This is a genomic window from Marinobacter sp. MIT930201, from assembly GCF_047122665.1.
Taxonomy (GTDB): domain Bacteria; phylum Pseudomonadota; class Gammaproteobacteria; order Pseudomonadales; family Oleiphilaceae; genus Marinobacter; species Marinobacter salarius.
Genome location: NZ_CP138916.1, coordinates 2,528,339 through 2,586,009 on the forward strand (window position 1 = coordinate 2,528,339; position 57,671 = coordinate 2,586,009).

The following is a 57,671-nucleotide window of genomic DNA, read 5'->3' on the forward strand; positions in this document are numbered from 1 at the left end:
GGAATTCTAAGAGTACTTGGCGGTCTACGTTAGAGTTGTTATATTTATCGGTCGTCATGTTCGGAGGATAAGACATGGGTACGAGTTTACAGATCATCGACAGACTGGTTCCGGGTGCCAACCTTGAGTCCTATATCCAGGCGGCCAGCCGCATTCCGGTACTGTCTGTCGAGGAAGAGCGCAAGCTCGCCGAGCGACTGCATTACGATGGTGATGTGGAAGCCGCGCGTGAGTTGGTTCTTTCGCATCTGCGCTTCGTGATCCACATTGCCCGCAGCTATGCGGGTTATGGGCTGTCCCAGGCAGATTTGATCCAGGAAGGTAACGTAGGCCTGATGAAGGCGGTCAAGCGTTTCAATCCGGAATATGGTGTGCGCCTGGTGTCCTTTGCAGTGCACTGGATCAAGGCCGAGATTCACGAGTTTATCCTGCGCAACTGGCGCATCGTGAAAGTGGCGACCACCAAGGCACAGCGTAAGTTGTTCTTTAACCTGCGCAGCCAGAAGAAGCGTCTGGCGTGGTTGAGCCATGATGAGGTTAATGCCGTGGCCAGTGACCTTGGGGTTGAGCCCAAGGTTGTGCGGGAGATGGAAGGCCGTCTGGCTTCCCACGATACGGCGTTCGATGGCCCCCAGGATGATGACGACGACAATGCCTATCAGGCGCCGGCGTATTATCTGGAAGACAAGCGCAGCAATCCGGCCACGCAGTTGGAGCAATCAGACTGGACGGACGATTCCAATGGTCGTCTGATGGCGGCGCTGGGGCAGTTGGATGAGCGTAGCCAGGATATTCTTCGTGAGCGCTGGTTGTCGGATAGCAAGTCGACACTGCATGAGCTGGCTGACCGATATGGTGTTTCCGCTGAGCGTATTCGTCAGTTGGAGAAAAACGCCATGAAGAAGATTCGTCTGCATATGACAACGGAAGAAGAGGCGGCTTAACCCTTAGTTGACTTGGGGTTTGTCAGAACGCCACCACCCTTTGCGGGGTTGGTGGCGTTTTTGTTTGTATACTCTTTTAAAACAAACCTTGGGTAAGAACAAATGACTGAAAATCGGTTTCATATAGCCTTCCTTGGTGTTGGCCTCATGGGTGCGCCCATGGTTCGGAATTTGTTGGATGCGGGTTATCCAATGACGTTGTGGAATCGGACGGGGAGTAAGTGCGAGCCTTTTGCCGATAAAGCTACCATTGCCGGTACACCGAAAGACGCGGTTCGAGATGCCGATATCGTCATCACCATGCTGGAGAACGGCGATGTGGTGGATGACGTGATGGTGACCCAACGCGGTATCGCGGCGCTCAAGGCCGGGGCGGTCTATATTGATATGAGTTCGGTTCAGCCGTCGCTGGCGCGACGCCATGCGGCCTTGGCTAAGGAGCAGGGGGCCGGGTATGTGGATGCGCCTGTGTCCGGCGGCACTGTCGGCGCTGAGCAGGCAACGCTGAGTATTATGGCTGGTGGCTCTGGCGCAGACGTCGAGCGGGTGCGGCCGGTTTTTGAGGTGCTGGGGAAATGCACGCCCATTGGTCCGGTAGGGGCGGGGCAACTGGCGAAGCTGGCGAATCAGGCGATCGTGGGGATTACCATTGGCGCGGTTTCAGAGGCGTTGTTGCTGGCAGCGAAGGGTGGGGCTGATCCTGCCGCTGTTCGGGAGGCGCTGATGGGCGGTTTTGCGGGCAGTCGGATTCTGGAGTTGCACGGGCAGCGGATGATTGACCGGGACTTTTCACCCGGTGCACCGGCGCGAATTCAGTTGAAAGACCTGCGGATGATTCTGGATGAGGCCCGTTCCGAGGGTCTGACCCTGCCGCTGTCGCAGCAGGTGCATAATGAGTATCAAAGCCTGATCGCCAACGGGCACAGCGATGTGGATCACAGTGGTTTGTTGCTGGAACTGGAGCATCTCAACGGGGCATTGTTGGGTTCTTCGTCGGCCATCAAGCGCAAGTAGCAGGCTCGCTATGAATGTCTCCATGCTGTTTGCCGAGGTGAAATGCAGGAGCACGGCGCGGGTGAGATTAACTTTCGGAATGTTTTCGCAGCGCTGGACCGCCTGGACTATGGTGGTTGGATGAACGTGGAATATTGCCTTGCGGGCTATACGGTGTCGAGACTAGGCTGGTTCGGGGTATGTCGTGACCGTCGCCATTGGCGACACCCTCTTACAAGATCGTAACTGGTCGGCAACGGATGTTCTTCGTACCCTAGCTGTTAATGTAATCCGCTATCGGGAGGAAAACCGGTGAAAGCACTGGTAATTGAAGACGATCAGGACGTGGCAAACTACCTTGTTAAAGGGCTGAAAGAGTCTGATTTTGTCGTGGACCACGCGGCGGATGGCAAGGAAGGCATGATGATGGCCGCCAGCGAAGACTACGACATCATGATTGTGGACCGCATGTTGCCAGGTATGGACGGCCTGTCGATCATCAAAACGGTGCGTGCCACTGGCAACCAGGTTCCAGTGTTGATCCTCAGCGCCCTGGGCGATGTGGATGACCGGGTGGAAGGCCTGCGTGGTGGTGGCGATGACTATCTGACCAAACCGTTCTCTTTCACCGAGCTGCTGGCCCGTATCGAATCCCTGGTGCGCCGTAATCGCCAGTCTGCGGAAACCGAGACCGTGCTGCGGGTGGCCGATCTGGAAATGGACCTGCTTGCCAGAACCGTTAAGCGGGCCGGGCACAACATTGATGTTCAGCCCCGGGAGTTCCGTCTGCTGGAATATCTCATGCGAAATGCCGGGCAGGTGGTCACTCGTACCATGTTGCTCGAAAAAGTATGGGACTATCATTTCGACCCCCAGACCAACGTCATCGACGTACACATCAGCCGTCTGAGGGCGAAGATCGACAAGGAATTCGAGACCCCCTTGCTGCAGACCATACGGGGTGCAGGGTACATGTTGCGTGAAACTGCTTAGCCAGCTCAGAACCTCATCGTTCCAGTTAGCCCTGCTGTACATGGTGGTGTTCGCCACCTCGGTTTTTTTGCTGCTGGCGTTTATCTACTGGCGCACGGCAGGGTTCATGACTGCCCAGACCGATGAGACCATCGAGGCCGAGATTGCCGGCCTCGCGGAGCAATACCGTGGCAGCGGTATCAATGGCCTTATTTCCATCATCCGCGAGCGTGTTGCCCGCGACCCCAACGCCAAATCCATCTATCTGTTGACGACGGACGACTTCGTCAAGCTCGCCGGTAACATCGAAAACTGGCCCAAGGGTTCTCGCTCTGACAGCGGCTGGATCAATTTCACTCTGAATCCGTCAGTGGGCTGGAATGGTCCGGAGCGACTCGCACGGGCTCGCATTTTCGAAGTGCAGGGTGGCCTGCGCCTGTTGGTGGGCCGTGATGTGGACGAGCTCACTAACCTGAAACGGGTGATCGAAACCGCCATTAACTGGGGGATGGGTATTACCCTGGCGCTGGCGCTGCTGGGCGGGTTCCTGATGAGCCGGAGCACCACGCGGCGTATTGAAGTCATCAACAATACTTCCCGGCGCATCATGAATGGGCATCTGTCCCTGCGTATACCAACCCGAGGTACCGACGACGACTTCGACCAGCTGGCGGAGAACCTGAACCAGATGCTGGATCGCATTGTGTACCTGATGGAAGGTATCCGGCATGTGTCCGACAGCATCGCCCACGATCTAAGAACCCCGTTGACCCGGCTGCGCAATCAGCTTGAAAACACCCTTATGTCGGTAGACAACGACGAGGCCCGGGAGCAGGCCGGCAAGGCCGTGGCAGAGGCGGACCAGTTGTTGGCCACCTTCAATGCCCTGCTTCGGATCGCGCGTTTGGAAACCCGTGGCAATACAGCGGACATGCAGCAGGTACCCCTGGGAGAGCTGGTTAGCGATGCGTGTGAGCTGTATGAAGCGTTGGCGGAAGACAAAGAGCAGCAGTTCGAGCAGTCCCTGGAAGATCATGTGGTGATCGAGGGCGATCGGGACCTGCTGTTCCAGATGGTCAGTAACCTGATTGATAACGCTATCAAGTACACCCCGGAACAAGGCGAGATCCGGGTAAACGTACGCAAGGACGGCAACGACGCGATTTTCGAGGTTGGGGACAGTGGCATTGGTATCCCCGGTGACGAAAAAGACCAGGTGTTCCAGCGCTTCTACCGGGTTGGCAAAAGCCGGTCATTGCCCGGCAACGGCCTTGGGCTCAGCCTTGTCAGCGCGGTCGCGGAGATCCACCAGGGTGTTATCTCATTGAGCGATCATCACCCAGGGGAAGACTATCCGGGGCTGATGGTCACCATTCGGTTGCCCGCTTACTCGCCGAACCGGAAACGTCTGAAAGACACCCAGACCATTTCCGCTTCGGAAGCCGGAGAACAAAGTTCCCCGGGGGAGCTCAGGGGCGTTTGATCAGTTGCTGGATACGCCGCGGAACTGATTCACGCGGCTGATCACTGGCTTCAGCAGCGTGTCTACCTGTGAGCGACGACGATCGAATTTGGCCTGGATGCTGTCCCACTCACCTTCCAGATGTTTCTGTTCCAGCATGATAAACGCCGCCAGGTTATGACGGTTCAGCTTGCCGGTGATGCCGTATTGGTCAAGCCGATAGCCGATACTGTCGAGACCATTGAGGGCCGTGTTGAGAAGCTTTTTGGTGTTCATTCTGGTATCCCGTGCTTGGACGTTAAATCGGAAATTCAGTTAATTGAACGCTAACGCCTGCGTCTAGAGTGCGCAACCTAATCTGGCCCTGACCAAAACGTAATTCGGCCGCCACCACTGTGTAACCTGTTCTGTGGAAAATGGAAGGTGTAGCTAAGGAAGCTGGCGGAAACTCCGCTTGCTTCTCCCTCCAGCACAGCGCTAGCCTTACCCCGTTTTTACGGGGTTTTTTTATGTCTACACGGTGGTTTTTCTATGGCCAGAACCCGCTACATAACCGCGGAGGGCGAGCAGGCTCTTCGTGAGGAATTGCGTTTTCTCTGGAAGGAGAAGCGTCCGGAAGTGACGCAGGCGGTGCGGGAAGCAGCCGCTCAGGGCGATCGCTCAGAGAACGCCGAGTACATCTATGGCAAGAAGCAGTTACGGGAAATTGATCGACGCGTGCGCTTCCTGACCAAGCGGCTTGATGAGCTGACGGTGGTGGATCGTCTGCCTGATGACCGGGGCAAAGTGTTTTTTGGTACCTGGGTGACCATCGAAAACGAAGGCGGCGACGAAAGCACCTACCGGCTGGTTGGGCCGGATGAGTTCGATCTGTCTCGCGGTTACCTGAGCATCGACTCTCCCATGGCGCGTGCGCTTTTGGGCAAACGCATTGACGACGAGGTGGGGGTGCGAACACCGGATGGCTGGAATCACGTTGTGATCACCAACATTCATTATGAACCGCTAACGCCCGACAAGTGAGGAGTGTCACAAAACTGGCGACTGACCGGGTTTTTTGTCGTTTTTGGCGATAGACTGATCAAAAATTGTCAGCCTGAGATGTATTTGTTCAAATAATGGTCAGGCTCGGCATGACATAAAAAGGCAGTCGTTATGGGCGGATTCGATACAAAAAGGACTATGATCGGCGCGACCGTGCTGGTGGTGGCGTTGTCACCTCTGGTGTGGGCCCAAACCGGCGAAGAAACCGTCGAGGGTGGCGCCTTCAACTATGAAGAGCGTTCAACGCTGGAAACCATTCCGTTCAACTCCATGGAAGAAGAGTCTCTGGCCAATACCGTGATCGAAGGTGGCCTGGAAGCGCCGGCGGCTGGCGTGCCCGTGCAGCCGCGAACGGACGAGGATTTCTACCTGGATCCCCTTGCCCTTCAGCCCCGTGATCCACGCACGGATCTCGGGCGAAGCGAAATTCCGGTGGAATTCCGCTTCAGCAACCCCAAGTCCATTCCCGGGCAAACCCACGGCGACAACTACATTATCCGCCCACCGACCAATCGGAACTACGGCGCGTTCAATACCACAACGACGGAACGATAATTCGTCTGCCGTGAGGGTTCAGGCGGCAACAATGCCCTCGGGCTCAGTTCTGCCCAACACATCTTCGTAGAAGAACGCCAGCGCCTGTTTGGCCTGATTGAGGCGTGCCCGTGACACTTCCAGGCGTTCGCTCAGGTAAGCCAGGAATAATTGCCGGTCGCCGGGTTGCAGCGTTTCCGGATTTTTCAGGTCGTGGAAAAGCACGAACCGGGAAATCCAGTGGAGATAGGTTTGCTCTGCGCGGTGGTTAAGCTGATGTTTGCGGATGGCGCCAGTCACTCGACTGACAAGCCCGGGCTGCGACTGTTCCAGCGCCTCGGTGATATCCATGATGCGTCTTCCGTGTGAATTGTTGTTCTTATGATGCGCGCATCTTATGACAATCGTTTGACCGCCGCAAAACTTTTGCGAGGGAAATTGAGTGGGAGCAGAACCGTCGGTGCGGCGGCTGCTCCCGATCAAGCTGGACTACGGGTTACTTCAGGGATTCCAGCTTATCGATGTACTTCTGCATGGCTTCCTCGGAGGAGGTGCCCTTGACCTTTTCCCAGGCGTCGTACTTGGCGCGGCCGACAAAATCCATCATGCCCGGGCGTTTGCCACTGACATCACCTTCGGTGGCCTGCTTGTAGAGGGCATAGAACTCCAGCTTGAGTTCGTTGGAGGGTTTGAAGTCGCCCTCGGCGTTCTGGATGTAGTTGACGGCTTCGTCAAAGCGGGTTTTCAGGTCACTCATATGGCGGTTCCTTTTCTGGTGTTGAATCCGATATTCACGATGCGGAAGAGTATAGCCAGAGACAGTGTGACCGTCATTGGCCGATCGTTCCAATCCTTCGACGAATGGGGTATTGTCCGCATCCTTCTTTTAAGATAAACGGAGATGCCCCATGGCCGCCGCCAACAAACTGGCAAGCATTGTTGCCAAGATCAATCAGTTGCCGGAATTTGCCCGGCCCAAGGCTTTGTCGCTGTTTTTCGGCAAGGCGGTTCCGTTCACTGGTACCACCGGCATTCGCATTGAAGCCCTCGATCAGGAACGTTGCGTGATCTCCCTGAAGAACAAGCGCAGGGTCCAGAATCACATCAAGGGCGTACATGCCGTGGCTTCCCTGTTGTTGGCGGAATCCGCTACGGGCTTTCTCGTCGGTCTGAACGTGCCGGATGACAAGGTGCCCGTGATCAAAACCGCGCATGCCGAATACACCCGCCGTGCCAAAGGCGATATGAAGGTGGAGGCGTACCTTACCGCTGAGCAGCGTGAGCGTATGCTGACCGAAGAGAAGGGCGAAACCTCGGTGCCGGTGACCATCCACGACAGCGAAGGCCAGCAGCCGATCGAGATTGAAATGATCTGGGCCTGGACGCCAAAGCGTCGCTAGTTGCGATAGGTCATTGTTGTGAAAGGCCCCGGGATGTCGAATGGTTGGCAATTCTTTGCCCGGGGTCGAAATATTGCCAGAAGCTGGCCAATTTTTGCTTGAGTACCCGATTTATCCTGTGTAGAGTTCTGCCTGTAGCGTGCCAGGATGGTGCGCACAATGGACTGTAACACCGCAACTGAGTTTGCACATGGACCACAGGGAGCAAGCGCATGTCTTCAAAAGACGGTTCCGTCGCGCCGAAAGAGCGCATCAATATCAAGTATGTCCCCGCCACCGGTGATCAGCAGGCTGAAACAGAACTGCCGCTGAAGATGTTTGTCGTTGGTGACTTCAAGGGGCAAGCCGAAGAAACTCCGATCGAAGACCGTAAGGCGATTTCCGTCGACAAGAACAACTTCCGTTCTGTGATGTCGGAAGCCGGTCTCACCCTCTCCACCACGGTCACCAACAAGCTGGACGAAGAAGCCGAAGAATTGCCGGTTAACCTCGAATTCCAGACGCTGGACGACTTTTCCCCGGATAGCATTTCCCGTCAGGTACCTGAGCTGAAGAAGCTGATTGAGCTTCGTGAAGCCCTGGTTGCTCTCAAGGGCCCGCTGGGTAACGTGCCATCGTTCCGATCCAAGCTGCAGGAACTGCTGGACAACGATGACGCCCGCGACAAACTCCTCCAGGAGCTTGAGCTGGCCACGGACGAAAGCGGCGAATAATCCGAACTCTTGATTCGAATTCTGCCATTGCTGGCAGGTTTCACTTTTCTATTAAAACGTACTGAAGGGATGTGGTATGTCTGATACTGCTGAGCAGCAATCTGCTGCCTCCGAAGCTGCTGCGGAAGGCTCACTGCTGGACCAGGTAATGGCCAACAGTCGCATGGCTCCCGCCGATGAAGGATACGATGTGGCGCGCCGCGGCGTGGCAACGTTTATCTCCAACCTGCTGAAAAGCGACGAGAAAGGTCAGCCGGTCAACAAGGCACTGGTCGACCAGATGGTGGTCGAGCTGGATCGTAAGATCAGCGCACAGATGGACGAAATCCTGCACGCGCCCAAACTGCAGGAACTGGAGTCTTCCTGGCGCGGCCTGAAGCTGATGGTGGATCGCACCGATTTCCGCGAGAACATCAAGGTGGATATCCTTCACGCCACCAAGACTGAACTGCTGGAAGACTTCGAGTTCGCGCCCGATGTCACCCAGACCGGTTTCTACAAGCACATCTACTCCACCGAGTACGGCCAGTTTGGCGGCGAGCCCGTGGGTGCAGTTGTCGGCAACTATGCCTTCACACCCTCCACGCCGGACATGAAGCTGCTGCAGTACGTGTCTTCCGTAGGCGCCATGGCCCATGCGCCGTTCCTGTCCTCCGTTGCGCCAACGTTCTTCGGTGTCGACAGCTATCAGGAACTGCCGGCCATCAAGGAACTGAAAGCCGTCTTCGAAGGCCCGAAATACGCCAAGTGGCGCTCCCTGCGTGAGTCGGAAGACGCCCGCTACCTGGGCCTGACATCACCGCGCTTCCTGCTGCGTGTGCCTTATGATCCCACGGAAAACCCGGTACGCAGCTTCAACTACAAGGAAGACGTGTCGGGCGACCACGAGCATTACCTGTGGGGCAACACGGCCTACCTGCTGGCCACGCGCCTGACCGAAAGCTTCGCCAAGTACCGTTGGTGCCCGAACATCATCGGCCCGCAAAGCGGTGGTTCGGTGGAAGATCTTCCGGTTCACACGTTCGAATCCTTCGGCCAGCTGGAAGCCAAGATTCCGACCGAGGTGCTGATCACCGACCGTCGCGAATACGAAATGGCTGACGAAGGCTTCATCGCCCTGACCATGCGTAAGGGCAGTGACAACGCAGCGTTCTTCTCTGCCAACTCGGTACAGAAACCCAAGCAGTTCCCGAACACCAAGGAAGGCAAAGAAGCGGAAACCAACTACAAGCTGGGTACGCAACTGCCTTACATGATGATCGTGAACCGCCTGGCGCACTACATCAAGGTGCTGCAGCGTGAGCAGATTGGTTCCTGGAAAGAGCGTCAGGATCTTGAGCGTGAGCTGAACACCTGGATTCGCCAGTACGTGGCCGACCAGGAAAACCCGCCGGCGGATGTTCGCAGCCGTCGACCACTGCGCGCCGCCAAGGTGACCGTTTCCGATGTGGAAGGCGATCCGGGCTGGTACTCGGTATCCCTGGCAGTTCGTCCGCACTTCAAGTACATGGGTGCGAACTTCGAACTGTCACTCGTCGGCCGTTTGGACAAGGACTAATCCGTGTTCAGGAACACCGGTGCTGACGGTGTTCAGGCTTCGGGCGGCAGTCTGTTCGAGCGTTTGGAACAGGCTGCCGAACCTGCGGGGCAAAGCATGGGGGAAGTAACCCATGTGGTGGATTCCATCAAGCGCCACCTGGTTCGCCTGCTGAATGCCCATCCGGGCAACAGCGAGAGCGTACCGGACCTGGGGCTGGTGGATTTCAACGACGCCACGCTGGGTACCCATGATCTGAGCATTCGTATTCGAAGCGCTATACGGCAGTGTATTGAGAAGTTTGAACCCAGGGTGAGCCGGGTGGATGTGATGGCGATGCCCCAGGGGCCCGATCCATTGCAGTTGCGGTTTCAGGTGACGGTCTACCTGAAGGTGGGTTCGGAAGACGATAAAACGACCATTGATTTGTTATTGGATGACAAGCGCTATTACCGGGTGATTTAACGCCACGAAATAGCTTGAAGACACGGATGAGAGTGGGGGTGCAGTCAGGCTTCCAAAAGTGTGCGGAGCCATGGATGGCGGAGCCCAAGCGCCCATGGATTGGCTTGCAGCGTCTTTTGGAAGCCTGACTGCACCCCTGCTCGGAGTCAGAGGCGATGGCGATACCTTTTCTTCTGGGAAAAAGAACTCGCTTTGCTCGGACACCTTGTTCCCGGCAGAAAAGGTATCCCCATCCCCTCGGCCGAACTTTGGTGTAGTAGTCGTTATGAAGTTGAATCGATTTTACAGGGACGAACTGAGTTTTCTCAGGCTACAGGGCAGAGAGTTTGCGGATGCGCATCCTCAGCTGACCCGGTTTCTTTCTGAGCAGAGTACTGACCCGGATGTCGAACGGCTGCTGGAAGGCTTCGCCTTTTTGACCGGGAAGCTCCGTGAGAAGGTCGAGGACGAGTTTCCCGAGCTGACGCATTCCCTGCTAAACATGCTGTGGCCGAACTATCTGCGGCCAGTGCCCAGTTGCACCATCATGCGGTTTGATCCGCAGTTGCACGCCATCAGTGAGCGTCAGCGGGTGGATCGGCATACCGAGATCAAGAGCCGCCCGCTGGGAGACGCTACGCGTCAGACCCAGTGCCGGTTCCGTACCTGTCGGGCGGTGGACGTGTTTCCAGTCAGCGTGGCGGATGCTCACGCAGAGCACTCCCGGGAAGTGTCTTCTGTCACCGTCGACCTGGCGTTGCACACCGATCAGCCGTTGTCGTCCCTGGGGTTGGAGAATTTGCGTTTTTACCTGGGTGGCGAAAGCCATATTTCCGAGACGCTGTACCTGTGGCTGAACCATTACCTGCAGCGTATGGAACTGGTGGTGGGCGATTCGGTGTTTTCCATTTCGGCCAGCCAGTTGAAGCCCGTCGGGTTCGCTAACGACGAGGCGCTGTTGCCGTATCCGAAGAACGCCTATCCCGGCTACCGGATCCTACAGGAGTTCCTGAGTTTTCCTGAAGCCTTCCGGTTTGTGGATATTCAGGGCCTGAAGGCACGACTGCCGGCGGTGCAGGCGGATGAGATCAGCCTGCGGTTCCACTTCAGCCGGATTCTGCCGCCGGATGCCAAGATTCGTGCGGAGAATTTCCAGCTGTACTGCACGCCGGCCATCAATCTGTTCACCCACGAAGCAGACCCGGTGGACCTGAACGGGCGGCAGACGGAGTACCGGATTGCGCCGTCCAGCCGGTCGCCGGAGCACTACGAAGTATTCAGCATTGAGCAGGTGGAGGGCTGGCTGGAAGGCCGGTCCGGGCGCGGGGAGCCGCGGCTGTACACCGCGTTCGAGAGTTTTCAGCACGAGGTGGAGCGGGATCGTGGTCGTACCGCCCTGTACTACCGGGTTAAGGCCCGGGAGAGCGTTCGTGGGGATGGCTTTGACCACTACATATCCTTCGTGCGCGGTGACGAGTCCGAGTGCCTGAACCGGCAGGAAGCGGTATCGCTGACTCTGACCTGCACCAACCGTCAGTTACCGCATCAGCTGGCGGTGGGGGAGATCTGCATGGCGACAGAAACCACGCCGGCGTTCGCCTCATTCAGCAATATTACCCGGCCCACGCACACCCTGCGGCCGACGCTGGATGGCAGCCTGTTGTGGACACTGATCTCCAACCTGTCGCTGAACTACCTGTCGCTGCTGGATGTGGACGCCTTGCGCACAGTACTGCGGGTTTATGATTTTCGCGCCCTGGTGGATCGCCAGGCGGAGCGGGTATCCCAGAAGCGCCTGGCCGGCATTCTGGACATCGAAACCACGCCGGTGGACCGGATGGTGCGGGGCTTGCCGGTGCGGGGTATTCGCTCGGTGATGCGGCTGGATCAGCAGTCGTTCGCCTCGGAAGGCGATTTGTACCTGTTTGGTACGGTACTCAGCCAGTTTTTCGCACTTTACGCCAGTATTAACGCCTTTCACCAATTGGAAGTGGTGAATACAGACAATCAGGAACGGTACACATGGACGTTACAACAAGGGCAGCAGCCTCTGATGTAGCCGAGTTGCAACCCGTTCTGGGCAATGCACGGCGCTACAGCTTTTTCCAACTGGTGGATCTGATCCATCGTCACCACGGTGATGATCTGGAAAGATCCCAGGACGAGCAGCCACAGCGGGAGCGCATCCGCTTCTCGGCCTCGGCCGGCCTGGGTTTTCCCGGCAGTGATGTGGTATCGGCGGCGTCGCCGGAGCACGAGCACGCGCCCTATCAACTGGAAGTCAGTTTCCTGGGCTTGCATGGTTCTCAGTCGCCCCTGCCAGGCTATTACCTGGAGGACCTGGCCTGGGAGGCGGGGCAGAACCTGGGCATTCGTCGCCACTTCCTGGATTTCTTCAATCACCGGCTGGTGACGCTGTTTCATCGGGCGTGGCGCAAGTATCGCTATTACGTGCGGTTTCAGCCGGAGGCCTCTGACGGCTTCTCCGAGCATATTTTCTCCCTGGTGGGTCTCGGTGACCCGCAGGTCAGGGCGGCAACACCGGTTAACTGGTCGAAGATGCTGGCCTATGCCGGGATGATGGCGGGCCGTAGCCGTTCTCCGGAAGTGGTCAGCGGCATCATCGGTCATTGCTTTGATCTGGACGATGTCGGCATTGAGCAGTGGGTATTGCGTCGGGTGGAGATCCCGAAGGATCAGCAAACTCGGCTGGGGCAGGCCAACGCCGCCCTCGGTGAGGACACGCTGGTAGGCTCGGGCATTCGCGATCGCAGCGGCAAATTCATCCTGCGCATCCGCAACCTCGACCGACAGCGATTTGCGGATTTTCTGCCCAACGGCGACGACCACGACCGGCTGGTGAAGCTGGTGGAGTTTGTCACCCGGGAACAGCTGGCTTACGACCTGGAACTGCAGATGCGCCCGAGGGATGTAAAGCCAATGCAGTTGGGCGCGGATGTGCGGCTGGGCTGGAACTCGTTTGTCACCCCGGAAAAAGCCCGGAAGCTGCCAGCGGTGCGGTTGCAGATTCGCCGCTGAATTCTATGGATTGCTTAGCAGGTTAATAAAGGAAACCGGATATGGAACATCAACCAACCCATAACCTGAAACTGGTGGTCAGTAATCCCACCCAGGTTGCCAGCGGCCTGGCCCGGGAACACGTGTTCGGGATCAGCGGCGGCTCAATCGGCAGTGCCGGCAGTGATACCTGGCAGCTGTCTTCACACCGCACCGGTGCTGTTGGCGGCCATGCAGAAGTTCGGTTTATGGACGGCGTGTTCTGCCTCATTGACCGCAGCGGCCGCACCTATATCAACAGCGGCACCCAGCCAGTCGGCCGGGGCCGCCGGGCACGCCTGAAGAGTGGTGACACCATCACCATTGGTCGCTATCAGCTCAAGGCAGAGGTGCTTAGCGGCCAGCGCCAGGATGGCAACCTGCCGGAGGAAGCGGAGGACGCCACTCTGGTCAATGTCGATGAGGGCGAGCTGATGCGCGCCGAGGAGCGTGAACTGGAAACCGTTGGGGATGAACCGCTGCACGGTTTGCAGCCGGCGCCGGGTGAAACCTTCAGCGACGATCCCCTGCAGGCCTGGTCAGACCCCCGTGGCGAAAGCCAGCACGCTGATGTGGCCGAAAGCCGTGACCGGGAGTCCCTGCTGGCGGACAAGCCAGAGTGGTACGCCAGCGAGGGCGCTATAACCGACGAGTATCGCGAGAACCGTGACGTAGCCATGGGCTTGCCCATGCGAAAAGGAGAGGGTGACAGGATGTCAGAGACCACCAAGCCGGCCCGCCGCCGGGAGACCAGTGATCAGAGCCGCCAACACATCAGCGGTGCGCCGCTGTTGCGCGGCATGGATACCGATCTGGGCTTCGCCGACAGCGACGAAATGCGCCTGTTCCTGGAAGAGGCCGGGCAGACCCTGAAAGCCACCGTGGAAGGCCTGCTGGCCCTGCATCAGGGTGAGGACAGCCGCCATCAGGCTCTGCGCACCCGCTTGCAGCCCATTGAGGACAACCCGCTACGCCTGGGCGAAGACTACAACGAGACCGTGCAGACCCTGTTCGCCAGCCAGCGCAGTCCGGTTCATCTGTCCGCACCGGCGGCGGTCAGTGAGAGCCTGCAAAGCCTTCACCATCATCAGCTCGCTACCCAGACCGCTATTCGCGAGGGGCTGGATGCCATTCTCCACGCTTTCTCACCGGAGGCATTGCTGCGCCGGTTCCATGGTTATCGCCGGGGCCTGAAAACCGACGAAGATGAAAGTAACTGGGCATGGGAGATGTACCAACACTATTACCGGGAACTGAGTTCCAGTCGTCAGCAGGGTTTTGAGCGCCTTTTTCAGGAGGTGTTTGAACAGGCTTACGATCAACAACTGCGTCAATTACAGAGGGAGAACCTGTCGTGAAGTACTGCAAATGGAGTTTGCTGGTCGCCATTCTCGTTTTGGTGGGGTGTAGCACCCCCTACAACGCTGTTACCAAGACCGCCAAGGTGATGTGGGATCCGGACATCCCTGTGGGTTACCCGGATGAGCTGCCAAGCCGCGTGGACCTGACCATGTTGGCGGAGCCGGACGTGAACCCCAACGAATCCCTGGCGCCGACACCCATCGCCTTCCAGATCATCCAGATGCGGGACAGCTCGCGCCTGATGGCGGCAGATTTCGACCAGTTGCTGGGCGAACTGGAGCCGTCCCTGGGTCGCAACTATGTGGACCACAGCGATTACACCCTGGTGCCAGGGCAGTTCAAGTTCATTGAGCCGTTCGAAATCGCCGAGGATACGCGCTTTATCGGTGTGATCGCCTTCTACGCTTATCCCAACCTGTCTCAGTGGAAGAAGGTGGTGAAGGTGGATCCCATCGGTGGTCGTTACCACCTGCTGGTCAATCTGCGCGAGCGTGAAGTCAAACTCAGAAGGTCGGATGAGTCCTGATGTCTGCAACGAATCGAGTCGTCTGGAGTGATGGGCTGTTCATCAAGCCCCAGCACTTCCAGCAGCAACAACGTTACCTGGAACACCAGATCAACGAACGAGCCCTGGCGATTTCTGATTACCTGTACGGTTTCAGCGATCTGGAGCTGAACGCCGAATACCTGAGCTTTGGCCGGGTAGGCCTGGTACGGGCCAGCGGCCTGTTTCCGGACGGCACCCGTTTCTGCCTGCCCCAGGACGACGTGATGCCGGAACCCCTGGAGATCACTGATGCCTCCGTGGCCAACCAGGTGGTGTATCTGGCCCTGCCGCTGGGCAGCGAGAGCCTGGCGGAAGTGGAATGGCCGGAAGCCGCCATCGCTGGCCGTTTCCGGGCCCAGAGCGAGGAAGTCCGGGACCTGCATTCCATTGACGGAGACTCCCACACCATCGACGTGGCCCGGGTGGCCCCGAAACTGATGCTGGAACGGGACGATCGCAGTGCCTACGCGGCCCTGGCCATTGGCCGGATCCTGGAAAAGCGCCCGGACGGCAGCCTGGTGATGGACCCGAACTTCATCCCCACCATGCTCAGTGTGCGGGCAGCGCCCCGGCTTCAGCGTTTCGTCGGGGAAATGGCCGGGCTGATGCGCGAGCGGGCCAAGAACATTGCCGAGCGCGTGGGTGCCCCGGGGCAGGGTGGTGTCGCGGACGTGGCGGATTTCATGCTGTTGCAGATGCTTAATCGCGCTCATCCCCGTTTCCTGCATCTGGCGCGTTTGCGTCAGTTGCATCCGGAGCGGCTCTACGAGGCTTTGCTGGAGCTGTGCGGCGAACTGGTGACCTTTACCGATGAAAACCGCCTGCCCCAGGAATACACCGCGTACGATCACGACCTGCCGGAGGATTCCTTCACCCCGCTGATGCAGGTACTGAGGCAATCACTGAGCACGGTGCTGGAGCCGCGCGCGCTGGCTATCCAGCTGCAGCAACGCCAGTACGGCCTCACGGTGGCGCCGGTCCAGGATGCACAGTTGATCGGCCAGGCCGAGTTCATCCTGGCAGTGAAGGCGGACATGCCGCTGGACGATCTGCGCAAGCAGTTCACCCAGCAGTGCAAGGTGGCGTCGGTGGAGAAAATCCGCGATCTCATCAGCTTGCAATTGCCGGGGATTCCGCTGTCGGCCCTGCCGGTGGCGCCCCGTCAGTTGCCGTATCACGCCGGGTTCGTGTACTTCCGGTTGGACGACCAGAGCCAGGCCTGGCAGATGCTCGACAACGCCAGCGGCTTTGCGTTCCATGTGGCCGGCAGTTTCCCGGGAATGGAAATGCAGTTCTGGGCAATCAGGAGCTAAATCATGGCAGATGCACCGGTGATGGATTCACCCAATGGCAACACGGAAGCAGGTGGCAGTGCGTTTGATGACCTGATGTTCGCGGACAGTAACCGCGATGGTCGCGTGGGCGATCAGGGCTTCGGTAATGACCAGTTCCAGCTGCGGGGCCTGGAGGATAACCGGCTGATTGATGCCGCGACGCCCCTGCTGGGGCTGGTAATCCGGGTGCGTCGGCTGGCGGATTTCCACGGTGTGGAAAACCTGTACCAGCAGGTGGTCGACGAAGTGGCCGCCATTGATCGGGAACTGGTGGAGCAGGGCTACGAGCGGCCGACGGTGGTGGCCTATCGCTACGTACTCTGCGCCTTTATTGACGAAGCCGTGCTGGGCACCGACTGGGGTGCCCACAGCGTGTGGTCCCAGCATTCGTTGCTGTCCCGTTTCCACAACGAAACCTGGGGTGGCGAGAAGGTGTTCGCCATCACCGCCCGCATGGAGCAGGAACCGGAACGTTACCGCGACATGCTGGAGTTCATCTATCTGTGCCTGTGCCTGGGATTCGAGGGCCGCTACAAGGTAATGACCAACGGCCGGGACGAATACGAACAGATTATTCGTGGGCTGTATGAACAGATTCGCGGGTTGCGTCGCGACGAGGAACCGCAGCCCCTGACCCGCGCACTGGACAACGTAACCCCGGCTCGCAACCGGCTACGGACAGGCCTGCCCCTCTGGGGCATTGGCGGACTGTTTGTGGCGGCCATGGCCGGGGTATACACGCTTTACAACATAGCGCTGAACGAACGCATCAGGGATGTGCTCAGCGTACTGGAACAACTCCCGAAATAAGGAGATCACTGTGATTCGGGTAGAACTGCCGGCGCTGATTGGGCGCCTCAACGAGATTTGTCGCCAGGGAATGGAAAGCTCGGCGGCCCTGTGCATCAGCCGTCAGGGTGCGGAAATCACTCCGGCCCACCTGCTGTTCAAGCTGCTGGAAACACCGTTTACGGACGTGCGCCAGATTCTGGAAAGCACCGGTATTGACCACCACACCCTACAGCCGGTGGTGGGGGACAGCCTGAACGGCGAGCCTCAGTCCGCCGAGCCGTACCCGTCGTTCTCGCCGCTGTTGATCGAGCTGCTGCAGGACGCTTGGCTGATTGCCTCCACTGAACTGGGCCACACCGACCTGCGCTCCGGTGCCATCATGCTGGCACTGCTGATGAACGCAGACCGTTACCTGATGCCCCAGGTCAGTCAGCGTCTGAAAGACATCAACCGCGAACAGCTGCGCCGCCAGTTCGATTCCATGACCCGCGGGTCGGTCGAACAGCCTCGCGCTGAGGATGGCCCCAGTGCCGCCAATCAGGCGCAGGTGGACATGGACCCGCTCAAGCGCTACGCCACCGACTTCACCAAACTGGCCCGGGACAAGAAACTGGACCCAGTGGTGTGCCGAGACACCGAAATCGATCAGATGATCGACATTCTCTGCCGTCGTCGCAAGAACAACCCCATTGTTGTCGGCGATGCCGGCGTGGGCAAAAGCGCCGTTGTTGAAGGCCTGGCCCTGCGTATCGTCAGTGGCGATGTGCCGGAGCGCCTGACGGGCGTGGAACTGTGGACTCTGGACATGGGGGCACTGCAGGCCGGTGCGTCGGTGAAAGGCGAGTTCGAAAAACGCCTGAAAGGCGTGATTGAAGCGGTGAAAAGCTCCGCGACGCCCATCATTCTGTTTATCGACGAAGCCCACACCCTCATCGGTGCCGGCAACAGCGAAGGCGGCTCCGACGCCGCCAACCTGCTCAAACCGGCCCTGGCCCGTGGCGAGCTGCGCACCATCGCGGCCACCACCTGGCGCGAGTACAAGAAATACTTTGAGAAAGACCCGGCCCTGAGCCGCCGCTTCCAGCCCGTCGCGCTGGATGAGCCAACCCCGGCTCAAGCGGTCCACATCCTCCGTGGCTTGCGCACTGTCTACGAAAAGGCCCACCAGGTCCTGATCGCCGACAGCGCCCTGAAAGCCGCTGCCGACATGTCAGCCCGCTACCTCGCTGGCCGTCAGCTCCCGGACAAGGCCATCGACGTGCTGGACACCGCTTGCGCCCGGGTCAGCCTCAACCTCAGCACGCCTCCGCGCCGTCTCAGCCACGTGCGGAGTGAACTGCACCAGTTGGGCATGGAGCAGGAACTGATGACCCGCGAACAGACACTTGGGCAGGCCATCGACCACCAGCGTGAACACGAACTGGTGGAGCGCCTGGAAACCCTGCGAGAGGAAGCGGAAGAACTGGAACAGCGCTGGAACGACCAGCGGGAACTGGTGGCGCGTCTCGTCGACATTCGCGAGCAACTGCTGAGCGAGAACACTGCCGAGACTGACGCGGACGTATCAGCGGAAGACGCCACGCCGGAAACCAACGAAGAGCGCCCTGACCTAAAAAGCGAAGCCGCCGCCATCGAGCAGGAACTGGAAGAGCTGCAGGCCGACGAACCTATGGTGCATGCCCGTGTCGATGCCCGCCAGGTGGCCGAAGTTATCGCCGACTGGACTGGCATTCCGGTCAACCGCATGACCGCCGACGAGCTGGAAAAAATCACCCGGTTGCCGGAATATCTGCAATCGCACATCAAAGGCCAGGACACCGCCATCGGCGCGCTGCACCAGCACCTTTTGACCGCACGTGCCGACCTGCGTCGCCCCGGCCGCCCCATGGGCGCCTTCCTGCTGGCCGGCCCCAGCGGTGTCGGTAAAACCGAAACCGTGGTGCAACTGGCCGAATTGCTCTACGGCGGCCGCCAGTTCCTCACCACCATCAATATGTCCGAGTACCAGGAGAAACACACCGTCTCCCGCCTGATCGGTTCACCACCGGGTTATGTGGGCTTCGGCGAAGGCGGCATCCTCACCGAAGCCATCCGCCAGAAGCCCTATTCGGTCGTGCTGCTCGACGAAGTCGAAAAAGCCCATCCGGAAGTCCTCAACCTGTTCTACCAGGCCTTCGACAAGGGTGAACTGGCCGACGGTGAAGGCCGCCTGATCGACTGCAAGAACGTTGTGTTCTTCCTCACCTCGAACCTGGGCTACCAGACCATCGTCAAACACGCGGACGAGCCCGAAAAAATCGAGGAAGCGCTCTACCCGGAACTGGCCAACTTCTTCAAACCGGCATTGCTGGCACGTATGGAAGTCGTGCCCTACCTACCGCTGGGTGAGGAAACCCTCAACCGCATCGTTGGCGACAAACTCGACCGCCTGGCCGCTCAGATCGGCGACCGGTACCACACCGACGTGGAACTGGAAGGCGGCCTGGTAGAAGCCATCCGCAGCCGCGCCACCCGCAGTGAAAACGGCGCGCGGATGCTGGAGTCGATTATTGAAGGTGAACTGCTGCCGCCGGTCTCGCTGGCGTTGCTGGAGAAACTGGCTGCCCGGGAGCCAGTCACCAAAGTGACGCTTGGTGTTGAAGACAACAAGTTCACAGGAACAGTCGCTTAACGTGCAGGCATCCTGAATGGTAGCGCTCCGTGGGGTTGAGCCTTCCAAAACCCTGCGGAGCCATGGATGGCGGAGCGGAGCCTACAGGGACGTATTCAAGGCGTGTTTTGGAAGGCTCAACCACACGGAGTGCGGGCGGCGAACGAGAGCGGAGCGTACAGGGATGTATTCACAGCGTGTTTTGGAAAGCCGAACCACAGGGTACGCGGTCGGCGAACAACCTACACAGGGAAGAAAAATAATGGGACGGATGCAGACGGAGTTGCACACCGGCATAGACCTGGCGGTTGAACTGCTCCGGCAGGACAGCCTGCCAACCCTGCTAAAAGTCGCCTCATGGCAACTCGAAAACACCTTCGGCCTCACCCGCTGCTGGTCACTGGAACTCGACCTCAGCGGCCGCACGCTCCATTGTGCAGCGCTGGGCGAGCAAGGCGAATTCGACTGCGGCGACTTCAGCCACCCCTTTGCCCACCTGCTGCAACAGGGCAAACCCAGGGAGTTGTCACGGGCCGCCAGCTACCGCCTGGATCATCCAGGGTTCCAGGCCCTGGTCGACGCCAGCAACCGGCCCCGCTCATTCTGGCTGGAACCCATCAAAGGCGAAGACGGCCGCACCCTCGGCATCCTCGTGCTGTGCAATGAAGAACCCGAATGGGACGGCATCACCGCCCAGCCACTGTACCGCGGTTTGTTAACCCTGCTGTCTCACCAATGGGTCAGCCAGCTCAAGACCAGCGACCAAGTCTGGCAGCGGCGCATGCTCAAGCGCTCCCTCGACCACCTCCACGACGCAGAAGCCGTACGCCAGCGCTGTGAAGAGTTGGCGACCACTCTGGTTGGCAACTCCAAAGGCATGACCGACCTTCGCGCCCAAATTGTCCGGGCCGCAGGCAGCCAGCTCTCGGTTCTGGTGCAGGGTGAAACCGGCTGCGGCAAGGATCTCGTAGCCCAGGGCATTCACCGGTTTTCGGATCGGGCCGAAGGGCCCTTGGTGGTGGTCAATTGCGCCGCCATCCCGGACTCGTTGCTGGAAAGCGAACTTTTTGGCCATACCAAGGGTGCGTTTTCCGGTGCCGACCGAGCCAAGGAAGGTCTGCTGGCGCAAGCGGATGGCGGCACCCTGTTCCTGGATGAGATCGGCGACATGCCCATGGCTCTGCAGTCCAAACTGTTGCGGGTGCTGGAAAGCCGACGCTTCCGCCCACTCGGAGCTCAGCAGGAACAACACTCTGATTTTCGACTGGTCGCGGCCACCCATCAGCCACTGAGTGACTGCATCGAAGAGGGCCGGTTCCGCCGCGACCTGTTCTACCGGCTCAGCCAGTTCCCGTTGCGGGTCAAGCCATTGCGGGAGCGCCCGGAAGATCTGGAGCCCCTGTGCCGGCATTTCATCCGTGAGTACACGGCCCGCGAGGGCGCCGGCCCACTGGGTATCAGCAGCCATGCCTTGGGCATGCTGGCGGCATATAACTTTCCCGGCAATGCCCGGGAACTGAGGAACATTGTTGAGTTTGCCTGCCTGCAAACCCCGGTGGGTGACGATATCCAGCCGGAAGTACTGCGCCTGGACGACCTGTTTCCGAGCCAGGAAACCTGTGTGGCCAGTGACCTTCAGGGAACTGTCGTACCGGGCATGCCCCAGGCGGATGAAGTGGACGACCTTCGGGCTGCGGCCCAGGCGTTCGAGGCAGCCATCATTCGTGAACGCCTGCGCCAGTACGGTGGCAACCGTGCCCAGGCAGCGGAAAGCCTGGGGCTGCCCAAGCGCACCCTGGCCCATAAATGTCTGAAGTATCAGGTGACAGAAGCGTGAACCCAAGTATTCGACGTAACAGCCTCCTTGCCATTGTGCTCTGTGCCCTTGGTACGACTATGTCTCTGGCCGCCAATGCGCAGGGCAATCCCCAGGTGGCGGAGGCCATGGCGTGTACCGAAGAGAGCCAGCGCCTGGAACGGTTGGCGTGTTTTGACGAGGTGTTTGGTACCCCGTTTTCAGTGGCGGTTGAAGACGCCATCGTTGGCAACCAGCCCGAGCGCTGGCGCCAGGCCTTTGCTCAGGAACAGCGCCGCCGCCCGGGTGACGGCCCGCTGTATCGCAATACTTCGGAGCTGGCAGGACATCTGCTGACGCTCAGTGCCCTTGGGGTCAAACCGCCGAGGCCGCTGCTGGCGGTGCAGTGTCACAACAACATCACCGAACTGACGTTGATGATGCCGGAGGCAGTGAAAGAGGAACGGGTCACCGTCGATTTTGGCCAGGGCCGTCAGATCTGGCGGGTCCGGGACGACGGTTTCGTGATCAGTGGTGGTCGGGGGCTGCCCGCCATCCGAACCGTGCGAAACATGGCGGCCGCGTCCGGAGTGACTGTGGCGTCGTCCAGTGGCGTCGTCGACGGGTTGATGTTCGACCTGACCGGGTTTCGGGAAACCCTTGAGCCACTGCGGGAAGCGTGTGGCTGGTAGTGATCTTTATCAAGAATGTGTAGTGCCATTTGCAAAGACAGGGATTGGACATGCAGGCAGTAGAGCAGCATCCATACGTTGAACAGGTGTTGAATAGGCTTTCCGGTGAGAGCGCCACGGGTGAAAACCTGATGGACGACCCCACCATGGAATACCTTGAGAACGAAATCATGAAAGTGGGCTCGCTGGCCCACACCGGTGTTGAATGGGGCAAGGTGGAGAGTGAATCGCTTCGCTTGCTGTCAGACACCAGTAAAGATCTCAAGGTGCTGGGATTTCTTCTGCTGTGCCTGCAGCGTGGCGGCAACGGTGAACGGTTTGCGCTGTCGCTGTACCTGTTGCACCGGGTACTGGACAGTTGGTGGCACGATGCCTGGCCTTATCCGGGCGACAAGGGCAAACGCGCCCGCAAAATGCTGATGACCCAGATTCTGCAACGAGCCCTCAAGGAAGTGTCGGCACTGAGCTTCGACGGCGGCGTGGGCGATGGCCGGGAATTCTGCCTGACCACGCTCGCCAAGCTGCTGGAACAGGCGAGTGCACTGGAGCTGCCGGATGACGGCCTGGTCGACTTGCGTCGGGCCGTGGAAAAACTGCCATCGCCTTCCGATACGCCCAGGCCGTCGGAAGCCACCGATAATACCGAAACCACGGGTACGTCATCGGCCGGCTCCTCTTCGCCGCAAGCCAGCAGCACCTCTTCCGCGTCTCTGGGCAGCCTGACCCTGGACCCTGCCAATGAGCGGGCCACCCGCCAGAGCCTGCTTAAAGTGGCGGATATGCTGACCGAAACCACGCCCGCCGATGCATTGGGCTATCAGCTCCGCCGTTACGCCATCTGGCAGACCATTACTTCGGTTCCACCAGCACGCGACGGCATCAAGAGCGATCTGGCGGCGGTCAGCGCCGACAGGGTGGCTGACTATCGCGAGAGCCTGTCCAAATCCCCGGATCTGGCACTTTGGCAACGCATTGAGCAAAGCCTGTCGGTCAGTCCGTTCTGGCTGGAGGGCCACTGGTTAAGCGCACAAGTGGCGTCTTCGTTGGGGCATGAGACCTGTGCCGAAGCTATCCGCACGGCGGTCAAAGCCTTCGTTGAGCGGTTGCCAGAGTTGGCGGACATGACCTTTAACGACGGCACGCCTTTTCTGCCCAAAGCGGTAGCCGACTGGATGCTCAGCGGCCCGGCGAAAGGTGGCGCCGCAGGCGGCGCGAGTGCATGGGAACAGGCTTACGAGGATGCCCGGGCAGTGATGGATCAGAAGGGTCTGGCGCCGGCCATGAAGCTGCTGGAAGAAGGCCTGGATTCCGCCCGCGAGCCCCGTGACCGATTCTACTGGCGGCTGATGAGCAGCCAGTTGATGAAAGACAGCGGTATGAAAAGCCTGGCGAAACAACAGGTGCAGGATCTGCGTGAGCAGACCCGTGGGATGAATCTTGAAGACTGGGAGCCCGGCCTGGTGGCCAGGCTGGACAGACTCGCATAACAACTGACGGATCAAATTGACAGGAATGGACACCATGTGGAGACAAGCCCTACTCATTGGACGACGGATACTGCCCTTTGTGCGCAGTGCGGCGCCGATTACCCTGGCGCTGGGTGTGGTGGTACTGCTGGCCGCAACCTGGTGGTTGGGCCCGCGCCTGGAAATCGGCGGTGAATACCCGTTGGCAGCCTGGCAGATGCGTGCCCTGGTGACGCTGGTGGTGGTACTGCTGGTGGCCATGGTCTGGGGCATGATGCTGGCGCGCAAGCTGCGTAAAGTGAACGTCGCCAAGGCGGAAGAGCAGAAGGAAGAGGAAGATCCCATCCTGCCGCTGGAACGGCGTCAGCAGCGCCTGCTTGATCGCCGCCTGACGGAACTCAAGAGCAACCTGCCGGGCCGAAAGGGTGTCTATCGTTTGCCCTGGTACCTGGTGATGGGCCTGGAAGACGCTGGTAAAACCAGCCTCATCCAGCGCTCAGGGCAGACATACACCCTCACCAACGTCACCCGCAATCCTCGCACCGAGCGTAACCCTTTCGGTTTTGAATGGTGGGTGGGCGACAACGGTGTACTGATTGACCCGGACGGCGAACTGCTGAGCCAGAATGACGGTGAAGGCGCCAGTAGCGAAATTCAGCAGCGGCTGTGGACCCACTTCATCACCTGGCTGGAAAAGAACCGCCCCCAGCGCCCCTTGAATGGCATTGTGCTGGCGGTTGATCTTGCCCGTCTGAGCACTGGCAATGAACAGCAGCGCCAGGCCCAGGCCATCCTGCTCCGTACCCGGCTGCGGGAACTGATGGAGCAGTTGGGCTCCCAGTTGCCGGTGTACATCAGCTTTACCAAAATGGACCTGCTCTACGGGTTTGCGCCATTTGCCCGCACACTCTCCAAAGCCGAGCGTGAGCAGCCCCTGGGCTTTACCTTCCAGTTGGACGGCCAACTGGATGCCGACGACTGGCTGGGCGAATTTGACCAAAGCTTCAGCAAACTCGCGGAGCAACTCGGTGAGCGGCTTCCGGACGTGCTGTCTGCCACAAGGGATGCTGAAGAGCGTGCCGCTGCTTATTCCTTTACCCGTCAGTTGGCCGGCCTGAAGCCAGTGCTTGAGCAGTTCCTGGCAGACCTGCTTTCTGCGGATGCCTTTTCAACGCCGGCCCTGGTGCGAGGCACCTACTTCACCTCCGTGGTTCAGGAAGGCGTGCCGGAAGATGCGTTTGTCTCAGCCGCTGCCGCGAATTATGGGCTTGCCAGCCCGATACAGCCGGCTCAGCGTGGTGGGCAGTCCTCAAGCCTGTTCACCGAAAAGCTGTTTCCCAACATTATCTATCGCGAAGCGGGCCTGGCTGGTGACAACCAGAAAGTGGTTGGTAGTCGGCGTCGCCGCATTGCTGTCGCGGCCGTCGTGGCCGTTGCCGCCGGCCTGGGTATGACCGCCGGATGGCAGCACTACTTTATCGAAAATGCCCAGGCCGCTACCGCGGTGGAGGAGCGGGTACGCAGTTTTATCGATAACTGGCGCCCCATCGGCTACGAACCTGATACCACTGGCCGCAATTTGCTGGAGCCTCTGGACCAGCTGCGGGAAGCCACCCTGGCGTTTGGTGATTACCGGGCGGAACCGGCTGTCGTGGCGGATATGGGCCTGTATAAAGGCCACAAGGTTGGTCCGGAAGTGGAAGAATCCTACCTGGACATGCTGGCCTACCAGTTCATGCCCGCGCTGATGCTGGGCGTGATGGAAGAGATGAGCGATGCCCCGGACACCAGCTCTGAGCGCCTCGACCACTTGCGTGTATTGCGGATGCTCTACGATGCCAGTGGCCGCCGCCGGGACATTGTTCACAGCTACATGAGCGATTATTGGCAACGCGCCTACCCGGCGCAGCGGGATCTGCAACAACGGCTGCTCAGCCACCTGGACTATGCGATGCTGCACACGGACCTGAACCAGAGGGTGGAAGCGGGTGACAAGACCGCGGACATGGCCCTGGCCCCCTTCCGCAGCAGTGTTCAATGGGCTCAGCACGAGCTCGGCCGCATTGCGACTCCGGACCGGGTTTATCGGGATCTGGAGAAAGAAGCGGAGCAGAACTTCCGCTCACCGCTGGATCTGGCCCGGGAGTCCGGACCGGCCTTCAGCACCGTGTTCGTACGCCTGGATGAGTTCGGCGAACCTCTTGATGAGGAGAACACCGAACAGGAAGATCCGGTGGTGATTCCATCACTGTTGACCCGTGAGGGCCTGGATTCCTGGTTCCTGCGCAAATCCGGCTCGGTGACGGAACTGGCTCTGGTTGATGCCTGGGTATTGGGCCGTCGGGACGATGTGAACTTCAGCAAGGCGGATGAAGCGCGGCTGCAGGCGCAACTGCAATCCCTGTACGCGGAAAACTACGTGGCGAGCTGGCGTCGGGCGCTGAGCCGGCTGGACATCCAGAGCTTCAGCGACCTTAACCATGGTGTGCGTATTCTGGAAAGCCTGACCAGCGGTCACGAGCCGTTGAATCAGTTGCTGGCGCAGGTTACCGCCAATACCCGATTGATTCCCGGTGGTAGTGAAGAAGCCGAAGCGGCCCGCAAAGTGATGGAGCAGTCCGCCCACTTCCAAATGGTTCAGGAAATTGAACGACAGTTCACCGACCTGAACGCATTGATCGACAAACGGGGTGACAACCCCAGCGATATGGAACAGGTGATGGACGTGGTTCAGAACCTGCACACCTATCTGCGTGGCATCCAGGAAGCACCGGATCGTGGCAAGGCTGCGCTTTCCGCCGCCCGTGCCCGGATGGGCCTGCAAGGCGCGGACCCGATCTTCACCCTGCAACGGGTAGCCTCAAATCAGCCGGCACCGCTGGACCGTATGCTTGAGAAGCTGGCATCGGAAAGCTGGCGCGTGGTGCTGGATCAGGCTGTGGCGCAGCTGGAACGCCAGTGGTACCAGGAAGTCTACCAGCCGTTCCAGCAGAGTCTGGCCAGGCATTACCCGTTCAATCCGGGCGCCGGCCGCGACGCCGCACTGCAAGATTTCGAGCGCTTCTTTGCGCCGGACGGTGTGCTGGACCAGTTTTACAACGACAATCTGAAGCTGTTTCTGGAAGACCATCCGGAACACATTGCCGGTTCCAAGCGCGCCAGCCTGGTTCGTCGTGATGTGCTGGCCTCGCTGGAGAAGGCTGAGAATATCCGCCGTGCCTTCTTCACGCGAAGCGGCTCATTGGATGTCGAGTTTGCACTGGAGCCGTTGCACCTGTCTTCCAACAAGCGCCGCAGCGTGATGAACGTGGACGGGCAACTGGTCGAATTCAGCCACGGCCCCAGCCAGAGCATTCCGCTGGTGTGGCCCAATACACTGAGGGATTCGGTTGAGAGCCGGGTGACCCTGGTGCCCACGGAAGTGAACCGCTCGCCACGCAGTATTTCGGAAAACGGCCCCTGGGCGTTGTTTCGCCTGCTGGACGAAGCCGACATCACCGGCGTGAGCAGCAGTGCCGTGGATGTGCGGTTTGCGTTGGACGATGGCGAGATGCGTTATCGCCTGCATGCGGGCAGTAATACCAACCCGTTCACACAGCAGTTGCTGGCGGGGTACCAGATACCACGCAGTCTGTATTAGACTATGCACCAGAGCCAATACGGAAACAGGACGTTTTCCGTATTGGCGGTTCAGGATTTTACTGCTTCAAGGATCGAAGACATGCCCCAGGCAACCGGACTGCAGTTCACGGCCACCCTTGGCCAACTCCCCAAAGACCTGTTCGTGGTCGCCCGTTTCGAGCTGACCGAGTACCTTTCCAGGCTTTGCTACTGCAAGCTGGAACTGGCCAGTACCTCCCCCGACATCGCCCCCGAAGACGTGCTGGAACAGCCCGTGGAACTGGTGATGTGGCAGGACGGTGTACCGCTGCGGCGCTTTACCGGCGTGGTCAACGAATTCGTCCGGGGCGACTCCGGCCACCGCCGCACCCGTTACGACGTCATCGTTCAGCCACCCCTGTGGCGCCTCGACCTGATGCACAACAGCCGCATCTTCCAGACCCAGGCCACCGACGCCATCGTGCGCACCCTGCTGGAAGAGCGGGGCCTTATCGATACCGTGTTTGATTTGAAACGCACCCCCGAAGAACGGGAATACTGCGTCCAGCACCGGGAAAGCGACCTGGCCTTTGTCGAGCGCTTGGCCGCCGAAGAAGGCTGGCACTACCGTTATTACCACGGCGATGTGGAAGGCAACGACCAACCTGCCCTCATCATCGCCGACCACCACGGCGACGCCCCCCGGCTCGAGCCGGTGGAATACAACGCCAAGGCTGGCGGCAGCACCCGCCAGAGTACCGTCTTCCAGTTCCGCTACCGGGAACGGGTGAAAGCCGCCTCCGTGGCCATGAAGGACTACACCTTCAAGAATCCCGCCTACGCCCTGATGCACGAACATCAGGCCGACAAACTGGACGGCCAGCGGGAAGACTACCAGCACTACGACTACCCCGGCCGCTTCAAGCAGGACGCCAGTGGCCAGCCCTTTACCGAAAGCCGTCTCGATGCCCTCAGGAACGACGCCGCCATCGCCGATGGCCAGAGCAACCGCCCCGACTTCACCGTAGGTGCCAAAGTCGAACTCACCGACCACGACAACCCACGCCTGAACCGGGAATGGCTGTTCACCAGCATCACCCACACCGGAGAACAACCCCAGGCCCTGGAAGAGGATGGCAACAACGGCGCCACCACCTACCACAACGCCTTCAACGCCATCCCCGTGGACCGCACCTGGCGGCCCCAGGTCGAGCATCGCCCGTTGATGGACGGCCCCCAGGTTGCCATTGTCACCGGCCCCAAAGGCGAAGAGATCCACTGCGACGAACACGGACGCGTCAAAGTCCGATTCCCGTGGGACCGTTACAGTAAAAACGACGAACACAGCAGCGCCTGGCTCAGAGTCAGCCAAGGCTGGGCCGGTGGCCAGTATGGCTTCATGGCGCTGCCGAGAATCGGCAACGAAGTCATCGTCAGCTTCCTGGACGGCGACCCGGACCAGCCGATCATTACCGGAAGAACCTACCACGCCACCAACACCCCGCCGTACGCGCTGCCGGAGCACAAGACCAGAACCACTCTCAAGACCCAGACCCACAAGGGTGAGGGCAGCAACGAACTGCGATTCGAGGATGAAGCGGACAAGGAACAGATCTACGTCCACGCCCAGAAAGACCTGGACCTGCTGACGGAAAACAACCGCACCGAAGTCATCAAAAATGACAGCCACCTGACCGTGGACCGCCATCGCAAGGCCCACATCAAGGGCAATGACCACGCCACCGTGGACGGTGAGAAACGGGAACAAACCGGCAAGGACCACAGCTTCAACGTCACCGGCACCCTGCACCTGAAAGCCGGCACCGCCTGGCTCAGCGACTCCGGTACCGAACTGCACATCAAGGCCGGCCAGAAAGCCGTCATCGAAGCGGGTGCGGAAATCACCCTCAAGGCCGGCGGCAGTTTCGTAAAGATCGATCCCAGCGGTGTCGCCATGGGCGGCGCCGCCATCAAGCTGAATGCCGGTGGATCGCCGGGTAAGGGCAGTGGGCAGAAGGTTCAGGTGCCGGAAATGCCGGGGTTGGTGGAGAAGAATGGTGGGGCTGTTGCGGCTGAAGAACTGCTGGAGACACCCCAAAGACCGATGGCCAAGCCCGACCAGATACGCGCCATCAAAAATGCCGCGAACCAGGGTAAGGGTATCTGCCAGGTTTGCTCGCCAGAATCGCAAGGGGCGGTCTGATGGGTAAGCTGGCTGAATTTCCCGATAAGGGCAGAACGTTCATTCTTGTCGACGGTGCAAAAGTGAATGATTTGTCCCAGATTATTTATCGTGAACTAGAAACACCTCATTGCGATGCGCTCTACAGGGAAACTGAGCTTGCTGACCTTTTGGAAATTTCACCATGGCTGGTTGAAACGGGAATAGACAGCTCTCTGGCACTTAGATGTTTCGAAGAGTGGAAGTCTCAGGGTGTAGCGATCGCAATGCAGTCTGACTGCAATTTTGAAGGGGTCATGGACCATTTGCGTGGATTGCTTATGGCCAGGTTGGTGACGGGGGATGACGTTGTGTTCCGATTCTATGATCCTGAAATCGCGCGGCATCTGTTGAAGCTGGATTCATCAGGTGAAGATGTGAGGCGATTGATGGGGCCTTGTAGCCTGTTCGCCATTCAGGATCGTCGCACGGGTGAGTGGGAGTTCTTTCACAATGACCAACCCAATAGTGAGCAACAGGCTGAGATGTTCAGCATTCGTGAGGAACACCAGGTTGCGATGGAGAGAGCAGCGGAAGAGACGGCCCTCAGGAAGCTCGAGCTTCACGTTGCAAACTACTTTCCCCATTTGCTTCAGAAAACGAATGCAGATGGGCAGGATTGGGGGGCAGTCTCTGCGCTAGTCGACGGAGCAAAAGCGCGGGGATTGTACAGTACCCGCGGTATCGCCCTGTATATCAACACAATCGGCTGGCTTGGGCACCATGCATTCGAAGGCAGTGAAGTACAGACTCTGTGGAAAGAGAATTCCGCAGTACCAGGCAAAGCCATAGCGCGAATTGCAGAATTCGCCGAGAAAAAGTCTACGGAGGGACTGGTCCATGGGTAGTGCTAACAGCTCAGCGTTTTTACAGGGTGCTGATGACATCGACTCAGCGGCACAGATGTGCCCTCTCAAGCTCAAAACCGTTGCATTGTATCCGGTGCGCTGGGCGATCAGTCAGGAAGAGGTTACTTTGCCCCCCAACTTCCGCCCACCTTCCGTGGCGCTTGGAACCACTCATTACTGTGTTCGAAAACTGACACCCGGTTGGGTCTACATGTTCTCCGAAGTTTTCGGAACGCTACATGAGTACCGGGTCAATGAGCAGGGCCTGATAACCGAAGTACAGCCCGGTGTGAACTCTGTACTGCTTCCAGATGTCGATGCTGAACGTGCTTTGCCCGCTATACATCACCCGGCTGGAGGAAAGGTGCTCCTGAAATTCGTGCAGCATCGATGGACTGTGCGTTTGCAGGAACTTGTACGAACAGATGCACAGGTCCGCGACGAGCATATGCAGCCGTTTGACTTGAGCGGGCTTCCGGAAAAGCGTGAAGGTGCAAATATCAGTGAAACCGAAGCCATAAACGGAGTGGTTGAAGATTTTCGGCCAGAACCAATGGATTTCGAGTGGAGCCTGACGGATTTCGCCCAAGGAATCAGCGAGTCGGATTTGCAGGGGCAGTGCAAGAAAGAAACTGAGTTTTCGTACTGCGTTGCCCTTAACGATGAAATCGGTATCACCTCCGAGCTGGGCCAACTGCATGCGCTTCATGTAAATCTGATTACGAATTACGCGGAGGAGAATGCATATGCCTACTCCACCTCCCAGATGGTGGATGCGCTCATCGCCCGTGAGGCCAGCAAGAAGGAAACGGAAGAAGAGCGGGATGAGAATGCAGAAGAACTGAAAGAACGCATTCGTTCCGCTGACAAGGATGCGTTCGTAGAGGGTTACCATAAGAGAATTGAGGAATACGACCAAGCACGTGGTCGTGTATTCGATGACTGGAAGAGATGGGTTGACTCCGACCATTTGGCCCGGAAACTGGAGTTCAACGACTGCTACTGTGCGGAAGGGTTCGAAGCGGTTGAGCAGGAACTGGCAGATATACTGGATGGCTATGTCAGTGCCGAAAAGGGTAAGGAAGACGCCGAAGAGTGGTTGGCTGCAGACGAAGGCGAAGCCGGTACGGTCGGAAACATGCTCAGTACCGTGCTGTTCCTGGCATCTGCCACCAACGGTATTGCCCAGAAACTGAAAGACCTTCCCGGTTTTGATTATGGTCGCCTGAAGATCGTCGACAGTATCTTCGACATGCCGGCACATGTGCGAGTGAGCACTGCCACTGATGTTCTGATGCTGGAATTTGCCGCCCCCGCCGCAAAGATGGGAACCTGGGCGAAAGACCCTCAGACTTGGCCGCAGTGGAAAAAATGGACCAAGGCCGTCCAGAAACGCTATGGCATAGATGTTCATCGACAGGGAATCACCCTGAATACCGCGACGGACCTGCTCACGGCGGTCCACCGCAAATCACTGGAAGCTGCTGGCCATAACCTGTCTGAACTGACAATGACGCCGCTGGCTGCCGGCATGGCGGATGCCAGGATCAGGAATTACCTGCGTGGCACCATGATCGACGTGTTCCACCTGACCCCGGATTTCAAGGACAACCCCTTTGGCTGGCTTCATACCCGATTGGACCCGGTGGTTGAAAGCATTAAACAGAACCGGGGCAAGTTCATTGGAGCCGTGACCTTCTTCCACGCGATTAATGTGGCAAGCCTGTTCTCCGGCCTGGATAAGACCCAGCAGGATGTAATGCTGGGCGACCGATCCGTCATCGACCGGTGGGGGTATTTTGTATCTGGCCTGTGGAGCATCGGCGAAGGTGTGGTTAACCTCAGCGGGTTGCTGATCAAGGAGGAGTACGCGAAAGCCCTCGGGGCAAACTTGTCGGCCGCTGGGGCGAGGGTGTCGGTGGCTCTAAGTATCTTAAAGGATGTGAAGATTTTGTCTGTTGCTGCTAAGGGCTTCGTGACAATCACCACAAAGACCCTTCCCTATGTCGGTGTTTTACTGTCGATAGGTCTGGAAGGAAGGCGGGGTCTCAAGGCCTTGGACACAGGCCATCACGCAATGGTGGCTCTGTCCGGGGTCCAGATTGGGCTGAGCATCGGTATCACTTCTCTGGCTTCGCTGGCTGTGGCGGGTGCGTTTACCGGGGCAGGCGTGGCCGTTGTGCTAGTGGTGGGCGCGGTTCTGATCGCAGTCTCCTTCGTCATCAGCATGGTTCAGCTATACATCGCCCGGTCCAGGATTGAGGATTTCTTGTCATTGTCATTCTGGGGCAACGCGCCGACGTTGCGTTACTGGGATGATCAGTCCCGGCCATCAAGCGCGGAACTGCTGGAGTCAAGCAGGACCATCGCTTCTACGGACGAGGGCGGAGAAATCCGGGAATATTTTGAAGCGGAACTGGATGCGTTCTACTACATGTTGTTCTCGCCCATAGTGCGGATAACCGAGTACATGCCCAAGAATTGGGCTATATCCCGGCAGGGCGAACATAAGGTCCTGTCGGAATTTACGAGTTTCGCAGTGTATTTCCCGGGTTTTGTTGAGGGGACTTGCGCGGTTTCCATCAAGCTGTTCGAGGCGAACAGGAACTGGTTTTCTGACGACGATTCGAGCGATATCACCGACCTGTTTGATCGCAGGAGGACGATAGACCCCTCTCCCCAAGGGCTGATGTACGGGTTTACCCACTACAACCACGACGGGTGGGAACAGCTTGAACTGTTGATCGAGTACGAGAAGGATGGACGGAAAGTGACGGGTGAAAACGGGCTCCGTTTTATTCTGGACGGAAACGATGTGGAGGAATTGGGTGTCGATGAAAGACTCGCCTTTGAAGTGTGATTTTCCGGAAACGGACCTGGAGCAACAACTGGAAAAGAAGCTGTACCGCACCCATGGTGCGCGGCTTGCCAGTCCGCCGGCCCGTAAGGTGGCGGGGGTGTCCGATTCCTCGGAAGGAATGGATCAAGGCGTTGCTTTCATTAGTGAGCGGCTCATGGACATTAGGACGGCCTTCTTGTCTCTTCGAAGGGCCATGCCAGTCATCGTAAGTATGTTCATGATAATTGTTCTGGCGTTGGGTTGGATTGTTAGCTTGTTCTACTCAAAGGCGTTGCTTGGAGTATTGATCGCTTTTGGTCCTGTCTGGGTGGCCGTCTACCTGTTCGAAATCTTCTTTCCGTACACGCTGCCGGTCCGGATCGACCGGAAGGAGGGGTTCGTCTACATAGGACACCGCGGCACCTTCTACCGGATTCCCTGGGACGAGCTGGAAGTGACCTTTTCCTACAACTGGCAGTATCTGGGCTCTGGGGTAGTGTGGGAGCGGCAGTACTACGCCCACCTGTTCATGCGGGAAAAGCATTACTTTTGCGGGAAGCCCCCCAAGATGCCCCTACAGCGCAAGAAGATCTTTTCTGGGTTTAAGGAAGAGGATATGTATCGGAAATGGAATTTCATTGTCAGGTATTACGACGAGGGGGTTGTTGAAGAGGATGAGGAGAATCTCTACGGAGCAAATTATGACTCCTATAATCAGCACGTGGCTGGCCAAATGGGTCGTCGTATTTTCGGGCATGTATTATTTTTCTTCTTTATGCCGACCATAGTATGGTCGAAGTATACACCCTCAAAATACAAATGGCCGAAAGAGATTGAAGCAATATTTGGGAAGATTAACTACTACTGATTCTCCGCTATTTGCACAAGCTGACTTCGGCTTATGCGGATCGCAACCAAGATGAGCGGCCTGCCGGTCTTCCTGCTTGTAAGTTGTAACTATAGTCCCGTATACGGAGATTAAAAAATGAAGAAAGGACTCCTACTCCTCCTCTGCCTCCTAATTACCCCCATCACCCAGGCCGGTACCTACCGCTGGGTCGATGAAAACGGCCAGACCCACTTCGGGGACCGACCGCCGGTGAATGCAGCCTCTGATGAAGTAGAGCTAAAAGCCCCCGCACCGTCTTCGGATGCCGATGCCCGCGCGCGCAAGGAGCGGATGAATGAATTCCTCGAGCAAACCGAACAGGAGCGGGCTGAGCGCAATGAAGCGAAAGCCAAGCAGGAGGCGAAAGCGGCTAAGCATGAGGCTCTTTGTGAGTCCTTACGGGCACGGTTGAAGCATCTTAAGAGCGTTTCACGTATGTACCGGCTGAACAAGGAGGGCGAGCGGGTGTTTGTCGACGATGAGGAGAATGAGCGTATCCGCCAGGAGTTTCGTGCGAAGGTACAGAGTGAATGCGGCGCCTGATTCCGTTTTGGTTTGCTTTCGCCCTCTTTACCGCGTTCAACGCCTATGCAGAACCACCGGAACTGGCGCTGGCCGGTGTCTACGACGAAGGCGTTGCCCTCGATGATTATTGGGTAAGCGAGAAACTGGACGGTGTACGGGCCTATTGGGACGGTGAGCGGTTCTGGTCCCGGGGTGGCAACGAGTATCGGGCGCCTGACTGGTTTACTGAGGGCTTTCCCGATGTGCCCATGGACGGCGAACTCTGGATGGGGCGAGGCCGGTTTGCGGAGCTGTCCGGCGCGGTGCGCCGGCTGGAACCGGTCGATCCCAGTTGGCGCCAGATCCGGTTTATGGTGTTTGACCTTCCGGCGCTCGATCAGCCCTTTGCTGAACGTGTTGCGGCTATGGAAGCGTTGGTGCAGCCATCACCGTCGCCATTCCTGGCCATGGTCGTGCAACGTAAGGCCACGGATCATGAGCGTTTGATGTCGGCGCTGGACAAGGTGGTGTCCGAGGGCGGCGAGGGTTTGATGCTGCGTCGCGGCGGCAGCCTTCATTCAACTGGCCGTTCAGATGATCTGTTGAAGGTGAAGCGTTACGATGATGCCGAGGCGGTCGTGGTAGCGCATCTTGCCGGCAGCGGAAAATACGAAGGCATGCTTGGATCAGTTCTAGTAAGGCGGAATGATGGCCGCCAGTTCCACATTGGTACCGGATTCAGTGATGAGCAACGGGAAGATCCGCCGCCGGTTGGGGCTACCATTACCTATAAATATTACGGCTTCACGTCGACAGGCCTTCCCAGATTTGCCAGTTTTCTGCGGATTCGCAATGACGAACCCGAGGCGCCGTGATCCTGGGGCGCTCAATTACGAGGTCTTCATCTACCGCCCCATACCTTGTGCTACAGTGGTTTTAACCGTGGTCGTTCTATATCTTTCCATGGTTGCTGAATGCCAGCTCTGTCAGGGCAACCCTGATGCCGGTAGTCAGTGGACAATGTGAATCGTTACCGAAAGCCGAAATAGCAGTACGACATACTGATAAGGAGGCAACAAATGGAAGCGAAATCCAGTCAGAACGAGTACGAGCAGGTCAGGCAAGATTTGCAGCAACTTCGCGAAGATCTCTCCAAGCTCACCAAAGCCGTTGCTGATGGGCAAAAGAGCAATATCAGCAGCCTTCGTGATGAAATTCGCCGGGAAAGCCGTGAGGCCTTTGATCAGGTCCGGCAACGCGGTGATGAGGCCTTCAACCGTGCCCGGGATGCGAGCAGTAAAGCGGTGCACGATGTTGAGCACAAAATCGAGGAGCGGCCGTTCCTGAGTGTTGTGCTCATGTTCCTCGCAGGCTTGTTGGTTGGCCGGTTGCTGGACCGCTGATCATGCCCGATTCCGCCTGGTTACAGGGCGTCTTGCGCAAGGCAGTCGCGGCCATCATAGGTTTTATGCTGGCCTTTGTGTTGCTGGTCGCCCTGTTGATTACCGGTTTTTACATGCTCGTCAATGCCGCCATGCTGGCTTTATCGCCCGTGATGGGGGAGGCCGGCGCCATGGCGGTGACGGGCATGTCCTGCCTGTTGTTGCTGGCGTTGTTTTTCTATCGAATGACACGTCCGGCTACGTCCAAGAAAACCGCCAGTGCCGCCGGTGAGGGTGATGACCAGCCTTCCACGTCACCAATCGATGCCATCAGAGACCTTGTCCGCAACAATCCACTGGAAGCGGTGTTTGCGGCATTTACTCTTGGTGTGGTGGAGCAGGGTGATCCTCGCCTGAAGTCACTGCTGTTGCAGGGCGGCATGGTCCTGATGAAGGAAGCTGAGGCCGAGCAGGCCCGAGACAAAGACAAAACGGACTCACGGGAAAGTGGCACGGACGCGCCAGTCACATGATCGTCACCTGAGCGTAACCCCCCGCGCCGACAATAGCCGTGCAGTACCATTCATTGCACAGGGAGCTTGTTATGAAGTTACGCACGTTACTGGTTATGGCATTACTGATGCCTCTATTCTCTGCCGCCCATGCGGCACCGGATTGGCATGGCAAGGAGGATCGTTGGACTCCGCCAGGCCTTGAAAAATGGCACGACAAGTGGCCGGATCTGAAGGACAGGCATCACCGGGGTAAACGCGAAGTCCATCTGGGGCCGCGCCCGTTCTGGCTGGTGGAAGACATGGATGAGGGGCGCCTGAAAGACCGGCTCCAGTCCTGCCGCGCCGACAAAATCCGTCCTACGGATTTCTCCATCGGCCATCGGGGTGCGCCGTTGCAGTTCCCGGAACACACGCTTGAATCCTATGTTGCGGCTGCCCAGATGGGTGCTGGCATCCTGGAGTGCGATGTTGCCTTTACCAAGGATCGGGAGCTGGTTTGCCGTCACGCACAGAATGATCTCCATACCACCACCAACATCGTGACGATTCCGGAACTGAACGCCAAGTGTACGCAGCCGTTTGTCCCGGCGGACCCGGCAAGTGGCACTGAGGCGCAGGCAGAATGCCGCACCAGCGATATCACGCTGGAGGAGTTCAAGTCACTGGAAGGCAAGATGGACGCCTTCAACCCCATGGCAACCACGCCGGAGGAGTACCTGGAAGGCACGGCAGACTGGCGCACGGAGCTTTACAGCAGTCGCGGCACCCTGTTGACCCATAAAGAGAGCATCGAACTCTTTAAACGACTGGGTGTGAAGTTCACGCCGGAACTGAAAACGCCGGTGGTTGAGATGCCCTATGAGGGCGACTACAGCCAGGAAGATTACGCCCGCCAGATGATTCAGGATTACGTTGAAGCCGGCGTGAACCCGAGGGATGTCTGGCCGCAGTCGTTCCTGCTGGATGATGTACTGTTCTGGGTCAATGAAACGCCGCGGTTTGGACGACAGGCTGTGTTTCTGGATCAGGAGCCGCTGACACCGGAGAATTCCTCCCTGGCGTGGATGGAAAGCCTGTCTGCGCAAGGCGTGAATATCCTGGCCCCCGCATTGTGGAAAATGTTGACCCTGGATGGCCACCAGCAGATCGTGCCGTCGGACTACGCTGAAAACGCCAAGGCAGCGGGGCTGGATATGATCGCCTGGACGGTCGAGCGTAGTGGTCCGTTGGCCAATGGCGGGGGTTGGTATCACCAGACCATCACCGACGCCATCAATAACGACGGCGACGTGTTCAATGTGATTGACGTGCTGGCCCGGGAGGTTGGGGTGATTGGTATCTTCTCGGACTGGCCGGCCACCACCACTTTCTACGCCAACTGCATGGGGCTTGCCGGCCGGGGCCATTGAAGGTCAGTTGCCTCGACGCCGTAAACTGGTGAAAATTCAGCCAATCGTTAATGCCGTTATCGGAGTAGACTGGTGATAACTCATCAAACGGTAGCGGTTGTGCATGGATACAGACACCAGTCCGGTGTGGCAAAGACACGCCTCGGCCATCCTCAGCGGGTTCCTTGGGGACTGGCTTGAGGCGCGAAACAACCCTTTGGCGGTGCCCATGGAGTTCTTCCACGGGCGCTCGCCCATTGACTTATCGGCACCCGCAGTGGAGTCGCCCGGTTCGACACTGTGCCTGTCCATACATGGTTTGATGGAACTGGAGACGGTTTGGGACCTTCCGGGGCAAGCTGAGTCTCACTACGGGTCCCTGCTGGCTGACGAAGGGCGCTCCATCACACCGCTTACCCTTCGCTACAACACCGGCCGACCGATTTATCGCAATGGCGAAGACCTTGCCGAGCTTCTGGAAACCCTGATCCGCCGTTGGCCGGTGCCAGTTGAGCGAATTATTCTGATGGGCCACAGTATGGGCGGGTTGCTGATTCGCAGTGCCTGCCATCATGGTCAGTATCTAGCTCACCGCTGGGTTGAGAAACTCACCGACTGTGTCTACATCGGTTCGCCACACGATGGTTCCTGGCTGGCAAAAGGCGCGAAGGCCACAGCCGACCTGATGAACCGGGCACCACGGGATTACCTGCGCGTGGTGGGTGAGGTGATCGATCTGCGCAGTGAGGGTATTCGCAATCTGTCCCGCGGGGAGGTTGTTCATGGGAATGAGGGCGAACCTCCTCTGCTACCCGGAACCCGGCATTACGTTGTCTGTGGCCTGCTGGCGCGATCCCGTCAACATCCGATCAACGCCCTGTTTGGAGATGCGCTGGTGCATGAATCCAGTGCTCGTGGCCATGAGCGGAGGGGCTGGACACTCAGTGGTGTCGCCAGCTTCCCCGGCGTTGACCATATCCGTCTGGCCCATCACCCGGATGTGGCCAGCCAACTGAAGGAGTGGCTGTTATGAGCGAACATAATCGCAATTGGTGGGCTGGCGTTGCCGATATAACAGCCAGTGGCCTCAATCACGGCGCTCTCAAAGTGGAGCGTATTCATCTGTCGATTGCGGATGAAACCTTCAATATTCTGCAACGGGTGCCGATTGCCCGGCCCTGGAGTGAGGCTGTTCGCTCCATCCACCACGGCATTTCCCGTCTCTCCTATCGCAGCGTTTCGCTGGCGGCTGCCAGTCTTGAAGCATCCGTGAAATACGTCAATGCGCCGAAAAGTTGCAAGGCTGACATTAACTAACATGAAAATGAGGTGAACAGACCGTATTGTGCATTTAACCCACATCCCGCCGATTTGTAGGTAGCCTGAGTTCAGGTAATCGGTATGACGCTTTACCGGTTAATCCAACAGGAAATCAATCATTTCCGAACTCAGAAGGATGGATGCGATATGAGCTATAAATCCGGTTTTGCCTATGTAACGGTTCTGGCCTCGGCCATGCTGGCCGCCCCGGTTGTATCAGCCCAGGACAACACCGATCGCGACAGCTCCGGTGTATATCTGAGCGGCAGTTATGGTGGCTACAAAGCCCATGGTGGCGAGTTTGATGATGAAAACGATCTGTTCGGCGTGGGGCTGGGCTACCAGTTCAACCAGTTCTTCGCCCTGGAAGCCGAGTACATTGATTTCGGCAACTTTGGCGACGATGACGTCGATGGCAAGTTGAAGGGTACTTCCCTTGGCCTGATCGGGCGGCTGCCTTTGACAGATACCTTTGGTGTTTATGCTAAGGCTGGCGCATTTGCTTCGTCGTTCGATGTAGACGCGTTTGACGAAAGTGAGACCTACGATGAGGTCAATCCATTTGTCGGTGCCGGTGTTGATTTCCGGGTCACCGAACAGTTGACGGCGTTTGCGGAATACAACCGCTACAACGTTGATATCGACGAAGACGACTTCAATGGCCAGGTCACCAATGACGGGCCGGACTTCGATACCGGTCGTGTTGGTATGCGTTTCCAGTTCTAACGTAAGTACCTGAAAAACCCGGGGCGGTTCTGGCCCCGGGCTTTTTATCAGCTTCTCTGCAATACCTACCGTATTACTGAACGTTTTCCAGCTCGCCAAACCGCTCTGCGAACAGCGCTGATGACAGGTAGCGCTCGGCGGAATCCGGCAGAACCACCACGATATTCTTGCCCTTGAATTCCGGCAGCTTTCCGATTCTGACCGCAGCCACAACCGCTGCACCACAGGAAATACCACAGAGGATGCCTTCCTCCTGCATCAACCGGTGCGCCATGTCCATGGCGTCCTGATTGCTGACTTTTTCCACCCGGTCCACCAGGTCCATGTCCAGGTTGCCCGGAATGAAGCCGGCGCCAATGCCCTGGATCTTGTGGGGTGCTGGTGTTTGGTCCTGACCGCCGCGGGCCTGAGTGATGATTGGCGAGTCTTCCGGCTCCACGGCAACGGTGGTGATGGCCTTGCCTTTGGTATTGCGGATGTAACGGGTTACGCCGGTCAGGGTGCCGCCGGTACCAACCCCGGACACGAAGATGTCGATGGCACCGTCGGTATCGTTCCAGATTTCGGGCCCGGTGGTGTCCTCGTGGATGCGGGGGTTGGCCGGGTTCTCGAACTGCTGTGGCATGAAGCAGTTGTCCGGGTCTTCAGCAACGATCTCTTCGGCCTTGGCGATGGCGCCTTTCATGCCCTTCGCCGGCTCCGTAAGCACCAGTTCCGCCCCCATGGCCTTCAGTACTTTGCGGCGCTCCAGGCTCATGGATGACGGCATGGTCAGTTTCAGCTTGTAGCCTCTCGCAGCAGCGACGAAAGCCAGCGCGATGCCAGTGTTACCGCTGGTGGGCTCGACGATCGTCATGCCGGGTTTGAGAGCGCCACGCTTTTCCGCATCCCAGATCATGGCGGAACCGATCCGGCACTTCACGGAATAGGCCGGGTTGCGCCCTTCAATCTTGGCCCAGATGGTGGCCCCTTCGTTGACCCGATTAAGCTTGACCAGCGGGGTATTGCCGATCGACAGCGAGTTGTCTTCGTAGATCTTAGCCATGGTGTCGTCTCCTTTGCGTTTTCCCTGTCGCAAAAGGATAGCATCAGCTAGCCCCGTCTGGCTGCCTGATCTTCAGTGGTCAGAGCTTCCAGGCGGTTGCGGCCGTTTTGCTTGGCGAGATACAGCGCCTTGTCTGCCAGCCGAAGGAATTCTGCCGGCACCGTGTCCTTGCCGGGTGTGCCAGTGGCCAGGCCGATGCTTACAGTAAAGCGGATCTGTTCGTCGTCGCAGCAGGTGGTTAGCCCCGCCAGACCCTCGCGGAATGCTTCCAGCCGCGAAACCAGCTCATCACGGTCGCTGAAGCTGGTGAACATCACAAACTCCTCACCGCCGAACCGGGTAAGGCGGTCTGTGTCACGCCGAAAGTGAGAGCGCATGGTATCTGCCAGCGCCACCAGACAACGGTCGCCCGCGTCGTGGCCGTAGGTGTCGTTGATTTCCTTGAAATGGTCCGCGTCCACCATCGCCACGGCAAAGCCGGCTCCGTGTCGTTGACACCAATGGAAGCTCTTGCTGAACTCACGGTCGAAATAGCTGCGATTGCCGATCTGAGTCAGGTCGTCTGTTACGCTGAGATGCGCAAGGCGGTCATTGGCCGCAGCGAGTTCATGATTCAGGCGCCCGAGTTTGCGGTTCCAATAGAACAGCAACCCCAAGAGCACCACGGCACCCATGATGAGCTGGAATACCAGGGTGTAGTCGACGGTCTGTTCCAGTTTGAGTCCTGCCCATTGTTGTTCAATGGTTTTAAGCTCCGCTTCCGTCAGGCTGGACACCAATTTTTGCATGATGTTGAAGAGTTCGGGCTGGTCATTCCGGGTGGCGACTCCCAGGGTCCAGTCTGCGGGAATCCGCCCGAGCACTTTCAGGTCTGCCAAACCCAGCTCCTGCATGTTGTAGCTGGCGGTGGACAGAGTGCCAAGGTACCCCGCCAGCTTCCGTTCCTGAACCATGCGCAGTCCGGTTTTTTCGCTGGGCACTTCCACCAGATTGAGGCCGGGATTGGTTGTCTTCAGCAGTTCCAGAAAAGCGTAGTCCTTAACCACGCCGACCGGTCGGTCCCCCATGTCGTCCAGTGTATTGATGTAGGGGGCTTCCACACGTCCCAGAAGCACGCTGGGAATCTGGATATAGGGTTTTGTGAAATTCAGGTATTCAAGCCGCTCCGGTGTTTCCATGGCCATGGAAAGCATGTCGCAGTGTCGGTTTTTGACTGCCTCTATGGACTCGGACCAGCTGTCTACGGGAAGAGGGGTGAATGTGATGTTGGAACGATTCGCAAACAGGGCGAAGATGTCGGCGGAAATACCGAGGTGTTTATCGTTTTCGCTGAGGCCCTCCAGTGGCAGCCAGTCAGGGTCTACGCAGATGGTCAGTTGTCGGTTGCGGTCGGCCAGCCAGGCCTGTTCGGCATCGGAGAACGTTAACGGGCCGGTGGCCGGTGTCCGGTTACGACGGGCGGAAGCGCCAAGCCAGCGATTCTCGATAGTGCGCATTTCCGTTGGGCTGATGGCCTCCAATGCGGCGTCCATTATAGAGGCGAGCGGCTCAAGAGCGGGACGCACGCCAAAGCGCAGGTCTTCTCCCGGCATGCCATCAAGGGTCATTTCGCCGGCAATATTCACTCCGGCAATGCGAAGCTCCCTCACCCAGTAGTTTCCGTTTGGCAGGGCTGCCAAGGCAACATCGACGGAGCCCTCAGCCAGAGCCCGGAACATGGCCTGCTGGGAGGTGAAAGCGAACACATTGTCGCCCAATGCCTCACGAAGGGGTCCCTCGTAGTAAATACCTGAACCAATAGCGACCTTCAGTCCCTGCAAGTCTGCTGGTGAGCTGAATGCCAGATTCTTATCCAGAGTGAAGGCGACGTTGGGAATGGTATGGTAGGGCCGGGTGAACCGTATGAACGCTTCGCGTTCGTCGGTTTTCGAGATATTGGCCATGATATCAATGTCACGGTCCATAAACCGGGGGTACAGTTCCGACCATTGCCCGGGCACCGGTACGATTTGCAGGCCGGTCAGATCCGATATCCGGTTCAGCACGTCAACGGACAGTCCTTGCAACGCGTCTGCGTCGTGAAAGCTGAAGGGCGCATAGTCACTCATAAAGCCCACCCGTACCGGGCCGACCTCACTGATGTAGTGCTGATGGGCATCACTCAGGGTAAAACCCGACGATTCAGCAATGCTGGTCCCGCCGTATTCCTGCCACCGCTTGAACAGTTCCTCAATGCGCTTATCGGGAATGGCAGCCAGGCCGCTGCTGACCACGTCAAACAACTCATCGTTTGATTTCAGAACGCCAAGTCGAAAGTCTTCTTTCGACCATTCTCCCAACGGTGCGGGGCCAGCAATCTCCAAAAACCGGAAGCCGGCCTCGTTAGCGTAGTAGTTCAGGGTCAGTTCAGGACCGATGATGCCGTCCACCCAGCCAAAGGCCAGTGCCCGGACCAGGCCGGGAATGGAATCGTAGGTGACGAGCGACAAGCCCGCCGTTTCAAGTGCATCGCGGAAATAGGCGTCACGCACAACGCCAATACGGTAGTCATTGAGGGATCCCGGGGAATCAATGTCTTTGAGCGGGTTGGCTGGGTCATGCATCAGATGCATCTGGCGAATGTGGTACGGCTCGGTAAACTGTATGGTTCTGGCGCGGCCGTCGTTGTATGAAATTCCTTCGATAACGTCGATGTCGCCGCGCTGGAATGCACCGAACACTTCGGGCCAACTGCCTGCCCGAAACTCAATGTCCAATCCTGACTGGCTAGCCACCTCCCGGACTATATCGATAGAGAAGCCGGAGGCTGTGCGGCCCGCCATGGACGTGTAAGGTTTGTTGTCGGCCACAATGCCAACGGAGATGGGTTCTTTTACAGAGGGCCAGGCAGGCATCGATAGGAAGGTGAGCGCCAGTACACCGAAAATGCTAGCAAGCAGTGTGATCAGAGATGGCCTTTGCCAGGCAATTACAGCGCTCATCGGGTGATTCACAATTCTGTGGTGATTAACTGTGAGTGTAGTCGTTGGCGGGTTATTTGCCCAATGACGAGGTGATTCGTGGCCTGCGATTGCTGGTGCGTGATGGTAGGATGTCGCCACCTCAGTACGTTATGGGAACGACCATGGGCCTTTTGTTTGAACAGATCGACAGCCAACCCTCATCATTGGGAGAGATCACGCTTCGCCGCCGTCGCATTCCGGCGCTGGGTGACCGGGATATCTATGAGGTGAAGCTGGGTGAAGAGTTTCTCATGTCCAGCATGTTTGTGGACGCGGAAGTAGCCCTGGCGGACCTGGGCCTGAACGCCGTCGAGGGCGAACAGCTGAAGGTGGTGGTCGGCGGCCTGGGGCTGGGCTACACCGCGGAAGCGGCCCTCAAACATGAGCGCGTGAGCGAGCTGCTGGTCGTGGATGCCCTAGACACCGTCATCCACTGGCATCAGCAGGAAAAGGTTCCGTTGGGTAAAGTGTTGAATGCCGACCCGCGTTGTCGCTATGTGTTGGGCAGTTTCTTCGATCTGGCGGTATCGGAATCCGGTTTCGATACCGAAACCCCGGGCAGGGTGTTTGACGCCATCCTGTTGGACATTGACCACTCCCCCAGGTCCCTCCTGAACGAGTCCAATGCCAGCTTCTACAATGCTGAAAGCTTAGGCAGAATGGCGGCTCACCTGCGCCCTGGCGGCGTTTTCGCCATGTGGTCCAACGACCCGCCGGACGAGCCGTTCATGGACGTGTTGCGAACTCTGTTCACGGATGTGGATGCGAAGGTGGTGTCGTTCTACAACCCGTTCCAGAATCGGGAGTCCACCAACACGGTGTTCCTGGCCAGAAAGCCTCTCAGTTAACGGAACGGCCGGTGTAACTCGAAAAATCCGGCCTTTGCGGTTGGTGCTGGTCATCCGTCATATAGGCGGATGTCAGGATGAACTCTGCGGTGGCCCGGTTGCAGGCGACGGGAATGTTCCACAATGCAGCAATGCGTAGCAGGGCCTTGATGTCCGGGTCGTGTGGCTGGGGTTCCAGCGGGTCCCAGAAGAACACCAGCAGGTCAATTTCCCCTTCCGCGATCTTGGCGCCAATTTGCTGGTCGCCTCCGAGCGGGCCACTGAGCAGGCAATGGATGTCGTCCCGGCCCAGGTTTTCCTTGAGCAACCGGCCAGTGGTGCCGGAGGCGTAGAGTCGGAGGGAGGCAAAGCGTGTCTGGTTGTCGGCGACCCAGTCCACCAGTTCTCTCTTTTTGTTGTCGTGGGCGACCAGAGCGACGGATTTAACGGCCATTTGCGGTAAAGTCTCCTTTTTGGGGTGTGTCCGGTATAGGGCTCCAGTGTTTCATATTCGTGATAAACGCGGAACAGGAAATAGGTGTTATGTCGACAGATCACGCCATCAACTGGGCAGAGACGCCCGCCGCCGTGTGGCGCCGCCACCGTCAGGGACTGCGGGCCATTCGGCGGCTCGACCCGGTGGGTTGGGCCGACCTGACCGGCATCGAGCGACAGCAGACAGCCCTGGCCCGCAACACCGAGCGCTTCCTGGCCGGTGAACCCTCGAACAATACGCTGCTCTGGGGAGCCCGGGGCACCGGCAAATCATCGCTGATCAAGGCGCTGCTTAACCGGTATCGGGAGCAGGGGCTGCGGATGATCGAGGTGGACAAGGACGATCTGGTGAACCTGCCGGAGATCGTCGACGACATCGCTGAATTGCCCTGGCGCTTCGTGATCTTCTGCGATGATCTATCGTTTGAAGTGGGTGAGTCTGGTTACAAGGCGTTGAAAAGTGTGCTGGAAGGCTCGCTCGAGCTGCCGCCCGAAAATGTCAGGGTGTACGCCACCTCCAACCGCCGGCACCTGATGCCGGAATTCATGGACGATAACCTGAAAAGCGAGATGCGCGGCGGCGAACTCCATCCGGCGGAGGCCATCGAGGAGCAGGTATCCCTGGCGGACCGGTTTGGGCTGCAGTTGTCGTTCTATGGTTTTCCCCAGGATGTATACCTGCAGGCCATCGATGCTCTGTTCCCCCAAGTGAGTGATCGGGAGGCGTTGCATCTTGAGGCCATTCGCTTTGCCACCAGCCGGGGTGCCCGTAACGGCCGCACGGCGCAGCAGTTCTACCGCCAGTTTGCCGGCGACCCGGATGCCTTTGGCCAGTAGGCAACTGGTTACTGTCGCCGCGCCAGCCTGATGAACCGGTGGTGAATCATCCGCACGCCGATGAACACCAGGCCCAGCACAACCGGTATGGCAATGCCCAGAACCATTGAGGTGTTGACGTCGAATCCGGCGTCATCGGCGGACTCCAGCGCCAGCTTCAGCAGTGCCAGCAGGTAGTAGCTGATGACCACCACGGAAAACCCTTCCACTGTGTGCTGCATCATCAACTGGATTTTTGAGCGCCGGTCCATGGAGCTCAACAACTGTTGGTTCTGGCTCTGGATGGCCAGCTCCACCCGTGTACGCACCATGTCCGAGGCCCGGTCCACTCTGCGCGACAGGTCCTCCAGGCGTTCCTTCACCGATTCGCAGGTTTCCACCGCCGGTGTCAGCCGCCGGGTCATGAACTCGGTGATGGTGAGGTGTCCCGACAGCTCATCTTCCCGCAGCTCTTCCAGGCGGGTCAGCACCAGCTGGTGATAGGCCCGTGTCGCCGAGAAGCGAAAGGTGGCATGGGCGCGGAAGGCTTCGATGCGGGCCGCAATGTTGGTCAGATCCGCCAATACCTCACGTTCGTCGATGCCCTGGTTGTCCGCCAGGGACTGGGTTATCACCGCCAGTTGCTGGTCCATGTCGTTCAGCGAGGGTGTCATCTCCCGTGCCAGTGGCAGCGACAGCAATGACATCAGGCGATAGGTTTCGATTTCCATCAGGCGTTGGGTCAGCCGGCCGAGCTGGCTGTCGGACATGTCCCGGTTGAGAACCATGAAGCGCCCAAACCCATCACTATGGAGCCTGAAGGTGCCCCACACCCGGGCCTTCCCTTCCCAGGGGCTGCTGCCCACCAGTCGTTCTCCCTCGAACCAGTGGCGGATTTGCGCCAGGTCGGTTTCCGGGCCGTTTGAGGCTTGCTGCAGGTCAATATGGAAGGCGGCCACAACGGTGCCGGTGAGCTTCTCGAGCCATCCCTTGGGCAGCGACGAGATGCCGGTATCCTGGAAGGGCTGATGGTCGTCCCCAATACCCAGATTAATAAACGTGTAGGAGGCAAACTCCATGTGCATTTCACGCCGGATACGCAGGGAGCCAAAGGTGGCCTCGTAGCAGCTGACGTCCTCCCGCGGCTCGGGTTGCCCCAGCATGATATGCAGGTCCTGCCAGTGGCGGAACTGGTCGGCCCGCTGCTCCGGGGTGGTTATCAGGGCGATGTGGGTAACCTGTGCCGGGCATGGCAGCACGTGGAACGGGCGGGAATGGAGCTCGTTGTAGAGCTCTGCCCGAAGAGGGTGCAGATCCAGCTGTGTGAGCGGCGGGTTCAAGGCTTGGTCCTTTGACGACGATTGAGGGGCCTACAACGGAACAATAAAGGCTCGCGGGTCGTTCCGAAAGACGACTTGTGGCTTACGACTCTGGTCGCGGGCGGGACGGCAAAAGCACTGTAAAACGCACGCCACCGGTATCATCGCTGGCCATCACCTGGCCGTTGTGGTGCTCGGCAATCAACCTGACGATCAACAGGCCCTGGCCCAGGTGTCCTTCCTGATGGCCGGTTCGCACGGACACGAAGGGGCTGAAAATGTCACTGGCGAGGTTCTCCGGCAGAGCGGAACCTTCATTGAACACGCTCAGTTCCAGTTGTCGGGCGTTCTGCGTCAGCCGTATTTCAATGTTTCCCTGCTCTGGTGTGAAATCCCGGGCATTGTCCACCAGCTTGTCCAGAAGCTGCACCAGCAATTCCGGGGAACCGTGGCATAGACAACCGTTGGCCGGTCCGATGTAGTGAATACGGTGGTCGGGGTCCAGTTCCTGATAGGCGAGGGTGGTCTGGGAGGCGACTTCGGCCAGGTCAAAGGTTTCCTTTTCGGCGTGGTCAAAGCTTTGCTCCAGCCGGGCTGCCTCGCTCATCCCTTGTAGTATCTGGCTGAGACGATCCGTGGCGGAGCGGGCTCGTTCGATGTAACTGGCCTGATCAGCCGGGTCTGTGGTTTGCCCCAGATTCTCCAGGGAAGAACGTACCACCGCCACGGGGGTTTTCAGTTCGTGGGACAGGCGTCGGGAGAAGCTCTCCAGATAGTCTGTGTAGCCCTGAAGGCGGTCCACCATTTGGCTGAATTGCCGTGACAGGTCGCCCAGTTCGTCCTTCGCTTTTGCGGGTGGCAGCGTGCCCAACACGCGGCCGTCGTCGTCAATGCTGGCGCTGACCGCCCGCTGCAGTCGGGTAATGCGCCAGGACAGCCAACTGGCGTAACCCAGCAGAACCAGCATCAGGCCGATGATCAATAACACGCTGCGGGAAATGACCGAACCAAGGGTGCTGCCGGACAACGCCAGCAATTGGTCCAGTGATTCTTCCAGCACCAGCATCCGGCCATCGCCCAATGATTGTTTCACCAGCATGTAGGTGTCGCCGTCCCGGTGACGAACCAGCCCCTGTGATGGCAGTTCCCCGGCGTCCATGCGATGGGTTTGCGCATTCAGTTGTGAAGGCTCGGGCTGGTAGAAGCTCACCAGTGCCCGCAGGCCGTTCAGGCTGATGCGTTCCAGGATCTGCAGTGGGCTGAGGCTGTCGAATTCGGCCTCGTCGGTTTCGGAGTCGCGTGTCTGGCGAGCAATCACCCAGCCGTCAGGCTCCAGAACCCAGGTGCCCTGGCCCGGAGCGATCATGGCCGCAAGTCGGTTTTCGAGTTGTGGCATTCGGGTGACGATGTGCGCTGAGGTGGGGCCAGCAGAGACGCGCCCATCACCGGTGGCTACCGGCTTTTCCATAGGCCATGTCACCTGGAAACCAAGGCGGGACGAGGGTGCCGGACGCGGCATTCTCAATTCAGCCTGGTAGCCGTTGCTGACCGCCTGCCAGTAGCCGCTGATGCGATAGTCGGTTGCCCCTTCGCGCTCCGGGTCAATCGCATTGATGGCCCCTGGCGCCTGGGTTCGGATCAGGCGCTGCGTCGTCTGCTTATCACCGATAACCTGGAGTTGGATCTGGTCATGGGGTTGGCGGGGTTTGCCGGGGTTGAAGAAGTCAGCGGTTCTGCCGCTGACACGAATCAGGAGGTAGAGATGGGTTTGATCGACGGCTGCCTGCCAGGATAACTCGGGTCTGTCTTTGTTGATGGCCTGTTGTGTGCCTTGCCACTGCTGCCGGGATTCTTCCTCATCATATCCGGGCCAGTCGTCGCCGTAGCCATCCAGATTCGGGCTGCGGGACAGGAGGTCGGCGTAGATAACGTTGGTACCCGCAGCAACCGTTGGGGTCTCGGCAAGTTGTTCCGCTGCAAAACCGGCCGTGCGTCCGGCCTGGCTCTGCAATTGACGAGCGGCCTGGTCACGCAGGGCCTGGTCCAGCTCCAGCACGAACTGCAGGCCCGCCCAGGGAATCAGCAGCATCAGCAGGCTGGCAATGAAGAGTTGGCGCTTAAGGGTCAAAACTCAGGCCTCATGGGCGTTCCAGCGGTAACCCATGCCGTAGGCGGTGTGAATGCCATCGAAGGCGTCGTCGATCTGCAGGAACTTGCGGCGTATACGTTTGATGTGTGAGGTCACCGTATTGTCGTCCAGTACCGTGCTGGCGGCTTCCATCAGTTGGTCGCGGCTGCGAACGTGGCCCGGGTGCTGAACCAGGGAATGCAGCATCCAGAATTCGGTGACGGTCAGGTCGATGGGCTGGTCATTCCATTCTGCCGTCATGCGGTCCACGTTTAATGCCAGGCGGCCACGGTGCACCACTTCATCCGGTTGCTTCAGGGCCTCGGCCCAGGCATCTGCCCTGCGCAGCAGAGCGGTAACCCGGGCCAGCAGGTGGTCCATGCTCATGTCCTTGGTGACATAGTCATCGGCACCCAGCCGCAGGCCGTGAACGGAATCGATGTCGCTGTCGCGGGCGGTCAGGAAAATGATCGGCAGGGTTTTGGACAGGCTGCGCAGGTCCTGGCACAGGGTAAAGCCGCCTTCGGGTTCATCGCCCAGTCCCACGTCGATGATGGCCAGGTCCGGCAGGGCGGTGCGCAATACCTGGAAGGCACTGTTGCGGTCACCATAGGCAGACACCCGGTATCCCCGGCGCTCGAACGCGTCACGGTAGTTTTCCCGGATGGCGGGTTCATCTTCAATCAGCACGATGTGTCGCTTCATAGCCTGCAACCATTCCCCTGTTTGTACGGGTTCCTATTTAACCATGGCCTGTGGCCAGAACAAGGTAAAGCAGAGGGTTTGCCACAATTCATCATTTTTTCATCGCCGGATCGCCAGATTGTGGCACCGGATCGCCGCTTCCATGGGCTGAAATAGTCGCCAGTTGCCACCAGGCGTGCTTTTTCAACCACAGTGATACAAGGAAGCGAAACAATGCTGTTGACCAACCTGGGACCCTATTCATCAACCGCCCCGAATGGCGGGCGGCAGATTGCCGGTAGTATGACAGGGAGCAAGATCTCCCCTCGGCTGCGACGCTGGCTGGAGGGCATTTCCCTGTGGCTGGCAGTGCTGCTTTTCCTGTTTGTACACCCGGTGTACGCAGAGGCCTCCGAAACCGGACGCGAAGGCGCCGGTGAGTTTCATTTTGTCGATGATGCCGGCCAGCGACTGGGCTCGGCAACCCTGTTGAACACAGACTACAACGTAACTGTCAGCGGTCTTATCGCCGACACCCGCTTGCGCCAGAGCTTCCGTAATACCAGTCAGCAGTGGCGGGAAGGCGTGTTCGTGTTCCCGTTGCCGGAAAATGCGAACGTATACGGCATGACCATGACCGCTGGCGAGCGGGTGATTGTCGGCGAGATTCACGAAAAGCAGGAGGCCAAACGCCAGTACGCCAAGGCGAAGGAGGAAGGCCGTAAGGTCGCCCGTGTAGACCAGCAACGGCCCAACCTGTTCACCACCCGTATGGCGAATATCCCCCCGGGAGAAACCATCACGGTTGAGCTCAACTACCAGCAGGCGGTGCGTTACCAGTCCGGCGAGTTCGAACTGCGCCTGCCCACCACGCTGACACCGCGCTACATGCCTGGCCAGGCACTGGACAACGAGCCGGCGCAGTGGTCGGGTGGTTGGGCGACGCCCACCACGGCAGTGCCGGATGCCGACCAGATCAGCCCGTTCACGGTGCGGCCCGACGATGTGGGCCCGGATAGCCATCGCGCAACCATTGCCCTGGAAATCAACGCAGGCCTGCCGGTAAGCCGTGTGTCGAGCCCCAGTCATCGAGTGACCAGTACCTGGAACGGCAACACCGTGGATGTGGCGCCGGAATCCCGGGCTGTGCTTATGGACCGTGATCTTATCGTGCGCTGGGCGCCTGCCCGGGGTATGGAGCCCGCAGCCGCCGTTTTCCAGGAGCAGTGGCAGGGTGAGGACTACCTGCTGGCGTTAGTGGTGCCCGGCGTCAATGGAAAACAGCGCCTGCCAAGGGAGCTGGTGTTCGTGATCGACACCTCTGGTTCCATGGCTGGCGAGTCCATCCGTCAGGCCCGGCAGGCGTTGTTGCGGGGGCTGGAGACACTCGATGCCGATGATCGTTTCAACGTTATCCAGTTCAACAGTCAGACCCACTCACTGTTTATGGAGGCGGTTCCCGCCAGTGGCAACAACCTTGCCCGGGCACGTCGTTACGTGAAAGGGCTGAACGCCGATGGTGGCACCGAGATGGCCTCGGCTCTGGATGCCGCGCTTGAGATGACCGGTGATGGTGGCGAGGAGTCCCGCGCCAGGGTCAGGCAGGTGGTGTTTATTACCGATGGAGCTGTCGGTAATGAAAGCGCGCTCTTCGGGAAAATTCGTGATGGGCTGGGCAGCAGTCGGCTGTTCACCGTAGGCATCGGTTCTGCCCCCAACATGCACTTCATGCGTGAAGCTGCACGCTATGGCCGCGGTACCTACACCGCCATCAGTGACCTGTCGGACGTGGCCCGCCCGCTGGACGAGCTGTTCGGTAAGATGGAGGCGCCGGTGTTGACCGATATCGCAGTGAGTTGGCCGGGCCAGGCCGCTGCAACCGAAGCCTTCCCTGACCGAATTGGCGATCTGTTCAGGGGGGAGCCCATGGTGCAGGTTGTGCGCGGCCTGCCGGCTGAAGGCGCACTCGACGTTTCCGGGCGTCTTCCGGATGGCAGTCAATGGCAACAGTCGTTGAACCTCGAACAGGCCGCCAACGGCAAGGGCCTGCATCGTCATTGGGCAAAACAGAAAATCGATAGCCTGATGGACAGTGGGCTGACCGGCCAGATTGATGATGACGCGCGCCAGCATGTGATCCGTTTGGGGCTGGAACATCAGTTGATGACAAAGTACACCAGCTTCCTGGCCCAGGACAAAACCCCGTCCAGACCGTCTCAGGAGGCGCTGGAAACCGACAGCGTGCCCACACTGCTGCCCGCCGGGAGCCAGGGCACGATGTTGCGATACCCCCAGACCGCAACCATGTCTCCACTGCTGATCGCCATTGGCCTGATTGGGCTGATGTTCTCGGCCGCGATCACGCTCCTGAAGCGGAGGGTATACCCATGAACCGATTGATTCTCCTGTTGGCGACGACGTTCGCGACTGTCCTGGCGGTCGGCCTGTGGATTCCGTTCAAGGCCCTGGTGGCGCAGGAGCTTCTGGAGCTGGCCTGGGCTGAAAGCCAGGCGCGGCAGCAGGAAACCCGGCCCTGGCCCTGGGCAGACACCTGGCCAGTGGCCCGCCTGATGGTGCCTGAAACCGGCCAGTCACTGATCGTGCTGGACGGCGCGCACGGTGAAAGCCTGGCCTTTGGGCCGGGGCAGGTGGTGGGCAACGACGGCCGGGCGGGCCCGGTAGTAATTGCGGGCCACCGCGATACGCATTTCCGGGGGCTACAGCATCTGGAAACCGGCAGCCGGGTAAAGTTGCAGGATCGCGATGGCGACTGGCGTTCATTCCGGGTGGACCGTATTCGCGTTGTCGATAGCCGGCACGAGCAAATCAATACCGCACAACTGCCCAGGGATTCGCTGTTGCTGGTGACCTGTTATCCCTTCGATGGCCTTGAGAACAACGGTCCGCTACGCTATGTGGTGGAGGCCACAGCCGAGCCCCTGGTGACGGCCAATAAAGCCGATAACGCCCTGGCCCGGGAGGCTGTTGCCGGAACCTGATTTTGGCGTACACTTGTGCGCCAAAAATTGCATCAGGGTTGTCGTTAATGGGAATGCCAAGAAAACTGCTGGCCTGGCTGATGGTGCCGGTCATCTGTCTGTTTGCACTGGTTCTGTATGTCGCCCGGCCATTCAATCCGGACAACAACCGCTTGCTGGCACGAACGATTGCCCGCGTCGGTCGTTTGCTCCTGGGCATGGAGCGCCCTCTGGAAGGGGCCGACAACATGCCGCAGGACCGGCCCACGGTCGTTATTGCCAATCACCAGCACAACGATGACCTGTTCGTGATGGGGGATTTGCTGCCGCCCCGCACCGTCACGGTAGGCAAGTCGTCGCTGATATGGATCCCGTTTTTTGGCCAGGTGTTCTGGCTCGGAGGCAATGTCATCCTCAACCGGGGACGCTCCCACAAGGCTGTTGCGGTGATGCAGGCGACCAGCGAAGCGATCAGCCGTGACCGCAAGAGCCTCTGGGTCTTTCCAGAGGGTACCCGCAGCCGCGGCCGGGGCCTGCAATCATTCAAGAAAGGGGCTTTTCACGCCGCCATTGCCTCCGGTGCGCCCATCACCATGGTCTGCGCCAGCCAGTACTATGATCGTACCCTGGGGTGGTCCGGCCGCCGCGAACCGGTGGCTATCCGGGTGCTTCCGCCGGTTGAAACCGCAGGACTCACGGTTGCGGATATTCCCCAGTTGATGGCCCAGTGCCGCCAGCAAATGGAAGCGGCCATCGCGGACCTCGAACCTACCGCCTGAACGTGTCCCACGAAACTGCCCGCCTCCCTGCGGAAGTGCTTGAAGCGCCGGGTAAAACAGGGCAGTCTTTCGGGGACTGTTTCGCTGCTCGGAGATGCATGCAATGAATCTGATTCTGTTCCTGATTATTGGTGGTGTGGCCGGTTGGCTGGCCGGCCTGATCATGAAGGGCCGAGGCTTCGGCGTACTGGCTAACATCGGTATCGGTATTGTCGGGTCCGTTCTGGGCGGTTTCGTTTTCCGCCTGCTGGGCCTGGCTGCGCAGGGCGCCATTGGTGAACTGGTTACCGCCACAGTGGGTGCCGTGTTGCTGCTGGCGGTTGTCAGCGCGATCAAGAAGGCCTGATCATGATCGTACCTGTCTCTGCCGTTTTCGCAGCCGTTCTCGGGCTGTTGCTGCTGGTGTTGTCGGGAATGGTTTCCCGTTTCCGCCTGAAATATAAAAAGAGCCTGGGTGTCACCGACGACCGGGACTTCCAGGCGGCTGTCCGCGCCCAGGCGAACCTGGTGGAATACGCCCCCTTGGGGCTGGTGATGCTTGCGATTGCCGAGTTGAACGGTGTTCCCAGCGGGCTGGTGTACTGGACCGGAATGGCCTTTGTGGTGGGGCGTGTGTTGCATGCCTTCGGCATGATCAATGGCCGGGGCGGCCCCCATATTGCCCGTATGGCAGGCATTCTGTTGACCTGGATTGGCATCCTCGCCATTGCCGTGTTGCTACTCTGGAACGTGTTCCAGGTTTACGGCTGAGTCTCCTGCGGGGGCGACGCAGCCCCCGGATCTTCTATTTGCAAGGCCGGGCTCCTAGAGCGCCCGCGCCATTTCCATGGTGACGTATTCCAGTTCCAGCCGGCGGTTGGCGGCGTGGTCTTCCGGCCGCGCCAGCGGGCGATCGCTGCCCCAGCCGCTCACCAGAATCTGGCTTTCCCTGACGCCCTCGCGAATCAGTACTTTCGCCGCGCTGCTGGCCCGCAGGCGGGACAGGAAATGGTTGTATTCACTAACGCCGAAATTATCGGCATGGCCATGGATTCGCACCGTAGCGCCCGGGTTGTGTCGCAGGTAGAGCGCGTGCTGGCGCAGGATGGTCAGGTCCTGCTCATCCAGTCGATGCTTGTTGAAACCGTAGTGGAACCGCAGCCGGTGTGGTTTGCGGGGTGTGCTGTCCGATGCCAGTGAGGGCATCGGCAGGCCTGATTCGATGGCCGCTCTGGCAAGTAGATCCGGATTGTCCAGTATGAGTACAGTCATGGCAGTTTCCTTGGTTGCACGTCCTGTTTTTCTTGTTGTCCCGGCAACTATTGGCTGTGGCCGGGACAACGGCAATTGGCGATTGGTCGAAACCCATACTCCGTGCTCGTTTCGAGCATCGTGCGATTCGCCCCTTTGCGGCTGCCCTGATTGAATGTCATTTGTATGACCATCGTGTGACAACCGCAGAGTAGCCTGTTTGTGGTGCCGCGCACAGTTTGTTTTGCCCGTGGCCGGCTAAACCGCTTCAGGATTCATTACAACGCGAAAAACTGGCCATGCTGTGGTAAAAAGCACCTCTCAAGAGACAAATTATGATGAATTGTGACGGCCCATGCTGATTATCCCCGCCGAAAACACCGTGAACTGGAAGCGCCCACCCTGGGTTACCCTCGGGCTGATCACGACTTGCCTGCTGGTATTCTTCTTTTACCAGGGCGACGACAACCGGCTGATTGAAGAAGCGGTTGAGCAGTATCTGGAATCGGACCTGAAGTCTTTGGAAGCCCCGGTATACGAGGACTACCTCGAGCGCCAGATTGAGTTTGAAGACAATCAGAATCGGGTCTACGACCTGCAGAACTTCCAGCAACTGCAAGAAGAGGGCGGGGACTTGTGGGTTGCCTACAGCCTGCTGGCGGACCGTGAGTTTTACCAGTACATGCTGCAGAACCGGGACAGGCTCTGGGCGCCGGCCGAGCGCCGCCTGTGGCTGGAGCAGCGGGGGGACATTCAGACCCAACTGATGGACAGGCTCAGCGCCAATCAGTTGGGGCTGGTGCCAGCAGAATTTTCCCTCTACACGCTGATTACCTACCAATTCCTCCACGGCGGCTGGGGCCATATTATTGGCAACCTGGTGTTCCTGTTCCTGTTGGGGTTTACCGTCGAGAAGGCCCTGGGGGCAGGGCGTTTCCTGCTGGCATACCTGTTGTGTGGCGCTCTGTCGGGTGTGGTGTTCACCGCGTTTTCCATGGGCAGTCACATACCCCTGGTGGGTGCATCCGGGTCTATCTCCGGGCTCATGGGCATGTACGTGGCCATCTACGGGTTGCAGAGAATCCGCTTCTTCTATTTCGTTGGTGTGTACTTCAATTATTTTCGCGCCCCGGCGTTGGCGATCCTGCCCGTGTGGTTGGGCAAGGAAATCTACGATTACTGGTTCGCCGGAGCCACGGGCATTGCCTACATGGCCCACGCGGGTGGCCTGGTGGCCGGCGCGGGTATGGTCTGGCTGCTGGGCAAGAGCTGGTTGCAGGTGAAGGAAGAGTTTTTCGAACCAGAGGAAGATGAGCAGGACGAGCGTTTCACCACCGGCTACAGTCAGGCCATGGCCAGCCTCGGCCGCATGGATTTCGACCTGGCCCGGCGCCAGTTCGAGGCGCTGAGAGAGCACTACCCGGACCGCACTATCCTGTTGGAGCACTTATATCAGCTGGCGAAACTGCGCCCGGACCTGCCGCAATACCGCGAGCGGACTCAGGAATTGATGAACGAGTCCCTTAGCCGGCGCCAGCCCGAGCGGATGGTCGAAATCTGGCAGGAATACCTGGGCAAAGGCGAAGGCCATGCCCCGCTCGACGCAGAGGACCATAACCGGGTGTTGTTCACCTGCCTTCGCAATGACGACCTGAAAGCCGCGGAGAAAGCCTTCGAACGCCTGCGCAGTGCCGGTGATCAGCTCCTGGCCAGCGAAGCCTGCCGCTTGCTGGCCGAGGAGTTCGAAAAGCGCGAGATGACGCCCAAGGCTCGCCACTACAGGCAGTTGTTACAAGAAGGCTAGCTCACGGTTGGACGGCCGATTGTTGGGGAGACTTTTCCAAAACACGCTGTGAATACATCCATGTACGCTCGGCTCCGCCATCCATGGCTACGCACGGTTTTGGAAAAGCCTCCCCAACAATCAGCCTGACTCCCTTACTCCTGAACTGCGAAAGAAGCCTTCGGGCCTTTCAATGGCTCCCGGTTCTCAACCTGCTGCAGGTACACATCTACCTGCTCGTGCAAAGGATGGTTCAGACAGCGTTTCTTGACGAAATTCAGGAACGCCGACGCTTTTTCCCACTGCCCCAGACCGTTCGCCAGCGCCTGAGCGACCAGCAGATAGGCCGGTGCCAGTTCCTCGCTGTCCGGGAAACGCTTGTGGAAGTCCTGCAGTAACTTCAGCGCCGGTTTGAAATGCCCGCGCTGATACAGGCAACGGGCGCAGCGCACTGACAGCTCGGGGTCCTCCAGCCGGAACCCTGGCTCCACAGTTTCTATAGCCGCCAACAACGCCGCTATACCTTCGCCGTCGTTCCGTTCCGCCAGCATGTTCAGCAATCGGGGGTGATACCGATACAGCTCCGGAATATCATTACGGGCGGTCAGCAGCTGA

General features: G+C 58.7%; 52 protein-coding genes (1 of these 52 cut by a window edge). 41 read left to right on the plus strand and 11 right to left on the minus strand.

The features are described from left to right. Positions 1–74: 74 nt before the first annotated feature. The 4 genes from rpoH (at position 75) to SIC19_RS11570 (ending at position 4,392) form a co-directional block, all read left to right on the plus strand. Entirely contained in the window at positions 75–944 is an 870-nt protein-coding gene (rpoH, locus tag SIC19_RS11555) for an RNA polymerase sigma factor RpoH (RefSeq protein WP_041333049.1), read from the plus strand. A 159-nt stretch (positions 945–1,103) separates the two neighbouring features. Beyond that, a complete protein-coding gene (locus SIC19_RS11560) occupies positions 1,104–1,958 on the plus strand; it encodes an NAD(P)-dependent oxidoreductase (protein WP_412535609.1) in 855 nt (284 codons plus the stop codon). Between the two features lie 291 nt (positions 1,959–2,249). Continuing rightward, a complete protein-coding gene (locus SIC19_RS11565) occupies positions 2,250–2,930 on the plus strand; it encodes a response regulator transcription factor (RefSeq protein ID WP_007155393.1) in 681 nt (226 codons plus the stop codon). Next, positions 2,917–4,392: a sensor histidine kinase gene (locus tag SIC19_RS11570; protein ID WP_127401934.1), complete on the plus strand. Its 1,476-nt coding sequence runs from the start codon at positions 2,917–2,919 to the stop codon at positions 4,390–4,392. The genes SIC19_RS11565 and SIC19_RS11570 overlap by 14 nt, the downstream gene beginning before the upstream one ends. On the opposite strand, the gene SIC19_RS11575 is transcribed toward SIC19_RS11570, so the two are convergent. Further along, entirely contained in the window at positions 4,393–4,647 is a 255-nt protein-coding gene (locus SIC19_RS11575; RefSeq protein WP_127401933.1) for a hypothetical protein, read from the minus strand. A 255-nt stretch (positions 4,648–4,902) separates the two neighbouring features. Between SIC19_RS11575 and greB the strand changes: the two genes are divergently transcribed. After that, positions 4,903–5,394 (plus strand): transcription elongation factor GreB, encoded by a 492-nt coding sequence (greB, locus tag SIC19_RS11580; RefSeq protein ID WP_127401932.1) that lies wholly within the window; start codon positions 4,903–4,905, stop codon positions 5,392–5,394. Positions 5,395–5,553: 159 nt separating this feature from the next. Beyond that, positions 5,554–5,970 (plus strand): hypothetical protein, encoded by a 417-nt coding sequence (locus tag SIC19_RS11585; protein WP_075195794.1) that lies wholly within the window; start codon positions 5,554–5,556, stop codon positions 5,968–5,970. An 18-nt stretch (positions 5,971–5,988) separates the two neighbouring features. On the opposite strand, the gene SIC19_RS11590 is transcribed toward SIC19_RS11585, so the two are convergent. Beyond that, positions 5,989–6,300, minus strand: coding sequence for a site-specific integrase (locus SIC19_RS11590; RefSeq protein WP_036211263.1), 312 nt, complete (start codon positions 6,298–6,300; stop codon positions 5,989–5,991). A 145-nt stretch (positions 6,301–6,445) separates the two neighbouring features. Further along, a complete protein-coding gene (locus SIC19_RS11595) occupies positions 6,446–6,706 on the minus strand; it encodes an acyl-CoA-binding protein (RefSeq protein WP_036211260.1) in 261 nt (86 codons plus the stop codon). Between the two features lie 151 nt (positions 6,707–6,857). On the opposite strand from SIC19_RS11595, the gene SIC19_RS11600 reads away from it, so the two are divergent. From SIC19_RS11600 to SIC19_RS11730, 27 genes are all read left to right on the plus strand, one after another. Continuing rightward, positions 6,858–7,349 carry a DUF4442 domain-containing protein gene (locus SIC19_RS11600; RefSeq protein ID WP_041333055.1) on the plus strand — a complete coding sequence of 164 codons (492 nt, stop codon included), beginning with the start codon at positions 6,858–6,860 and terminating at the stop codon, positions 7,347–7,349. A gap of 212 nt (positions 7,350–7,561) precedes the next feature. Then, on the plus strand, positions 7,562–8,062 hold the full coding sequence (gene tssB / locus SIC19_RS11605) for a type VI secretion system contractile sheath small subunit (protein WP_036211254.1): 501 nt from the start codon (positions 7,562–7,564) through the stop codon (positions 8,060–8,062). A 76-nt stretch (positions 8,063–8,138) separates the two neighbouring features. Next, entirely contained in the window at positions 8,139–9,620 is a 1,482-nt protein-coding gene (gene tssC / locus SIC19_RS11610) for a type VI secretion system contractile sheath large subunit (RefSeq protein WP_036211251.1), read from the plus strand. 3 nt (positions 9,621–9,623) lie between these two features. Beyond that, positions 9,624–10,064: a type VI secretion system baseplate subunit TssE gene (gene tssE / locus SIC19_RS11615; RefSeq protein ID WP_036211248.1), complete on the plus strand. Its 441-nt coding sequence runs from the start codon at positions 9,624–9,626 to the stop codon at positions 10,062–10,064. A gap of 265 nt (positions 10,065–10,329) precedes the next feature. Further along, the gene (gene tssF, locus SIC19_RS11620) at positions 10,330–12,102 is read left to right on the plus strand and encodes a type VI secretion system baseplate subunit TssF (RefSeq protein WP_075195792.1); all 1,773 of its coding nucleotides are present in this window, start codon (positions 10,330–10,332) and stop codon (positions 12,100–12,102) included. After that, a complete protein-coding gene (gene tssG, locus SIC19_RS11625) occupies positions 12,066–13,082 on the plus strand; it encodes a type VI secretion system baseplate subunit TssG (protein ID WP_036211243.1) in 1,017 nt (338 codons plus the stop codon). The genes tssF and tssG overlap by 37 nt, the downstream gene beginning before the upstream one ends. Before the next feature lie 41 nt (positions 13,083–13,123). Further along, positions 13,124–14,458: a type VI secretion system-associated FHA domain protein TagH gene (gene tagH / locus SIC19_RS11630; protein WP_075195791.1), complete on the plus strand. Its 1,335-nt coding sequence runs from the start codon at positions 13,124–13,126 to the stop codon at positions 14,456–14,458. Continuing rightward, on the plus strand, positions 14,455–14,988 hold the full coding sequence (gene tssJ / locus SIC19_RS11635) for a type VI secretion system lipoprotein TssJ (RefSeq protein ID WP_036211239.1): 534 nt from the start codon (positions 14,455–14,457) through the stop codon (positions 14,986–14,988). Before tagH ends, tssJ begins: the two co-directional genes overlap by 4 nt. Next, positions 14,988–16,322: a type VI secretion system baseplate subunit TssK gene (tssK, locus tag SIC19_RS11640; RefSeq protein ID WP_075195790.1), complete on the plus strand. Its 1,335-nt coding sequence runs from the start codon at positions 14,988–14,990 to the stop codon at positions 16,320–16,322. The genes tssJ and tssK overlap by 1 nt, the downstream gene beginning before the upstream one ends. A gap of 3 nt (positions 16,323–16,325) precedes the next feature. Further along, a complete protein-coding gene (icmH, locus tag SIC19_RS11645) occupies positions 16,326–17,153 on the plus strand; it encodes a type IVB secretion system protein IcmH/DotU (protein WP_036211235.1) in 828 nt (275 codons plus the stop codon). A 10-nt stretch (positions 17,154–17,163) separates the two neighbouring features. After that, positions 17,164–19,806 carry a type VI secretion system ATPase TssH gene (tssH, locus tag SIC19_RS11650; protein ID WP_412535518.1) on the plus strand — a complete coding sequence of 881 codons (2,643 nt, stop codon included), beginning with the start codon at positions 17,164–17,166 and terminating at the stop codon, positions 19,804–19,806. A 250-nt stretch (positions 19,807–20,056) separates the two neighbouring features. Beyond that, on the plus strand, positions 20,057–21,622 hold the full coding sequence (locus SIC19_RS11655; protein WP_412535610.1) for a sigma-54 interaction domain-containing protein: 1,566 nt from the start codon (positions 20,057–20,059) through the stop codon (positions 21,620–21,622). After that, positions 21,619–22,272: a type VI secretion system-associated protein VasI gene (vasI, locus tag SIC19_RS11660; RefSeq protein WP_083637221.1), complete on the plus strand. Its 654-nt coding sequence runs from the start codon at positions 21,619–21,621 to the stop codon at positions 22,270–22,272. The genes SIC19_RS11655 and vasI overlap by 4 nt, the downstream gene beginning before the upstream one ends. 50 nt (positions 22,273–22,322) lie before the next feature. Continuing rightward, positions 22,323–23,759 carry a type VI secretion system protein TssA gene (gene tssA, locus SIC19_RS11665; protein WP_036211224.1) on the plus strand — a complete coding sequence of 479 codons (1,437 nt, stop codon included), beginning with the start codon at positions 22,323–22,325 and terminating at the stop codon, positions 23,757–23,759. Between the two features lie 34 nt (positions 23,760–23,793). Beyond that, positions 23,794–27,378, plus strand: a complete 3,585-nt coding sequence (gene tssM / locus SIC19_RS11670) for a type VI secretion system membrane subunit TssM (RefSeq protein WP_083637220.1) — start codon at positions 23,794–23,796, stop codon at positions 27,376–27,378. 81 nt (positions 27,379–27,459) lie between these two features. Beyond that, on the plus strand, positions 27,460–29,541 hold the full coding sequence (locus SIC19_RS11675) for a type VI secretion system Vgr family protein (protein WP_151983041.1): 2,082 nt from the start codon (positions 27,460–27,462) through the stop codon (positions 29,539–29,541). Next, complete coding sequence (locus SIC19_RS11680) at positions 29,541–30,407, plus strand: DUF4123 domain-containing protein (protein WP_075195609.1); 867 nt, start codon at positions 29,541–29,543, stop codon at positions 30,405–30,407. Before SIC19_RS11675 ends, SIC19_RS11680 begins: the two co-directional genes overlap by 1 nt. Then, on the plus strand, positions 30,400–33,267 hold the full coding sequence (locus tag SIC19_RS11685; RefSeq protein ID WP_075195610.1) for a toxin VasX: 2,868 nt from the start codon (positions 30,400–30,402) through the stop codon (positions 33,265–33,267). The genes SIC19_RS11680 and SIC19_RS11685 overlap by 8 nt, the downstream gene beginning before the upstream one ends. Next, positions 33,242–34,114 carry a hypothetical protein gene (locus SIC19_RS11690; protein ID WP_075195611.1) on the plus strand — a complete coding sequence of 291 codons (873 nt, stop codon included), beginning with the start codon at positions 33,242–33,244 and terminating at the stop codon, positions 34,112–34,114. The genes SIC19_RS11685 and SIC19_RS11690 overlap by 26 nt, the downstream gene beginning before the upstream one ends. Positions 34,115–34,231: 117 nt before the next feature. After that, the gene (locus SIC19_RS11695) at positions 34,232–34,678 is read left to right on the plus strand and encodes a DUF4124 domain-containing protein (RefSeq protein WP_075195612.1); all 447 of its coding nucleotides are present in this window, start codon (positions 34,232–34,234) and stop codon (positions 34,676–34,678) included. After that, a complete protein-coding gene (locus SIC19_RS11700) occupies positions 34,666–35,514 on the plus strand; it encodes a DNA ligase (protein ID WP_075195613.1) in 849 nt (282 codons plus the stop codon). Before SIC19_RS11695 ends, SIC19_RS11700 begins: the two co-directional genes overlap by 13 nt. A 204-nt stretch (positions 35,515–35,718) precedes the next feature. After that, positions 35,719–36,042 (plus strand): DUF883 family protein, encoded by a 324-nt coding sequence (locus SIC19_RS11705; RefSeq protein WP_036211199.1) that lies wholly within the window; start codon positions 35,719–35,721, stop codon positions 36,040–36,042. Positions 36,043–36,044: 2 nt separating this feature from the next. Then, positions 36,045–36,554, plus strand: coding sequence for a hypothetical protein (locus SIC19_RS11710; protein ID WP_075195614.1), 510 nt, complete (start codon positions 36,045–36,047; stop codon positions 36,552–36,554). Positions 36,555–36,625: 71 nt separating this feature from the next. Continuing rightward, positions 36,626–37,945 carry a glycerophosphodiester phosphodiesterase family protein gene (locus SIC19_RS11715; protein ID WP_075195615.1) on the plus strand — a complete coding sequence of 440 codons (1,320 nt, stop codon included), beginning with the start codon at positions 36,626–36,628 and terminating at the stop codon, positions 37,943–37,945. Positions 37,946–38,048: 103 nt separating this feature from the next. Next, entirely contained in the window at positions 38,049–38,957 is a 909-nt protein-coding gene (locus SIC19_RS11720; protein WP_075195616.1) for an esterase/lipase family protein, read from the plus strand. After that, positions 38,954–39,241, plus strand: a complete 288-nt coding sequence (locus SIC19_RS11725) for a hypothetical protein (RefSeq protein ID WP_075195617.1) — start codon at positions 38,954–38,956, stop codon at positions 39,239–39,241. The genes SIC19_RS11720 and SIC19_RS11725 overlap by 4 nt, the downstream gene beginning before the upstream one ends. A gap of 150 nt (positions 39,242–39,391) precedes the next feature. After that, on the plus strand, positions 39,392–39,970 hold the full coding sequence (locus SIC19_RS11730) for a porin family protein (protein WP_036211188.1): 579 nt from the start codon (positions 39,392–39,394) through the stop codon (positions 39,968–39,970). A gap of 73 nt (positions 39,971–40,043) precedes the next feature. On the opposite strand, the gene cysK is transcribed toward SIC19_RS11730, so the two are convergent. Both cysK and SIC19_RS11740 read right to left on the minus strand, forming a co-directional pair. Continuing rightward, positions 40,044–41,015, minus strand: a complete 972-nt coding sequence (cysK, locus tag SIC19_RS11735; RefSeq protein ID WP_075195618.1) for a cysteine synthase A — start codon at positions 41,013–41,015, stop codon at positions 40,044–40,046. A gap of 47 nt (positions 41,016–41,062) precedes the next feature. Further along, on the minus strand, positions 41,063–43,996 hold the full coding sequence (locus tag SIC19_RS11740; protein ID WP_083637207.1) for a transporter substrate-binding domain-containing protein: 2,934 nt from the start codon (positions 43,994–43,996) through the stop codon (positions 41,063–41,065). A 44-nt stretch (positions 43,997–44,040) separates the two neighbouring features. On the opposite strand from SIC19_RS11740, the gene SIC19_RS11745 reads away from it, so the two are divergent. Further along, positions 44,041–44,865, plus strand: a complete 825-nt coding sequence (locus SIC19_RS11745) for a spermidine synthase (protein ID WP_258955228.1) — start codon at positions 44,041–44,043, stop codon at positions 44,863–44,865. On the opposite strand, the gene SIC19_RS11750 is transcribed toward SIC19_RS11745, so the two are convergent. Beyond that, positions 44,858–45,298 (minus strand): methylglyoxal synthase, encoded by a 441-nt coding sequence (locus tag SIC19_RS11750; RefSeq protein WP_007154894.1) that lies wholly within the window; start codon positions 45,296–45,298, stop codon positions 44,858–44,860. The two genes, SIC19_RS11745 and SIC19_RS11750, sit on opposite strands and share 8 nt — an antisense overlap. An 89-nt stretch (positions 45,299–45,387) precedes the next feature. Between SIC19_RS11750 and SIC19_RS11755 the strand changes: the two genes are divergently transcribed. After that, positions 45,388–46,176, plus strand: coding sequence for an ATP-binding protein (locus tag SIC19_RS11755; RefSeq protein ID WP_075195619.1), 789 nt, complete (start codon positions 45,388–45,390; stop codon positions 46,174–46,176). 8 nt (positions 46,177–46,184) lie between these two features. On the opposite strand, the gene SIC19_RS11760 is transcribed toward SIC19_RS11755, so the two are convergent. From SIC19_RS11760 to pdsR, 3 genes are all read right to left on the minus strand, one after another. Next, positions 46,185–47,495 carry a DUF3422 family protein gene (locus tag SIC19_RS11760; RefSeq protein WP_075195620.1) on the minus strand — a complete coding sequence of 437 codons (1,311 nt, stop codon included), beginning with the start codon at positions 47,493–47,495 and terminating at the stop codon, positions 46,185–46,187. Between the two features lie 82 nt (positions 47,496–47,577). Continuing rightward, entirely contained in the window at positions 47,578–49,602 is a 2,025-nt protein-coding gene (locus tag SIC19_RS11765) for an ATP-binding protein (RefSeq protein ID WP_075195621.1), read from the minus strand. A 3-nt stretch (positions 49,603–49,605) separates the two neighbouring features. Further along, positions 49,606–50,307 (minus strand): proteobacterial dedicated sortase system response regulator, encoded by a 702-nt coding sequence (pdsR, locus tag SIC19_RS11770; protein ID WP_036211169.1) that lies wholly within the window; start codon positions 50,305–50,307, stop codon positions 49,606–49,608. Between the two features lie 213 nt (positions 50,308–50,520). Between pdsR and SIC19_RS11775 the strand changes: the two genes are divergently transcribed. The 5 genes from SIC19_RS11775 to SIC19_RS11795 all read left to right on the plus strand — a co-directional run bounded on the left by SIC19_RS11775 (position 50,521) and on the right by SIC19_RS11795 (position 54,793). Further along, a complete protein-coding gene (locus SIC19_RS11775) occupies positions 50,521–52,677 on the plus strand; it encodes a marine proteobacterial sortase target protein (RefSeq protein WP_075195622.1) in 2,157 nt (718 codons plus the stop codon). Further along, complete coding sequence (locus tag SIC19_RS11780; RefSeq protein WP_036211163.1) at positions 52,674–53,285, plus strand: class GN sortase; 612 nt, start codon at positions 52,674–52,676, stop codon at positions 53,283–53,285. Before SIC19_RS11775 ends, SIC19_RS11780 begins: the two co-directional genes overlap by 4 nt. Positions 53,286–53,332: 47 nt before the next feature. Further along, on the plus strand, positions 53,333–54,043 hold the full coding sequence (locus tag SIC19_RS11785; protein WP_075195623.1) for a lysophospholipid acyltransferase family protein: 711 nt from the start codon (positions 53,333–53,335) through the stop codon (positions 54,041–54,043). Between the two features lie 103 nt (positions 54,044–54,146). Next, a complete protein-coding gene (locus SIC19_RS11790) occupies positions 54,147–54,389 on the plus strand; it encodes a GlsB/YeaQ/YmgE family stress response membrane protein (protein WP_007154902.1) in 243 nt (80 codons plus the stop codon). A gap of 2 nt (positions 54,390–54,391) precedes the next feature. After that, entirely contained in the window at positions 54,392–54,793 is a 402-nt protein-coding gene (locus SIC19_RS11795; RefSeq protein WP_036211157.1) for an MAPEG family protein, read from the plus strand. 54 nt (positions 54,794–54,847) lie between these two features. Here SIC19_RS11795 and SIC19_RS11800 read toward each other — a convergent pair whose 3' ends face one another. Beyond that, entirely contained in the window at positions 54,848–55,294 is a 447-nt protein-coding gene (locus tag SIC19_RS11800) for an OmpA family protein (RefSeq protein WP_036211154.1), read from the minus strand. 334 nt (positions 55,295–55,628) lie between these two features. Between SIC19_RS11800 and SIC19_RS11805 the strand changes: the two genes are divergently transcribed. Further along, the gene (locus tag SIC19_RS11805) at positions 55,629–57,077 is read left to right on the plus strand and encodes a rhomboid family intramembrane serine protease (RefSeq protein ID WP_075195624.1); all 1,449 of its coding nucleotides are present in this window, start codon (positions 55,629–55,631) and stop codon (positions 57,075–57,077) included. A 134-nt stretch (positions 57,078–57,211) separates the two neighbouring features. Here SIC19_RS11805 and SIC19_RS11810 read toward each other — a convergent pair whose 3' ends face one another. After that, a protein-coding gene (locus tag SIC19_RS11810; RefSeq protein ID WP_036211148.1) for a hypothetical protein crosses the window boundary here: on the minus strand, positions 57,212–57,671 show its end. Its footprint extends 995 nt past the window's final position; 460 of the gene's 1,455 nt are visible here — the last part of the coding sequence; its start codon lies beyond the right edge, outside the window; it ends in the stop codon at positions 57,212–57,214.

Excerpts from the sequence above, each read along its gene's own strand:
- pdsR (WP_036211169.1), bottom strand. The coding sequence starts at position 50,307 with ATGAAGCGACACATCGTGCTGATTGAAGATGAACCCGCCATCCGGGAA.
- tssB (WP_036211254.1), top strand. The coding sequence starts at position 7,562 with ATGTCTTCAAAAGACGGTTCCGTCGCGCCGAAAGAGCGCATCAATATC.
- SIC19_RS11740 (WP_083637207.1), bottom strand. The coding sequence starts at position 43,996 with ATGAGCGCTGTAATTGCCTGGCAAAGGCCATCTCTGATCACACTGCTT.
- SIC19_RS11595 (WP_036211260.1), bottom strand. The coding sequence starts at position 6,706 with ATGAGTGACCTGAAAACCCGCTTTGACGAAGCCGTCAACTACATCCAG.
- cysK (WP_075195618.1), bottom strand. The coding sequence starts at position 41,015 with ATGGCTAAGATCTACGAAGACAACTCGCTGTCGATCGGCAATACCCCG.
- icmH (WP_036211235.1), top strand. The coding sequence starts at position 16,326 with ATGGCAGATGCACCGGTGATGGATTCACCCAATGGCAACACGGAAGCA.
- SIC19_RS11775 (WP_075195622.1), top strand. The coding sequence starts at position 50,521 with ATGCTGTTGACCAACCTGGGACCCTATTCATCAACCGCCCCGAATGGC.
- SIC19_RS11655 (WP_412535610.1), top strand. The coding sequence starts at position 20,057 with ATGCAGACGGAGTTGCACACCGGCATAGACCTGGCGGTTGAACTGCTC.
- SIC19_RS11730 (WP_036211188.1), top strand. The coding sequence starts at position 39,392 with ATGAGCTATAAATCCGGTTTTGCCTATGTAACGGTTCTGGCCTCGGCC.
- SIC19_RS11700 (WP_075195613.1), top strand. The coding sequence starts at position 34,666 with ATGCGGCGCCTGATTCCGTTTTGGTTTGCTTTCGCCCTCTTTACCGCG.
- SIC19_RS11790 (WP_007154902.1), top strand. The coding sequence starts at position 54,147 with ATGAATCTGATTCTGTTCCTGATTATTGGTGGTGTGGCCGGTTGGCTG.
- SIC19_RS11785 (WP_075195623.1), top strand. The coding sequence starts at position 53,333 with ATGGGAATGCCAAGAAAACTGCTGGCCTGGCTGATGGTGCCGGTCATC.
- SIC19_RS11805 (WP_075195624.1), top strand. The coding sequence starts at position 55,629 with ATGCTGATTATCCCCGCCGAAAACACCGTGAACTGGAAGCGCCCACCC.
- tssA (WP_036211224.1), top strand. The coding sequence starts at position 22,323 with ATGCAGGCAGTAGAGCAGCATCCATACGTTGAACAGGTGTTGAATAGG.
- rpoH (WP_041333049.1), top strand. The coding sequence starts at position 75 with ATGGGTACGAGTTTACAGATCATCGACAGACTGGTTCCGGGTGCCAAC.
- SIC19_RS11560 (WP_412535609.1), top strand. The coding sequence starts at position 1,104 with ATGGTTCGGAATTTGTTGGATGCGGGTTATCCAATGACGTTGTGGAAT.
- SIC19_RS11600 (WP_041333055.1), top strand. The coding sequence starts at position 6,858 with ATGGCCGCCGCCAACAAACTGGCAAGCATTGTTGCCAAGATCAATCAG.
- tagH (WP_075195791.1), top strand. The coding sequence starts at position 13,124 with ATGGAACATCAACCAACCCATAACCTGAAACTGGTGGTCAGTAATCCC.
- tssC (WP_036211251.1), top strand. The coding sequence starts at position 8,139 with ATGTCTGATACTGCTGAGCAGCAATCTGCTGCCTCCGAAGCTGCTGCG.
- SIC19_RS11755 (WP_075195619.1), top strand. The coding sequence starts at position 45,388 with ATGTCGACAGATCACGCCATCAACTGGGCAGAGACGCCCGCCGCCGTG.
- SIC19_RS11715 (WP_075195615.1), top strand. The coding sequence starts at position 36,626 with ATGAAGTTACGCACGTTACTGGTTATGGCATTACTGATGCCTCTATTC.
- SIC19_RS11675 (WP_151983041.1), top strand. The coding sequence starts at position 27,460 with ATGCCCCAGGCAACCGGACTGCAGTTCACGGCCACCCTTGGCCAACTC.
- SIC19_RS11575 (WP_127401933.1), bottom strand. The coding sequence starts at position 4,647 with ATGAACACCAAAAAGCTTCTCAACACGGCCCTCAATGGTCTCGACAGT.
- SIC19_RS11685 (WP_075195610.1), top strand. The coding sequence starts at position 30,400 with ATGGGTAGTGCTAACAGCTCAGCGTTTTTACAGGGTGCTGATGACATC.
- SIC19_RS11750 (WP_007154894.1), bottom strand. The coding sequence starts at position 45,298 with ATGGCCGTTAAATCCGTCGCTCTGGTCGCCCACGACAACAAAAAGAGA.
- SIC19_RS11795 (WP_036211157.1), top strand. The coding sequence starts at position 54,392 with ATGATCGTACCTGTCTCTGCCGTTTTCGCAGCCGTTCTCGGGCTGTTG.
- SIC19_RS11690 (WP_075195611.1), top strand. The coding sequence starts at position 33,242 with ATGAAAGACTCGCCTTTGAAGTGTGATTTTCCGGAAACGGACCTGGAG.
- tssF (WP_075195792.1), top strand. The coding sequence starts at position 10,330 with ATGAAGTTGAATCGATTTTACAGGGACGAACTGAGTTTTCTCAGGCTA.
- SIC19_RS11585 (WP_075195794.1), top strand. The coding sequence starts at position 5,554 with ATGATCGGCGCGACCGTGCTGGTGGTGGCGTTGTCACCTCTGGTGTGG.
- SIC19_RS11800 (WP_036211154.1), bottom strand. The coding sequence starts at position 55,294 with ATGACTGTACTCATACTGGACAATCCGGATCTACTTGCCAGAGCGGCC.
- SIC19_RS11720 (WP_075195616.1), top strand. The coding sequence starts at position 38,049 with ATGGATACAGACACCAGTCCGGTGTGGCAAAGACACGCCTCGGCCATC.
- SIC19_RS11680 (WP_075195609.1), top strand. The coding sequence starts at position 29,541 with ATGGGTAAGCTGGCTGAATTTCCCGATAAGGGCAGAACGTTCATTCTT.
- SIC19_RS11725 (WP_075195617.1), top strand. The coding sequence starts at position 38,954 with ATGAGCGAACATAATCGCAATTGGTGGGCTGGCGTTGCCGATATAACA.
- SIC19_RS11710 (WP_075195614.1), top strand. The coding sequence starts at position 36,045 with ATGCCCGATTCCGCCTGGTTACAGGGCGTCTTGCGCAAGGCAGTCGCG.
- SIC19_RS11590 (WP_036211263.1), bottom strand. The coding sequence starts at position 6,300 with ATGGATATCACCGAGGCGCTGGAACAGTCGCAGCCCGGGCTTGTCAGT.
- greB (WP_127401932.1), top strand. The coding sequence starts at position 4,903 with ATGGCCAGAACCCGCTACATAACCGCGGAGGGCGAGCAGGCTCTTCGT.
- tssK (WP_075195790.1), top strand. The coding sequence starts at position 14,988 with ATGTCTGCAACGAATCGAGTCGTCTGGAGTGATGGGCTGTTCATCAAG.
- SIC19_RS11695 (WP_075195612.1), top strand. The coding sequence starts at position 34,232 with ATGAAGAAAGGACTCCTACTCCTCCTCTGCCTCCTAATTACCCCCATC.
- SIC19_RS11780 (WP_036211163.1), top strand. The coding sequence starts at position 52,674 with ATGAACCGATTGATTCTCCTGTTGGCGACGACGTTCGCGACTGTCCTG.
- SIC19_RS11705 (WP_036211199.1), top strand. The coding sequence starts at position 35,719 with ATGGAAGCGAAATCCAGTCAGAACGAGTACGAGCAGGTCAGGCAAGAT.
- tssG (WP_036211243.1), top strand. The coding sequence starts at position 12,066 with ATGGACGTTACAACAAGGGCAGCAGCCTCTGATGTAGCCGAGTTGCAA.
- tssM (WP_083637220.1), top strand. The coding sequence starts at position 23,794 with ATGTGGAGACAAGCCCTACTCATTGGACGACGGATACTGCCCTTTGTG.